Raw genomic sequence first — 57,671 nt, 5'->3', positions numbered from 1 at the left:
TAGCAAGTGCTACTCTTTGTCGTTGTCCTCCAGAAAGCTTTAATCCTCTTTCTCCCACAATGGTTTCATATTTATCCTCTAAGGAATCAATTAATTCTTTTAAACCAGCAGCTTCTACTGCTCGTTCTAGCTCCTCTGTGGTAGCATTTGGTTTACCGTATAACAAATTATTGCGAAGACTACTATTCAGAAGAAAAGTTTCTTGAGATACAACCCCAACCTGTCTTCTAAAACTATTACGATCATATTCGAATAAATTTTTATCATCAATAGCAACAGTTCCTTGACTAGGTTCATATAGTCCTAACAATATTTGTATAAGTGTACTTTTCCCTCCACCACTTGTACCAACTATTCCAATATGCTTACCTTCTTCTACTGATAGAGAAATTCCTTTTAATACTTGCTTATCACTTCCAGGATAGTTAAACCAGATATTATGTAAGTCAATCTTTCCTTTTACTTCGCCAAATACTGGTAGATTTTGTTCATGCTCCTCTGGAAGATCAAAGTATTCGTATATTCTTTGCAGTGCTGGAATAGCTTGTTGAATCGTTAAGGCATTCTCTGCTAGTGAGCGTACTGGTTGAAACATGATGGGAATAAAGTTTAAACAAGAAACAAGAACCCCAATAGTAATGTTTCCTTGCCAGATGGATAATCCCCCAATCAACATAACCACTCCAGGTGTTGCGATATTAAAAAGATTCCCTAACCGCCAATTCACTTTTCCAATTAATGCAGCTCGAATAGAGTAATTTTTCCAATTGGTAAGCTTTTTCTCTTGTGTAGCTATCTCATTCTTCTGTGTTTGATAGGTTCTTACTAATCGAACACTTTCAATACTTTCCTGTAAATGCTGATACATATCTGCACTCATGTCCCTTTGTATTGCACTCATTCTGCGCATTGTACTGCCTAGCTTAAACGAAGGAAAAATATAAATAGCAAATACACCAAACATAACAATAGCAGCTGGCCAGTAAATAGCAAATACAGTAATAAAAGCTGCAATAGCACTAATAACTTGCTGAATGATACGTGGCACCACCGTATTATTCAAATTTTGAATAGATTCTACATCATGAGTCAATCGATATAGCATATCTCCACGAGGCGTGTTTGTAAAAAATGACATTGGTGTACGATGAAGACGTCTAAATGCTCGTAATTGCATATCCGTAATAACATCAAAGCCTATCTTCACCTGTACATATTCCTGCAAGGATTCAAAGATGGCTTTGCCTAAATAGGAAAACAGTACTCCAAAAACAATCCATAATACGAGTGAAAGCTCTCGATTACCAAGAACCTCATCGACCAATTTCCCGACAAAAATTGGAGGTAAAATGGTGAAAGCACCGCCTACTAATGAAAAAAACAAAGCTAGCAAAAGTGGACGCCAATATGGTTTAAAATGTTGTAAAGTAGTTCTTAATAAGTTCATTGTTTCTCATCCCCCCACAAAGAGTTATTGTATTATAAATAATGAAAATATTCACTATTATTCGTTAAAATAATTTCGGGAATAGAAGGTTTTTTCTTTGAAATGAAAAAAAGCTATCTGGATGAGATAGCTTTTTTGCTGCTGATAATAATAAAAATGTTTGGTTACTTATTTTGGTTATTTATTAAATGTATATATTTGGTTGATTGAATAAGTGAGAGTCCTTCTCTCTTCCTTTTCTCTGTTTAAAACGCTCCTTTGGGACATGAGACCTCTTCTCTCTTCCCTTTTCCCAACAAAAAAAACGCTCCTTTGGGATGTGAGCTCTTTTCTACTTAATCCATCCACCAAAATTAATTAATAGACAAGCATTATCAGTTACACTTTCAACCATAAATTATGAATATTAACATTTAACTTCCTATGGCTTAGGATTTATGGTCCATGCTAGACCAAACATCATAATGAAAAAGATAAAGATAAATAAACTTAGTATTATTCCTATTATTGCATAGGTATTCGCTCTATCTTTTAATACTAATCCAAGAAGGCCAAGAATTATAGAAATAGTAGGAAGTTGAAAGAAAACAAACTCTGGGAATACATCCACTTTTACTATTAAGCTAATATTCACTCCAACTAGAGATACAAGACTAAAACAAAAGGAAAGTAAACCAGCCCAACTATTTTTGGATGGCCTTACTCTTCTTTTTTTCTTTTTTAGTACCAATTCCATAACCTCACTTCCCCTACCATTATTTCTTTTGCCAACTTATTTTCCTGTAGTTTCACAATTTCTTCTTTCGGTCCTGTTACAACTGCTCCGTATATTTTAATACCATTCTCCTCAAGATAAGTAATTCTTTCTTTTAAAGCTAATGGCTTTTCAGCAATAATTTCTGCAGTAGCCTCATTCTTTTCAAGAAAATAAAGACTATCCATGAATTGTTTACTATTTACGTCATTATCATTATAAGGAGACCACGCATCCGGATCTTCTTGGGCTGGATATCCTATTGGAGACATATAATCTCCTTCAGCACTTAGATTCTTTTCTTCCACTCCCGTATCTACTGCATACCATACTAAGTCCATTCCACTAGGAAATAGGTTTACTAAATCTTCCTCTGAATATAATTGATCTAAAGAAATAAAAGCTTCTATTACAGTTCCGTCTGGTAAGCCTTTTATGATAGAATCGGCAAATTGTTGATTGAAACTATAACCTCTAGAAGGATGAATCAGTACTTCCTTCTCTTCATCACGAAACTCTGTTAACGGAATATCTGTTATAAAATTCGTTTCAGGAGTATCTGGTTCACTTAACGAAATATGCACCTCTGAATCGCCAATTCTCACATCATTCTTTCCAACTCGTTTATACAAACTATAATTCAAATCCATATTAAAAAAGCCAATTTTACTATCAATCTCCATCTCTTCTAAACTAACATTCGGTTTTGTTATATATATAGTCTTCTCTGTCACTTCAATTAAATGATTCGCCTTATCACCAATTCCATAATACATATAACTACCAAGCGTTAATACAGGAATAATCAGCAATAGAATTGTCAGGCTGTATAAAATATTTGTAAACCGAGCTTCTATTTTCCCTCTCTTTACAATTAAATGCTGGTCATTTTTAGATAGTGGTTCATTCTTTTCCTCTTCTTCCATCGCTTCTTGAAGTTTATCCATATAAGCATTCGATTCTTCTTCATGATTATCTTTTGTCATATAATTCCCTTTCCCTTCTTATTCCTTTGCTTCTGCTTTTTTAATAAGAGCATTCAATTTTTTCCTTCCTCGGAACACATGGCTTTTTACGGTATTTTCCTTCTGATTAAGCACTGCAGCTGCTTCTTTATACTGTAATTGGTGAAGATCGCATAGAATAATGGCATTTGCTTCTTTTTCGGAAAGTTGATAAATATAAGCTAAGAGCTGTGTGTAGCTTTCTTTATGCATTATTTTGCTTTCTGGTGTTTGGATGGTTACTTCTTCTACTATCGTATCTTTTAAAACAATTCGTTTTCGTTTTCTTGTATAGTCAATAAAAGCGTGATATGCCACTTTATACAGCCATGGTTTTATATCAATAATGTCATATTCATCTAGCTGTTTATATGCGCGAAAGAAAGCCTCTTGTACTAAATCCTCTGCCGTGTGATGATCCTTTGAAAGGGAATATAGATAGCGATATAATTCATTCACATACATGAGGTATGCTTCGTCTAACTCCAATTTCATTCCCCCCTTCAACTAGACCACGTATTAAGAGTAAAAAAAGTTGCAGCATATGTAAAACTTTTATATAATTTTCCAATTATTACTCCAAGACCTCTTTCATTTATTGATAAAAAAAAGCCAGATCCCATTAGGAACTGACCATACCTCTTAAATCTCACCTATTAAAAATCCTTGTTTACCTTCTCTTAAAAAAATGGGTAGCGTATTAATCGGTGCATTTACTATATATTTTTTTCCCCCTTGATACGCTTTACCATCATGAGCATTTATCCAAGTAGCTCCTATTGGTAAATAGACGTTCCTCTTTGTTGAATTCAATTCCACAATTGGTGCAACTAATATATCCTCACCATACATATATTGATCATCAATATCCCATGTAAATTTATCTTCTGGAAACTCATAGAATAAAGTCCTAATAACAGGAGAGCCTTTTTCATGTGCTTCTTTCATTACTCCTCTTGTATAGTCTCGTAGCATTTCTCTTATTGTCATAAACTTAGTTAAAACTTCATAAACCTCTTCTCCAAAACTCCATACTTCATTTGCCGCTCCTGTATGCATTTCTTTTCGACCAGTGCTTGAATATAATTCTTTTTGTGGAAAACGGTCGCCATGAAGCCTCATTACTGGACAAAATGTACCATATTGAAACCAACGCACCAATAAGTCCCTAAAATCTGGATCTTTTGGATCACCACCTCCAAATCCCCCAATATCAGTAGTCCACCATGGTATACCTGCAATTCCCATATGTAGCCCAGCACAGATTTGCTTACGAAAATCGGAATAACTTGAATGTATATCTCCTGACCAAACAAGTGCACCATAACGCTGACTTCCTGCCCAAGCACAACGAACTAGATTCACCACATTCTCTTGTCCTGCTTTCGTTTGTCCCTCATAAAAAGTTTGAGAAAATTTTTGAGGATACATATTTCCAATTTGTAAATTAGTTCCTTCATAATAACGATAATTACTAAAATCATATGTTTTATATTCAGGCTCTGCTTCATCCAACCAGAATATTTTAATACCATATTGATAATAATTATCCTTACACTTATTCCATACATAGTCTCTCGAGTCCGGATTTGTCGCATCAAAAAAAACACTATCTCCACCAAATTGCATTTGTACATCAACACCATGTTCACTGCTTACAAGAAGGCCTTTTTGTTTCATCTCTTCGTAGTTTTCACTCTCTAATGCTATTTGTGGCCAAATAGAAACCATCAGTTCAATTCCTAATTCTTTTAATTCCTCCGTCATTGCTTTAGGATCTGGAAAAAATTCTTCATTAAATCGAAAATCGCCCATTTGTGGCCAGTGAAAGAAATCAATAACAATAACATCAATCGGTAGCTTTCTAGCTTTATATTCTCTTGCTACACTCAATAATTCCTCTTGTGTAGAATATCGAAGTTTACACTGCCAGAATCCAAGTCCGTATTCTGGCATCATTGGAACTTTACCTGTAGCCTCTCCGTATTCTTTTACTATTTCAGCAGGACTATCACCAGAGGTTATCCAGTAATCTAATTGCTTGGAACTCTCGGATAGCCATTCTGTTTCATTTAGACCAAAATGCACTTTTCCAATGGCAGGATTGTGCCAAAAGAAACCATATCCTAAACTTGATACATAAAAGGGTATACTTGCTTGTGAATTTCTATGTGCAAGTTCAAGACTACAACCTTTAAGATTCATACGATTCATTTGATATTGACCCATTCCATAAATTTTCTCTATTGGATTAGATTCAAATAATATAGATAACTGATAATCTCCTCCGATTATTGGTTTGAATTTTCTAGCATTTCTGTCAAGAGCACCACCTCTATCAATCTCTTTTAGTAATAATTCCCCCTTTTGATTGTAAAAACGAATATTCACATGATTACCCCAATTATCTAGATTAACTTCTGCTCGAATTTTCCCATTACGAATCCATGCCACCTTATCTTTTATATCTATTTGTACTTGTCGATTTTTTGGTGGTAAAAGAGCAAAATCTGTTTGAAGGATCGGCCCCATTTTTCGCGATCTAACACGTAAACTATTTTCTCCCCATGGCTCAATTTGAATTGTTTCACCGTTTTGTTTACAAATTAGTTTTTCATTTTCTCTTTTAAAATAGGTCATTAACAATTCCCCTTGTATTCATATTTGTAAGCACTTACTATTATTATATATAGTATTTTTCCGCAAATATTTAATATAGTGTCTGTATTTTATTAGAATCCTGTCATCTTTAGGAGGAATAAAAGTGAATAATAGTATGGTCGATGATAATTTAAGAGAAAGAAGATCACATGGTTCTTTGTTATTTCCTTTCTCTATTTATCACACTGAGCAAAGTGGAGAGCAGAATGTTATGCTGTATAAACATTGGCATGAAGAAGCAGAAATACTATTCGTAACAAAGGGTGAAATGGAAGTTATTACGGAGAATTTTTCTGACATCATAAATAAAAATGTCATGCTTTTTCTACCACCAAATAGCCTACATGGTGCTTATCATGTAAAGAATATGCCTTGTTCCTTTACCTCCATTGTATTTCATCTAAATTTTATTCATAGTTATACCAATGATCGAATACAACAGCAGTTATTAAATCCGTTGTTTCATAGCAAACAAGCGTATATAGTGAATGTGGAAGAAATAAAAGAAAAGGTTTATCCAATATTACAGGGAATTTCAGCTAGTTTTGTAGAAATGACAGAAGAAGACGAACTATATATAAAAGGGCTACTTTTACAACTTCTTTACTACTTTATTAAGAGTCCACCCAAGACACTATTCATCCCTAGAAGGTTGGAGCAAAATATTGAAAGACAGAAAAAAATATTAGATTACATAGATGCAAACTATGCTTCCCCTTTAACACTAGATGAGCTAAGTTCCGTACTATATCTTAGTAAAGAACAGTTCTGCCGTTTCTTTAAAGAAAACTTCCGCGATACACCAATAAATTTCTTAAAAAAATACCGTATTCATCGATCAGTTGAGTTGCTATTAACAACTGATAAAAAAATTACCGATATCGCTTATGAAGTTGGCTTTGATAGTAGCAATTATTTTACCATCGCCTTTAAGTCTGTATTAAATTTGTCACCAAGGAATTTTAGAAAAGAACAGAAACAAAGCAAAAGTTATCAAGCTAGGAAAACATAGATTAATAGCCCCCATAGTGAGATAACTTCTCTCACTATGGGGGCTACTTATCAAATAGACATAAGTTTTTTATTAAATAAACGTTACCATTTCTTTATAGGACAGCTTTTATAATTCAAACTTGCACGAAAAAGAACAAAACAACCACATTTACTACATGTATGCTGATTCAAATGTTCACATTCCTCGCAAATATCTATTCGCTTTTCTTTAAGAACATCTTCCGCTAGATCCATTTCTAATGCTAATTGTTCTTTCACGAGTAAATCCACATTCATTTGACTAGCTTTTTCCTTGATTTCACAACCAAGACAAGCCATTTTTAGTCTTCCTTCGTTACAATGCTCGCTACACTCATTGGAGGTAACGTAACTTTTAATGTACCTTGATCTGCTACATAACTAGTAAACTCTTTCGTTGAAATCACTTCTGGTTGTTCAAATGTGTTATGAGCATTCATTGAGTCTGCCGTAATATATGCGGCTTCTAATACAGTAAATTCTCCAGTATTTTTTGAAAGGGTAATTTCACGAGTCTCTGTTAAATCATAGTTAGCTAGAGAAACCGTTAATTTTCCATCTTTTTTAGAAGCTGTATATGTTACATGCTCTTCTGCATTTCCATATGAATCTACTAGCTCTGCATCCTGATGATTTTTATAAAGGTCAAATACATGATAAGTTGGCGTTTTTATCATTTTTTCTCCCTCAGTTAACAGCATGGCTTGTAGTACGTTCACCATTTGAGCAATATTTGTCATATGAACTCTGTCTGCATGCTTATGGAAAATATTCAAGCTAATCGCAGCAATCATAGCATCACGAATAGTATTTTGTTGATATAAAAATCCTGGGTTTGTTCCAGGTTCAACATTATACCAAGCACCCCATTCATCAACTATTAAGCCCACACGTTTTTCAGGATCATATTTATCCATGATTGTACTGTGCTTCGTAATAAGTTCATCCATATAAGCAGCATGCTCTAATACGGAATACCACTCACTCTCTGGGAAATCTAATGCACTTCCTTTATTTTCTTGCCAAACTTTGGATGGAAGAGAATAATGATGAAGACTTAAGCCATCCATAAATTGGGCAGCATTTTTCATTAATACCTCTGTCCAGTTATAGTCAGCAACGTTTGGACCACAAGCAATTTTATAAATATTATGCTCCCCATATTTACGCACATACGTTTGATATCTACGGTAAAGGTCTGCATAGTATTCAGGTCGCATGTTTCCACCACAACCCCAAGATTCATTTCCAACACCAAAGAATTCTACTTTCCAAGCTTCCTCTTGGCCATTTGCTCTACGCAAGTTAGCCATTGGAGATTCCCCGTTCATGGTCATGTATTCTACCCATTCTTGCATTTCTTGAACCGTTCCACTTCCAACATTTCCATTAATATATGCTTCACAGTCTAACTGACGAATAAGCTCAAAAAATTCATGTGTTCCAAAGTGATTATTCTCTGTTACGCCGCCCCAATGGGTATTGACAATAGTGCTTCGGTTTTCACTAGGGCCTATTCCATCTTTCCAATGATACTCATCGGCAAAACATCCACCTGGCCATCGAACAACTGGTACTTTAATATGTTTTAATGCCTCCACCACATCTTGTCTAATTCCATTAACATTAGGGATATCAGAGTCTTCTCCAACCCAAACACCTTCATAAATACAACGTCCAAGATGTTCTGCAAATTGACCATAAATGTGTTTACTAATTGTTGGCCCTTGTTTATCTAGTAATAAATTAACCTTCATATGTAACTCCTCCATTTATCCTTTTTTATTAAAGTAATAGGTTCCTAGTGTACATAGAATGATCTATTCATTCATTAAATTACCAATGGTGCAAGTTTCCCTCCTTAATAAAAACGTTTACATTCATTAACAATAAGTCAAATATATCCCATTATGTAATCGCTGTCAATAATACCTTTATAAATTTTACATAAATTTTACTGATTTCAATTAACATTTCAGTTAACTTAATCACTCTATTATTATTTCCCAATTATAAAACAACAAAAAGCTCCTCCTATTGTAGGAAGAGCTTCATATCGCTTCAAAAAAATCTTTTTTTCCAAAACACTATGGCTGTTACTCCTGAAAGTAAGAAAGAAAGCATAATGGCGAAAACAAAGGAATATGGATGGCTTTGGAATGGAATATCAACATTCATACCATAAAAGCTTGCTACCATAGTAGGTAAGGACAAAATAATCGTAATTGACGTTAAAAACTTCATTACAATGTTTACATTATTGGAAATGACAGAAGCAAAGGCATCCATCATGCCACTAAGGATAGACATATGCGTTTCAGCCATTTCAATTGCTTGCTGATTTTCAATAATAACATCCTCTAAAAGCTCTTGATCATCTTCATACATCTTTAAATAATTACTTTTCATCATCTTCTGCATCACAATGTTATTTGACTTCAGGGAAGTAGTAAAATACACTAAGCTTTTTTCAATATTAAGTAAAGAGAAAAGCTCCTTATTTTTCATGGATTGATGCAGTTCTTTTTCTATCATATCTGTTTTCTTACTAATTTGCTTTAAATTGCGTAAATAAGCAGTTGCCATTGAATAAAGAATTTGTAAAGCAAATCTTGTTTTCTTATACGTATGGAAGTTCTTCATTCTTCCCTCTGCAAAAACATGAAAGATAGGATTATCTTTTAAACATACCGTAACAAAGCAATTTTTAGTAATAATCATCCCTAAAGGAATCGTGTCATAAATAGGATTTTTCTTTTCATCTAGTGTAACAATAGGCACGTTTACGATAATTAACACATTATCGCCATCTTTTTCAATTCTTGATCTTTCTTCTTCATCAAGTGGATCTTTCAGAAATTCAATAGGAATATCTAGTCCTAGTGCCACTTGATTTATTTCTTGTTCATTTGGAGCAATTAAGTTCACCCAACAACCATTTCTTAACTCTGTTATTTCGTTCAAGCATCCTTCTGCATTAGATAAATAAATATTTAACATGTTGTTACCTCCTCTAAGTAGAGGAAGTCAAAAATCTCTGCCAGGTAAAGTTGAATCTTTATCAGTATTCAAACTTTGGAGGAAAGGTTTATTCATGACTTCCTCTTTATTCGCCCTGGGTTCTGGTTCTGGTTCGCTACACTTTCGAGTACTCATAAAAATTCAACTCCTTTAACGATTCTCTAAATCTACTACATACTACTTTATAATGTAGTACTTGTAAACGAAAATGGTGATAAAAAAATTATCCAATTCAGGTATTTACACATGTCCTTGAATTGGATGATGATAATCATTCTCCTAATAGCTCTTCTAATGGTGGACTGACAAATTTATTTCTTAATTAACTAGTAGGCATAAAATTAAAGTGATACCAGTTCCGAGTTTCTGATTAATGGTAATACGTAAAATTTAGACTCCATTTAATCTTATACCAACTTTTGCCCGCAATTAGAACAGAAATTTCCTTCTCCTACTTTTGTTCCACAATTAGGACAGAAATTGGGTTTATCTTTACTCTCGTTTTTTGCTGGTTGTGAGACCTTTACGTCTTGAGTTGGCTGTTTATCCATCTTCTCCATCATTTTGTTGGCATAATTCATTCCCATAGCCATACCTGCCATATCAGATGCAGCGCTTCCTCCTGCCATTTTTCCTGAAGACATGCCATCAATCATGGATATTTGTTGATAGCGGTCTATATTTCCCACCATCCCATGGGACGCATTTTTATTGATCATGTCTTGCACTTCTTTTGGGTAACTAAAGCTCATAATTTGGAAGCCAGTAATAGTAATACCACTATCCACGATCTGTACATCTAAATCTTCCTTGATTCCTTTGGCAATATCGAATGCATTTGCCTGTAGATTGAACATATCCTTCCCTTCTGTCACAATCCATTTCATTAAAAGTTGATCGAGAACAGCAATGATTCTAATCTTCACATCTTCTACTAAATATTGATCTTTGATTCCTGCCACTTTATCAATTAAAGAAACATAATCATTAATTTTAAATTGGAAAGTACCGTTAGCTCTAATTGGCATCCCACCTGGAAGTCCTAATGTAGGTATATTAATAGCATTCTTCGTACCCCACTTAACGACAAATTCCTTTGTATTAACAAATAATACTTCTACTCGCATTCCACTATTAAAGCCAAACTTAAATCCTTTTAATGTTGACAGAAATGGGACAATTTCAGATTCAATATCATACTCTCCATCATCCTGGAATACTCCTTCGATATTTCCATTATTTAAGAAGATAGCATCTTGACCTGGGCGTAGTATTAATTTACTTCCTCTTTTTATTTCGCGATTCTTCCATTTATAAAAAATAACATCGTCTCTAAATTCTTCCCATTCGACTACATTGGCAAATTGATTTCTAAAAAAACTCATACTTTTTTTCTCCTTTCCTGTTTAGCTAAACTGCACTAAAAACTGCCACGACTTCCACTATGGGAGTGACCACCACCGGTTATTCCGCCTCCACCCCCAGAATTATTGTTTTCAGGTTTTTTGACTTTCGTCACGGTCTTGTGTGTAAATCGATCATATCTATTCAAGATCTTAGAATTTCGGTTATCCATATACGTATTTCCACTTACTGTTACTTTTCCTCCAGATTGAGCTACCATGAGTATAACTACAATACTGGCAAAAACGATAGCTAAGACTAGCTGAAATATCCAGTTATAGAAGATATTCTCTGTCTCTCCCTCTGTCGAATTGGAAGAGTTAGCATAGCCATCTTCCGTATTCGGACCAGCTAGTATATAATCATGTGACTCTTCCATAAAGATAGAAAATGCCTGAAAATAATTTCCGTCTGATAATTCAGGTGTAATTTCTTCTTTAATAGAATCAAGAGTATAATCATCCAAGTATTCCTCTGCCTTTTTAAACCCAGCCAAATATATCTCTCTGCTTTCCATATCTATAGCAAGAATAGCTGTATTCCCAAAAGGCTGGTCATATCCTGGAGCATTTTCATCATAAAAGTCCTCTACATATTGTACAATATCTTTTCCATCTGTACCGTTTGAAGTAAGCACCAAATACGCTGTTTCTGATTCTTCTCCTAGTTCTATTGCTAAGCTTTCTAACTCTCCTTTTTCTTCCTCTGTCAGTAGCTTTGCATCGTCATAAATGTATTGCTTTTGGTTATCGGAAACCGCTTTTACTGACTGACTTATTCCAATAAAGAGAATGAAGATAGTTAAGCAGGAGATAACAATAAATTTTAGCCAGTTTCTCACCAAAATCCACCTCCCATAAAGTAAGCGATACATTTTAACCCTAGAAAAGTCCCTGCTGCAATTCCGCTGAACCATGATAATACTTTTCCTTTACTGATTGGTGGCTTTCCTACAACCTTACCAGTCTGACCATTCATAGCAAAAATATGTTCTTGGCTATCGAAATCATAGCTAACCATCCATACAGGCAATAATACATAATCACTATTTTTTATCCTTGTATCTACATCTTTGTTACGATAATTAATAGATTGATAGCCAGCAAACGTAGAGTGTACAAAGGAATCTACATAATCACCAATTTTCGTTTTTGCTCTAGGAAGTAGTTCATCATCTGTATACTGATATTTCTCTGCTATATATCCCGCAAGATAAGGAGTTTTAAAATCTTTCAGCTGCTCATAAGGAAATGGCTCTAATTTATCCATCAATTCATCGTTCATTTTTTCCGAAGCATCAACTGGAATTTTTAAATAATCAAGATTTATTTCGCGAAATGCCTCAAAGTAGCTTGTTTCTGTATAAATATAATCTCCACTAGTATAGGTTCTAACCTTTGTACAGATAGCCGTCACATCAACCTTGCTATTTATATCAAACAACCAGAATGGTACATAGATACCTGTAATACTTTTTATTCGGTCTGCATTCATAAATCCTTTTGGAGTGAGCAGGCCCTTCTTACACCATTTTTTAAAAGCATTCATTGCATCTTCTTTACTTATTGTAAAAGGAATGACTTTTCTTGGTGCAAGACTACCTGATACACGATCTGCAAGGACAACACCAGCTCCACAAAAACTACAATTAGTGGCTGTTGTATTTGCATCTGTTATTAAGGCTGCTCCACAGTTTTCACAATGATATTCTTGAACCTCTTCTTCTTCAAAGGTAATAGATAAGAGATTTTCAGGATAAGTTTCGATATTTTCTTTATTTCCACAACTGGCACAGGATAACTCTCCTGAATTAGCATCAAAGCTCATATCTCCGCCGCAGTTTGGACATTTATAATGAAGAATCACATGTTACACCTCTTTATAATTGCTGATTATTTTTCGGTTTCCATTCATTATCTATATATACTACCTAATCTCTCTAAAAGTTTCACCTAAATTCCTATTTAACATCCTTAAGGGGAATATCTATGATTAATTCATGTAATAACGGGTAAATACTGGCTAAGACAGATTATTTTTAGGAGGGTTCAAATGGCAAAGCTTACGGTAGAAACGCAAAGTCAACCAGTAGAACTTTATTATGAAGATGTTGGTTCAGGAAAGCCTATTATTCTTATTCATGGATGGCCACTTAGTGGACGAACATGGGAGTACCAAGTTCCTGCTTTAGTAGATGCAGGCTATCGAGTAATAACGTATGATCGCAGAGGCTTTGGACAATCCTCTCAACCATATGAGGGCTATGATTATGATACGCTTACTAATGATCTTCATCAATTAATAGAACATCTTGATCTTCAGAATATTACTCTAGTTGGATTCTCTATGGGTGGGGGAGAAGCTGTACGCTACGTAAGCACCTATGGAACAGATCGTGTGGAAAAACTTGTGTTAGCAAGTGCGGTTCCACCCTATTTATATAAATCTGCTGAACACCCAGAAGGAGCATTAGATGATGCTACTATTACAGAGTTTCTAAATGGAGTGAAATCTGATCGAATTGCTTTTCTTGACGACTTTACAACGAAATTTTTTAGAGCAGGAATGCAATCAGATCTTGTTAGTGAGCCTTTCCGCTTGTATATTCGAGATATCGCTTCGATGGCATCTCCCAAAGGAACACTAGATTGCATTGTTTCCTTTGCCAAGACTGATTTCCGAGAGGACTTAGGAAAAATAACCATTCCAACATTAGTCGTTCACGGAGATGCTGATGAAGTAGTTCCACTAGAGTCAAGTGGAAAACTTTCGAATGAAATGGTGCGTACATCCGAATTAGTCGTGATTGAAAATGCTCCACACGGATTAAACGCAACCCATGCTAGTCGGTTCAATAAGGAGTTATTGCGTTTTTTAAGTGAATAGGTGGTTTTGGCTATTATTGGTTTTTCTCTTGCATGGGGAAAGAGCAATGATAGCCAGTTTTTTATTGTTTTGTTTCGTTGAAAAAATATGATTCCTCTCTTTATTGATGAGCAACATTTTTCTCTCTTTTTACCGCTACTGTGGTTCTAAGATCTCTTATTGGAACCATTCTTCTTCCTTTTTACCGCTATTATGGTTCTAAGTTTTCTTATTGGAACCATTCTTCTCCCTTTTTGCCGCTATTGTGGTTCTAAGTTTTCTTATTGGAACCATTTTTCTCTCTTTTTACCGCTATTGTGGTTCTAAGTTTTCTTATTGGAACCACTCTTCTTCCTTTTTACCGCTACTGTGGTTCTAAGATCTCTTATCAGAACCATTCTTCTTCCTTTTTACCGCTATTGTGGTTCTAAGTTTTCTTATTGGAACCATTCTTCTCCCTCTTGACTGCTATTGTGGTTCTAAGATCTCTTATTGGAACCACTTTTCTCCCTTTTTACCGCTTCAGTGGCTCTAAGATTTCAAATTAGAACCATTCTCTTTACCGCTATGGTTCCTATACTGTACAATCTTTCTTCTCCCTTTTTAATTTCAAATTCCAAAACAAAGAAGAATATACACAACAAAAATGAAGTGCGAGCACCATAAAAGAGAGTCCAAGCTAAACAAAGAGCATTTCCGACTTTCATTCCCTAATTAAAAACCACATCTTATACCAACTCAACTAAACCATCTACTCAACAAAAAAATGCACAGATCATCTAAATAAGATAATCCATGCATTTCCACTCCCATTATGTCCCACAATAAGTCTGATAAGGTACCTCTCCAGACTCCTGAGGTTTACATTGCACAAGCTGTTCTTCTGAATAAGCATAAGGATTAGAAAGTAAATCTATTAATTGCTTCATAACACTTATATCCCCTTGGTCTGCTGCTTCTAATGCCTCTTCAACTAGATGATTTCTCGGGATAATAGAAGGATTATGCTTTCGCATTCTCACAAAACAAGCTGATTCATTCTCTTCTTGCGCCAATCTGGCTTTCCATTTACTTTCCCACTCTAGGTACTCTTCTACTGTACCTAACTTGCTTTTATGGATGGTCCCAATTGTTAAAGAACGGAAGGTATCTGTGAAATCTGCTTCACTATTTTGCATAATACGAAGTAATTCTTCTATTAACTTTTCATCGCTTTTTTCTTCCTTCACCAATCCAAGCTTAGCTCTCATCCCTGTTAACCAATTTTGCTGATAACGCTTGTTGTATTCATACAATTCCTTTTGCGCTATTTCTACTGCTTTATTGCTATCTTCGTGTAATAGTGGTATCAAGCTTTCAGCAAATCTAGCAAGATTCCAACCACCAATCTTCGGCTGATTACCATATGCATAACGACCATTTACATCTATGGAGCTAAACACAGTCTCTAAATGAAAAGTATCCATAAAAGCACATGGACCATAGTCAATTGTTTCCCCACTTATTGTCATATTATCCGTATTCATAACTCCATGAATAAAGCCAACAAGCTGCCATTGTGCAATTAAATCAGCTTGGCGTTTAATGACCTCTCTGAGCAATGATAAATATGGATTTTCATCTGTTTGAATGTTTGGGTAATGACGGTTAATGGCATAATCAGCTAGAGCTTGTAGATCTTCCTTTGACTCCAGTGCTGCGGCATATTGAAATGTCCCAACTCGAAGATGACTAGAGGCTACTCTTGTAAGAATGGCTCCCTGTAATCGTTCTTCTCGCAAAATTGTTTCACCTGTTGTAACTACTGCTAAGCTTCTAGTAGTCGGAATTCCAAGAGCATACATAGCTTCACTGATAATATATTCTCTTAACATTGGCTTAAGAGCCGCTCTTCCATCTCCTCCTCTTGAATAAGGAGTTCGCCCAGAGCCTTTTAACTGGATATCTACTCTCTCTCCTGATGGAGTGATTTGCTCGCCAAGAAGCATAGCTCTTCCATCTCCAAGCATATTAGGATGTCCAAATTGATGACCTACATAGGCTTGGGCAAGTGGTAGTCCTCCTTCAGGAATTTCATTTCCAGCAAATACTTGCACCATTTCTTGACTCTCTAACAACTCCGCTTGCAATCCTAACATTGTAGCTAGCGGATGATTAAGGATGACCGCACTAGGCTTCTCTACTGCATTCATATCCATTTTGGTGTAAAAAGCATCTGGCAAACGAGCATAGCTATTGTCAAAGTTCCAGCCTGGATCTATTTTTGACATGATAAGCTCCTTTCAATTGCGTAATTTATTTCTGTCTATTATACCCTTCTTTCTCCATTCACACGATTTTATGATATTAAATTTATGGATTTTCTATCCCATACACTTCATTTCGCGAATGAAATTCATCTTTTAAAATAGTTTCTTCTATGTTATCTCTTGTTACCGCTATTGGAGAGAGCAGAATAGTTGGAACCTCTATTTTGCCATTATTCACCTTATGTTCAACATTTATGTACTCATTCTTTGCCATTTTCATTGCTATTTCTGCCACTTGCTTGCTAAGTGCTTTTATTGGTTTATAAACAGTCATGGCTTGTGTCCCTTTGACAATATTTTGAATAGCTGGCAAATCTGCATCTTGACCAGCTACCACTACTTTCCCAGCTAAACCTATGTCCGTAAGCGCTTTAATAACACTTTGAGCAGTAGCATCATTTGCAGCAATAACTGCATCTATGGTGCCACCATTTGCTTCTAAAGCTTCTTTCATATGAGCATATGCTTCATCAGGGTTCCAGTTTTTTGTCCATTGATCATACGTAACTGTAATATCACCGTTAGCAATGTAAGGTTCTAATACTTTAAAAACCCCTCTTTTAACTAAATGAGCATTATAGTCTGTATCTGCGCCACCAATATAGACATAGTTTCCTTTTGGTACTTTTTCCATTATAGCTCTTGCTTGCAATTCTCCTACCATTTCATTATCAAAGGATATATATAAATCAACATCTGCATTCTTAATCATCCGATCATAAGATAAGACTTTTACACCATAGGAATGCGCTTTTTTCACAATAGTAGCCATCGCTTCTGCATTATGTGGTACTACTACCAATAAATCAATCCCTTGACTGAGTAGTGTCTCTGCTTGAAGTATTTGCAATGCATCATCACCGTTTGCTTCTAGAATCGATACTTCCGCTCCTAATGCCTCCATTTCTTCTTTAAATAGATCTCTATCCTTTATCCATCTATCTTCCTTTAAAGTATCCATAGAAAATCCAATCTTAATCTTGTCGTCACCTACATTTGATTCCTTCGTGGAACTCTCTTTAATCAAGTTCACTTGCTCTGCCTGATTTTCACAGCCTGAAACCAAACATATCATGCAAAGGAGAAACAACATAAGCAATATTCTTACCTTTCTTGTTATCTTCACCTAATTCTCTCCCTTTATATGATGGATAAAAGAAAATACTTACACTTTGTTAACCTGAAAAGATTTCCGATACTCTTTTGGAGACATGTGGCACAGTTTTTTAAATACTTTACTGAAGTAATTGGGATCATGATAACCAACCTCAAAGGTGATTTCTTTTATGCTTTTATCTGTGTCTCGAATTAATATTCTTGCTTTTTCTATTCGACATTCTGTTAAATAATCTATATAGTTGATTCCTTGTTTCTCTTTAAATATTTTGCTGATATAAATAGGACTAAGACCAACCTTTCTGGCTAGTGACTCTAAGGATATATCCTCTTTAGAATGTGTTAGAATATATTGTTTTAGCTGATGTATAGCATCTACCTCTATTTTTTCGCTTTTCTCTTTAAAGGTTAGTATCATTTCATTTAATAATCTTGTACTCTCTAATTCTAGCTGTCTATAATTTGTGGGCTTATATGTAAATAAAGGGGTGTCTGCTTCCATTCCCATTTCATTCATAACCTGTGAAGCAATCCAAAGAATTTCTAACACACGTTGTTGGGTATACATAAGATCTGCAGATTGTGACTCATATTGCTTAATGATAGATAAGATATAATTCCTGATTTTTTCCCATTGACCCATTCGAATTTGATCAGCAAATTCCTTCTTTCTGTGTTCGACTAGACCCTCCTGAAATGTATGGTTATTCACTATAGCTTCATCAGAGTAAAAACGATACTTTAATTGCAGCTTAGAATCCATCGTCGCAAGAAGGGCTTCATGATAAGATTGACGTACTATATCTAAAGATGGAGAGACACTACCTATTCCTATAAAACCATTCTCGTTGTTAAACGGGAGCAGTACGGATAGGATGCTTTTAGCCAATAAAATTGCCTGTGATCGGTAAGACATGTTTAGATCTCTAAATACAATAATAGGAAGATAACTTCCATACAAAGCACCAATCCAGCAGCTTTTTGTTTGTCTCACTTCCTCTTTAATAGCAGAATATATTGTTTCTGTTCCACCTGGGATAGATACAAGCATAACAAACATTTCATTCGTAGAAGGTGTATCTAGCATTTCCACTAGCATATCTACGTGAATTTCATGAACATGGTCAAATAGCAACTGAGTAACCACATCTGTTTCGACAAGAGAGAAAGTCTTTTGCATGGTTTCCTGCTGAAGTCTTCTAATGGTTACAGCCCTTTGTTCTTTTTCCATATGATCCAACACTTTTTTGATTGTTGCATAAATCTCCGTTGCTTTGCTTGGCTTTAATATATAATCTTTCACACCAAGTTTTATAGCTTGACGCATAAATTCAAAGGTATCGTAGGCCGTGACCATAATAAATCGGATATGAGAATTTTGAGAACTAATACGCTGAACAGCCTCTAATCCACTAATACCAGGCATTTTAATATCCATTAGTATTAAATCTGGTTCAAATGATTCCGCCATCTGAATAGCCATATTCCCATTTTTCGCTTGTTTAATAGAAATATTCGGAAAACCCTTTGTTAAAATTGCTTGCATCCCATCTCTTTCCACTTGTTCATCATCTACAATGAGGAGTTTAACCATTCTTTCACTCCGTTTCTTTAATTGTTATAATGACTGTAGTTCCTGAACCGATTTCACTTTTTACTGTAACGACCTCTTCATAGCCAAAGATAAGTCGTAAGCGTTGAACCACATTACTAAATCCTATTCCAATTCCCTTTGAGTTATTTGCGACTACTTTAGATGAAGAACCTAGCATTTGCTGTATCTTTTCAGAAGGGATTCCATCTCCATCATCTTGAATTTCAATGACTATTTCATCGGCATTCGTATTTCTAACTCTAACCCAAATAGAGCCTCCTTCCTCACTCGGTTCTACCGCATGAATGACAGCGTTTTCTATTATAGGTTGAAGTGTAAGGGATGGAATCCTTGTTAACAAACATGATTCATCTACCTCTAGAAAAAACCGAAGGCGTTCTGTAAATCTTGCTTTCTGGATAGTAATATATTGTTGTAATACATCTATTTCCTCTTTCAAAGTAACAGATCTATCTAGTTGTTTCAGATTATAACGAATTATCCCTGCCACATTAACTAGCAAATCGCTTATTTCCTCTGAACCTTCCAAATAAGCTTTCTTAGAAATGGTGTTTAATGTATTAAAAAGAAAATGTGGACTTATTTGGCTTTGTAAACTTCTAAACTGACTTTCTTGAAGTAAAATCTTATTCTGCTGAAGCTCATATTCTAATTGAGCCTTATGCTTCATTTCTGTAATAAGCATATTTATATTGACTCTCATTCGATCAAATGTCCTGGCAAGGAAGGCAATTTCATCATTTGTTTCTATCTTTACCTGTGTATCAAATCTTCCATTTGAAAGTTCGTTTGCGACTTTTGTAAGTTGAATAATTGGTCTTGTGATACTCAATGAAAACCAATAGGTGACCATAAATAACACGCAAATAATTAAAAGTAACAAAAAAACACCTAATTTCATTACTTCACCTGATTGATTAATAATTCCCCGGTAAAATCGGTCATATGTCCTTAATTCTGTATCTAACAGGGATAAGGAGGTTTCTGAAATATATGTGGATATCCTCGTTGCTTCAGAGAATTCCTGAGTTGCTGATTCATTGTCATTTTCTGATAGAAATAATAGCAGGCGATTTGTTGTCTCAAGCAAGCTATCCATTAAATGAATATAGCTTATTAATGTAAAACTATTTTCCTCATTCCTAAGAGAATAGATTGCTTCTCTTGCTTCTTCAATTCGATCCCTACTATGATTTAGCTCTATCTCATTTTCTTTGGTTGGTTTTAACATAAAATTATTTATGTCTGTAATTAACTTTTGACTACTAGTTGTTACTTCATTTAGCTTTAAATAGCGTTGCAAAATAGTATTATATTGCTGTTGAGTTCGATGGTTATAATAGGTTAGCGCAATCCAAATGATAGACATAATAAGGATAATAATAGAAATAAGGAGTACTATTTTCTTTTGGATACTATTCATTTTTGTTCTCTGCCTCTTGCACCTTTATATCTGTTAAATAGCCATTTTTATCAAGGGGAACTTCCTCATTATGTAACCATTCCATCATTAATTGCACGCTCTTTTCTCCCATTTCTTCGGGTGCTTGCACTACCATAGCATCTAATGTCCTTTCTTGAAGCAAACGTACAGAATCTGGTCCATCATCAAAAGAATAAATATAGTACGGTTCAATTTGGTAACGCTTACTTATTTCCTCAATTAAAGTTCCTACAACATGTGCATTAACTGCAATAAATGCATCCACATCAGGTTGAAGATTTAGAATCTCTCGTGTTGTTTTAATCACTTCATCCTTGGTTGTATCTACAGTGTGTCCATATAAAACTTCTATATCTTTATATTGCTTTAATATATTCTCTATTCCTTCTAGACGTTGCTTTTGGTAATATTCTTGCTCCGCATCTAGCATTAACACTACTTTGCCACGTTCACCCATGTCCCTTACTAGTTGCTCTGCTATTGATTTCCCTGCTAGTAGTTGATCAGAACCAACATAGCTTCTTCTTAACGAATCCTCCATTGGCACATCATTAGCAATCGTAATAATTGGTATTCCATAAAAGGATGCTTTAATTTTAGCAAGGTTCTTAAAATCAGTTGTATCTAATCCTTGTACAATAATGCCGTCTACTTTTGATTGAATAGCAATTTCCATGCTCTTAAGAAATTCCTCTTTATTATTCCCATAGCTTCCCCATACTTCTATACTAACCTGTTCCTTTTTAGCCTCGTTAGTAGCTCCAGTTACCACCTCATTCCAAAAAGGAGTATCCATCTCTTGGGTGATTAGTACAAGCCGTTGTTGATCAAGATTGGCATCTACTGTTTTGGGTAATTGCCAGTCTGTACGAAAAACTTGATGGGCAGCCCTCATCGTGAAAAAGCATAATATACATATAACCGATAGAAAAATAATCATGCTTAATTTACGCAATAAACACCAATCTCCTTCCCATACTCTCTACAAATTTATGATAGCACCATTTCCAAATAGTACAAGATTAATTCATAGATTAATAAAAGCCTTCTTCTTATATAGCAAAAATAGGAGAGGACTAGTTATCCCCTCCTTATTATCTATCTACTCTTTCTCGTTAACACATCAAAAATAACAGCACCAGCTAACACACCGCCTCTAATCATGTACTGATAGGAAATGCCCACTCCAAGTAAGTTCATTCCACTGGATAACGAGGCCATAACAATTGCTCCAATAATGGCCCCTGTTACTTTTCCAACTCCACCAGCAGCGGATACTCCCCCAACATATGCTGCTGCAATGGCGTCTAACTCAAACAGTGTACCTGCCGTTGTGGTTGCTGATTGAAGACGAGCAGTAAACAATATACCCGATAGTGCTGCCATCATCCCCATTGAACCAAACACAATATACGTTATTTTTCTTACATTAATACCACTTAAATGGGCTGCTTCCGGGTTACTTCCAACTGCATAAATATGTCTTCCTAGCACTGTTTTTGTTGTAAGGAAATGATAGACAATTACAACTGCTAACATAATAATAACTGTCCAAGAGAATCCGTTATATCCTGCTAGAATCCAAGTTATATAGCCAATAATCACAGAAACAAATACTAATTTAAGAACAAAAATAGGGGTGGAAACCACTTCAAATTGATACTTCACTTTGTTTCGTCTGTTTGAAAATTCACTAAAAATATAAAGTAAGATTCCAACTAATCCTACTATTAAGGATAAAAAATGTAGACCGTTAATCTCTAGAAGTGATGGAATATACCCGTTACCAATGGCATTAAACGCATCATTTTGAATAATAATAGTGCCTGATTTTTCCGTTACCTGTAAAAGAGCACCACGAAAAATGAGCATTCCTGCAAGTGTTGCAACAAACGCTGGAATACCTATATGTGCGACCAATAGACCGTTAAAGATTCCGATAGCAATTCCTAATAATAGAATAATAGGAATGGTTAGATAAACTGAAACGCCTGCCTGTGTTAGTAAAATAGCCGCAATTGCTCCTAGAAATCCTGCTACATATCCAACTGATAAATCAATATGGCGGATAACAATAACTAATGTCATAGCAACCGCTAAAACAGCAATATACCCTGCCGAATCTAGCAAATTACTAATATTCCTTGAAGAAATAAATAATCCGTTGGTCATAATGGTAAAAGTAACAATGATAACAAATAACGCGATGTACATCCCATAATCTCGAATATTTTCGCGAATAAGCGTTTTTCCTTCCTGAAGCATATTCATCTTTCAAACCTCCTTATTGTGTTGCAAGCTCCATAATTTTTTCTTGGTTTGCTTCTTGTATGGATAATTCTCCTTTTAATTCCGATTGTGCCATGACATAAATACGGTCACTCATTCCAAGAACCTCTCCAAGTTCTGAAGAAATCATAATAATGCTCAAGCCTTCCTCTATTAACTTATTCATTACCGTGTAAATTTCAAATTTAGCTCCTACATCTATTCCTCTCGTTGGCTCATCCAAGATTAGTAGCTTTGGACCAACAAATAACCATTTTCCTATCGATACCTTCTGTTGATTTCCTCCACTTAGATTTCCTGCAAGCTGCTCAAGAGAGGATGCTTTAATATGAAGAGATTCTTTATAACTATCTGCGACTTTGATTTCCTCATTTTCATTAATAATTCCACTCTTTGCGATTTCTTTTAAATTTGCTGCTGAGATATTACTCTTAATATCTTGTAGCAAGAATAAGCCGTCGCCTTTACGATCCTCTGTTACATAAGCAATTCCTTCTGTTATTGCTTCACTAGTATGTCGTAAAGCCTTTGATTTTCCGTTAATGAGCATTTCCCCGGAAAGTTTATACGATTTTGCATTTCCAAAGATACTTAATGCAAGCTCTGTTCTTCCTGATCCCATAAGACCTGCTATCCCAACAATTTCGCCTTTTTTCACATGCAGATTCATATCCTTTACTACCTGTCTGCCCAATTGCGAATCATATGCAGACCAATTTTTTAACTCTAATAGAATGTCAGCCTTTACTTTCTTTTCTCGCTTTGGATAAATATCTTCTATTTCTCGTCCAACCATATTTTTAATAATAATAGCTTCCGATATTTCTCCTTTAGAAGCATCCAGTGTACAAATGGTTTTCCCATCACGAATAACGGTTGCTTTATCCGCTATTGAAATTACTTCCTTGAGTTTATGAGAAATCATAATACATGTAATTCCTTGCGCTTTTAACTCTTTGAGTAGTAATAGAAGATTTTCACTGTCATCTTCATTTAATGCAGCAGTTGGTTCATCTAAAATAAGGAGCTTTACATCTTTACTCATTGCTTTTGCAATTTCGATTAATTGTCTTTTTCCAACACTTAAATCTTTTACCAGTGTGTCAGGTGCGATATTTAGCTTCACCTTTTCTAGTAATTTTTTAGCCTCTAATATGGTTTTATTCCAATTAATAATGCCACTTTGTTTTACTTCGTTTCCTGCAAAGATATTTTCATAGACGGTAAGATCAGGAAAGAGAGCTAATTCTTGATAAATAATAGCAATGCCTGTTTTGACACTATCACTGATTTTATGAAACTGCTGTATATGATTTTCATATACAATATCTCCCTCATACGTTCCATATGGATAAACGCCACTCAATACTTTCATTAAGGTTGATTTACCTGCACCATTTTCCCCAATTAAGCAATGTATTTCACCCTTATTCACTTTGAAACTCACATCACTAAGTGCTTTTACCCCTGTAAATTCCTTAGAGATTCCATTCATCTCTAAAATATACTCACTCATGCTTCCTCCTCCTTAACGAAAGAACGGACTATTAAGGGTGTCCTAAAAAGGGGAACCTCGCAAACAACATCCAAAGTAGTATTTTAAAGAAGACTACCTATGAAGCCAGAATATTGTATGAAGGAGTTTGACCCTATTTGTTGGACACCCTCTTTTCTTTCCTTATTTTAATCCAGTAAACTCGCTTGCTTTGTAATATTCAGAATCTATTAATTCTTGTTGAAGATTCTCTTGTTCTACAACAATTACATTTGTTTGCTTCGCTTTTACATCTATTTCTCCATTATCATAAGAACCTGTAGTTTCAGGTGTTTTTTCATCTAGAATATCTATCGCAATTCCCATTGCATCTGTTACTAATGTACGGACATCTTTAAATACAGTCATAGATTGCTTTCCATCTATTACATATTGAACAGAGGCTTTCTCTGCATCTTGACCAGTTACCACATAGCTTGTTATATCTCCATCTGATGCAAATACATCTGCGATAGAGCGTGCAGTTCCATCATTTGGTGCTAAAACTGCTACATCTCCTTTTAGCTCTGTACCAACAGCAGTTAAATGTGTTTGTGCTTTATTCTTTGCTTCATTTGGCTCCCAGTTTGTTGTAACCTGTCCTAAGATCTTACTCATTTCATCACGGCTTAGTTCTTTTTTATCCTTTAATTTCTCTGCTTCACTTGAGTTAGCAATTTTAAAGGTTCCATCAGCAATTTTAGGTTGAAGAACACTCCATGCTCCTTCAAAGAAAAGGAATGCATTGTTATCTGAAGCAGCACCAGCATATAGATATAGTGGTACATCTGATCCTTGTGCATGATCAATTAAGTATTGGCCTTGAGCCGCGCCTACTGCCACACTGTCAAATGTTACATAGTAATCTACTGCATCTGTGTCTGTAATTAGACGGTCATAGGAAATTACTGTAACACCATCTTTTTTCGCAGCTTCTACCGCTGCAGCTGCAGCCGCTCCATCCTGTGGTGTAATAATTAATACATCAATACCTTTATTTAGTAATGTCTCTACATTTTCTTTTTCTTTAGCTGAGGAGCCTTGGCTAAATAGTATTTCTGTTGTATATTTTGAATCTTTTAATGCATCTTTAAATCTTTGTTCGTCCTGCACCCATCTTGGTTCATCTTTTGTTGGTAAAACAATTCCCACACTAATTTCCTGATTGCTTCCTCCTGTACTGTTACTACAAGCTGCCATAAAAGCTGCGAGTAACATGACTACAAGTAATAAGGATAACGATTTCCATCTTTTCATTACGGTGGATCCCCCTTTAGTTAGGCTTTTTTTCTTCTTTACATTTAGTATTTTAGGGGATAACCATCGGAATTGTAAGCGTTAACAATAGTATTCTTTTAATATCATCTGTACTTTTTTAATATTGGAAAACAGACAAAAAGGATTTCATTGAAAGATAACCTTAGACTGTAAACAAACCCCTAAATAGAAATTTAGGGGTTAACAGGATGGTATATTTTGTTATTCCGCTGAATAGGGGGCTGATTTCCGTTACAGGAGTTCGCTTTCCACAGGGCTTATCTATAAGCCACTTCGTCACTACAGTTCCTGCAGGGTCTCGGACTGTCTCGCATATCCCGTAGAAGCCTCATCCCTTCCACTCTAATCAGTTGGATAAAAATCTTTTTATTCTTTTAAAACAACTTGATAGCAATTTAGATATCCTTCTACAATACGTTTCTTATGATAAAGATTTTATTATTATTAACTCTCGCTCTTTAATAAACTGTAATAATCCTGTGAATGATAGCTCTTAAATCCACAAGATTCGTAGAGAGTCAGTGCTTGTGCATTTTTAGCTTCTACTTCAAGGAAGATAGGTAGCCCTTTTTGATGCTCCATTTTCACTACTTTTGTTAGCACTTTTCTTCCTATTCCCTTCCCGCGTAATTCGGGGAAAATGGCAAAACCATAAATCCAAGCTTCTTTCTCTACTTCTGAAACACGTATTTTTCCTGCTACCCTACCTTCTGCTTCTATGATAAACCGATGGTCATACTCATTTTCCACCATTGTCTCCACATATTCTCTTGCATCTTGTTCTTCTATTCCAAAGCCTTGAATATCAAGCTGAATTTCTATTTCTTGATCTTTCTTATAATCGTAATCTCGTAATATGACATCATCTATTTCGTGTAGCTCCTTCTCATGCCATTTCATTTGATATTCAGAGAAGGCATATTTACAAGCTACACTTCTTAAAAAGTCTTTCCCCGATACTGAGCTAGATGGAGCATTTAATAATACCTTACTTGCTTTTCGTTGTTCTGCTTCTGTTACAGCGTTTTTTAATAAGAAAGAGAAAATTCCTTTTCTTCGATAATCTGGATGAACCATTCCACACATTTCCACTTTACTCCCAAAATAGTAACACCCCAGAAATCCTACTAAAGTATCTCCTTCATAATGAAAGAAATCATCTTGCCTTCCTTCTTTGCGATTTTCCAACATATCATGGTTCAGTTTTAACTGATATCCCTCATTTTCACATACTTCTTGAAGACATTTAATTGCTTCTAATTCATTCTTTGATAACATTTCTTATTCCCTCCTAGACTGAATTATTAGGTATTCTTTTTTTTGATACATTAATCCTTTATTCTCATTCTAGAATATAGATTTGTTACTAATCCGCTTCAACAAGCAAAATTATACCTAGAAAAATAAGATTTTTTCTATATCTCACGGAGAAAGGAGAATTATTAACTCTTCAGTACCTCATAATTTTTATAAAAGTATAATTGTTATTTTATTCTATAAGGTGCATTTTCACAGAAAAAAACAGATATCTTACGTAATAGAATTTCTTTAAAAATGCCTCCCTTTTAGAATAAAACTTTTGTTGTGAACCTTATAGATAATGTGTCTATTCAGAAATTCGAGTTATCTTACCAAAATAATAGGTTAAAAACGAAATACTATTTCATAAAAATAATTTTTCTACTAATTTCGACAATTGCAAGAAATTTGTCGTTGACACAAGGTATTTACACCTTTTATAATCATCAAAGTGAACTTTTGAACAAATACTAGATTATATTAGTTTACATAAAATTGTTTGAAAATTTTAATTTTAACCAACAATTCAATTTAGGAGGTTTACAGCTTTGAGTCAACTTTTTCGAAAGAAATCATTAACCACGATGATATCACAATCACAAAACAAAGCACTTGATCGTACGATGGGTGTTATGGACCTTATCTTCTTGGGTGTGGGTTGTGTTGTCGGTACAGGTATTTTCGTTGTAACTGGCGTAGTAGCTGCTGAAAGTGCCGGACCAGCTATTGTTTTATCTTTTATTCTTGCTGGTATTGCTTGTGCACTTGCTGCCTTTTGTTATGCTGAGTTTTCATCTGCCGTTCCACTATCAGGGAGTGTATATACTTTCACTTATGCAACTTTAGGGGAATTATTCGCTTTCTTAATTGGTTGGGACTTAATGTTAGAATATGTACTGGCCATATCAGCTGTTGCGACAGGATGGTCTGCATACTTCCAATCCTTAATTGCCGGTTTTAATTTACACATTCCAACTGTTATTTCATCTGCTCCAGGCGTTGGTAAAGGCGGAATGATAGATTTACCTGCTATGCTTATAATCTTAGCTATTACTGCTTTAGTATCTAAAGGGGTAAAAGAAAGTATTAAATTTAACAACATTATGGTTTTCGTAAAACTTGGAATTATTCTATTATTCATTATTGTAGGTGCATTTTATGTGAAGCCTGAAAACTGGACTCCTTTCTTACCATTTGGCATTAACGGAGTATTCACTGGAGCTGCTACTGTATTCTTTGCTTATATCGGATTTGATGTTATTGCAACTGCTTCTGAAGAAGTTAAAAACCCTGGAAAAACAATGCCAATTGGTATCATTGGTTCTCTAGCTATTTGTACAGCATTATATATCGCTGTTTCAACTGTTTTAACTGGTATGATTCCTTTCACTCAATTAAACGTTGGAGCACCAGTATCACTTGCACTAGAATCTGTTGGACAAGATACTATTGCAGGTATTATTTCCATCGGTGCCGTACTTGGTATTACTACTGTTATTCTTGCATTGATTTATGCACAAGTTCGTTTAGGATATGCAATGAGCCGTGATGGACTTTTACCAAAAGTATTATCTAGTGTAAGCAAAAAGACACAAACACCATTTAAAAATACATGGTTAACGGGAATTGTTGCAGCATGTATTGCTGGTTTTATCGACTTATCAACACTTGCTCACTTAGTAAATATGGGTACATTAGCAGCATTCACACTTATTTCAATTGCCGTTATTGTACTTCGTAAGAAATTTCCAGAATTAAAAGGTTCTTTCCGTGTTCCATTTGTACCAGTATTACCGGTAATCAGTGCACTTTTATGTATTGGTTTAGCACTTAGCCTACCAGGGATCACTTGGATTTCCTTTGTTATTTGGTTAGCAATAGGAGCATTAGTTTACTTCTTCTATTCTAAAAAACATAGTAATTTAAATAATTAATACAAAGAAAGCCTCCAGCTTAGTCTGGGGGCTTTTTTCATTCAGACATCTCTACCTTTCTAACTAATAAATTACTTATAAAAAGGTGTATTTCCTCATTTAATTCATCCCTATTCTTTTCATCTAGATAATCATGAGAAATAATCATAGAACTACTTTTATCACTTGTAAGATATCGATATATAATATGCCCATAATCTAGATCATCCTTTTGCAAGTCATAAATAGTAGTTCTTTTTTCAAAAAAGTTAGCTTGTATATCCTGTTTTACTTTCTTACTAATACATGAATCCACTTCATATATGGAACGTGCTAGTATTTTAGGACCTTGAATAAAGAATACTTTTACTTTGCCCGTTTCTAATTTTTCTCCTATAATAATTGAACGATTAGCTTTCGTAAAATCAACTACTGTTTCTTTTTTCACAAGAGAACCTAATGCCTCTAAAATATTTCGAACCTCTCCGGCTTTTTCAAAGTTTAAGGTATTGGCAGCTTCATTCATGCTCTGAGTTAGCTCTGTTATTACTTTCTCATCTGTTCCCTTGAATAACCCAATAATATGGTGCAAAATATCTTGATACACTTCTCTAGCAGAAGACTTAAAGCATATCCCGATACATCGGTTAAGAGAATAGTTCAGGCAAGGGCTACTTCCAGATCCAGATTTAGGATGAGAACAATTAATTTGATAGAATTCCAACAAACTATCTACTATATTTTCTACTGACCTTCTACTGGGAAAAGGACCAAAATAATAGTGGATATCTTCATGATTTTTCTGGTTTGTGACCTCTATATGATATATCCCATGTCTCCAACGAAAAACTATATAAGGATATGCCTTCGTTGTTTTCATCATCCTATTATACATAGGCTGAATTTCTTTTATTAGCTTACACTCTAGCATTAAAGCTTCAAACTCTGTATCTGTTAAAATATAATCAAAGTTTTTGAGGTGTTTAACCATTCTCTCCACTTTCTTTGGATGATTACGGGAGCTTTGAAAATAAGAAGAGACTCTATTCTTTAAGCTTTTCGATTTACCTACATAAATAATTTGCTGGGAGGAATCCTTCATTAAATATACACCAGGTGTAGTAGGGAGAGATTTTGCTTTTTCTAGTAAATTCATTGAGGGTTCCTCCTTTTTGTAAGCTTCATTATTTATGACTAACTACTACTCTTAAAATTGTAGCATACGAATTTTCTTTTCCACCGCATCTATTTCAACCTCTCCACCAATTGGAAAAGTGAATATTGGTTGTGTATGCCCAAAATCCACATCATATAGAACAGGAATAGATTTTAATAAAGGATGTTTGTCCAATATAAATAACAACTGTTCCTCCGATACCTTCGATTTTTTCTGAAATCTGCCAATTACTAGCCCTTTAATCGTTCCTGCTGCTTGTAGCAAGGAAGTAAGATCTCTTGCAAACATTTCTGGAATAACGAGTTCATCATCCTCCACAAACAGTATAGTATTCTCTAAGTCTGGCATATACTCTGTTCCCTGTAATAAGTTAAGGGTACATACATTTCCGCCATAAACCTTTCCTGTTGCTTTTCCTTCTTGGTAAACCTTCCAGCTTGCTTCCTCAAATTTTCTGTTTTCTTGATCTAAATACCATGCATCATCACTCCAAATAGGAGATGGAGCTACTAAATATTCTTCCTCTTGCATAAAACAACGTCGAAAATATTCTGTTTGATAATCCTGTGCTTGATCCATTTGGAAGCTAGAGAAATGTGGCCCTGAATAGGTAACAAACCCACACATTGTCGAAATCGCTGTACCAATTGCCGTTATATCACTATACCCGCAAAACACCTTCGGATTGCGGCTAATTAACTCGTAATCTAAATAAGGTAATAATTCATTACTATTAAAACCACCGATTGCTGTTAAAATGCCTTTCACCTTTTCATCTTGAAAGGCATTATGTATATCTTCTACTCTTTGTTCAATGGAAGAAGAATTCTGCCTATCAGATTCAAAAATATGACGTCCAAATGTCACAGTAAAGCCTAAGTCTTCTAATCTTTCTTTCGCTTGCTGTATACCTTCTTCTGAAAGAATAGAAGCACTTCTACTTGGAGCAATTACTCTAATCTCATCGCCTTGTTTTAATTTTGCTGGAATTCTCACGACATTTCCCCTCCTGCTTTTTATTACTTATTTAACCATAAAACCGTTTTTATTTCTTTTGTTTTATTTATTAATTTAAAATTAATCATTTTTATTGGAAAGTAGACTTCTCTACAAGATAAAAAAATAGGAACAAGTCAGCTTTTCAACAGCTGATTTGTTCCTGTTTTTTCCTTATGAAATGAACATCTTATAAAAACATATTAAGAACCAATACTCCAATAAGTCCAACAATAGAAATAATCGTTACTTGTACAGACCATGTTTTTATCGTTTGAAGAATGCTTAAGTTAAAGTATTCTTTATAAATCCAGAAACCAGCATCATTTACATGAGAGAAGGTTACACTACCTGCTCCAGCAGCTAAAACCATTAGCTCTGGGCTTACTCCTGTTGCAGCAACTAATGGTGCTGCAATCCCTGCTGCTGTCATCCCAGCAACTGTTGCAGATCCCACAGAAATTCTTAGGATAGCTGCAATTAACCAAGTTAAGAACAATGGAGACAATGTTGATCCAGCCATAATATCAGAAATATATTGATCAATATGACTATCTACTAATACTTGTTTAAACGCTCCACCAGCTGCAATGATAAGAAGAATCATCGCAATCCCACTTACCGAATCACTAAGAGACTTCATAATCTCTGGCATTTTCTTTCCAACTCGTAGTCCAAAAGTAAAGATAGCAAATAGAACAGATAATAATAGAGCAACATTTGCATTACCAATAAAATCTGTTACAGAAGAGATAACTGAGTCTGGTGCAAATATTTCTACAAAAGCTTGTAATGCAATTAAAATAACGGGCATAAGTGCTGTTAAAATACTAATTCCAAAACTAGGAAGCTCACTCTCTTTAAATTCTTTCGGATTAAAGAGCCCTTTTGGAATCTCAATCTCTAGCGATTCTTTTTTAAATAGTTTTGTATAGACTGGTCCTGCAATTAAGAAGGAAGGAATAGCAATAATAATTCCATAAATCATGGTTAAGCCAATATTTGCTCCAAACACACCTGCAATTGCTGTTGGTCCTGGATGCGGGGGAACAAATCCATGCATAGTGATAAGTGCCGCAATAACAGGCATCCCAATATAAAGAACTGGTACACCAGCAGCAGTAGCAATAGTAAATACTAATGGTACTAAAACAACAACACCTGTTTCAAAAAATAAAGCGATTCCAACAGTTGCTGCAGTAATAACCGCTGCTAGCTGAATTCTCTTTTCTCCGAAGGCATGAATCATCGTTGTAGCAATACGCTGAGCACCACCAGAATCAATCATCAGTCTACCAAGGATAGCACCGAATATGATAATCATGGTTAAATGTCCAAGTGTGCTTCCTAGTCCTGCTTCAATGGATTCCATTGCTTCAAGCGGAGTCATTCCCTCTAGTAATCCAACCGCTAGTGCAGCTATAATCAACGAAACGAAAGCGTTTAACTTTAATGGCATCATTAAAACTAATAAAATAATTACCCCTATTATGACAGATATAATTGGCATTTCACTCATCTCCCTTTTATATGGATGAAGGAGGACTAACGATTTTTAGTCCATCCTTCCGAAAAAAGCAGTTGGCCCCTTTACCGTTTACTTTCTTCCATATTTTCACTTTGCACTTAGCATTTCTACTACTTCTCTAAGATCTGTTTTCGTACCAACGTTTCCTGGGAAAATAACATAAGATATACCAGGGAATTTACTTTCTTCCCCTGTAGTCCAAACAGGAATCCCTGGTCGAACTTGCCCAGCAACAGTTGCTCTCTTCACTTCCAATCCATTTGTCCCTACATCACTAGAAGTAATTCCTCCTTTTGCAATAACAAAGGAAGGTCTTACTTTAAGCTGTTTGACGATGGAAGTTACTGCAGTAGATATCTTTATAGATAACTGCAACTCTTCTTCTTTCTTATCTTCTCCTAAATCCAATCTTGCTCTCTTTGTATAGACAGCCACATTCTTTCCGCTTGCTATTAATCGGTTCGTTTCTTCTATTACTCTATTAAGTTCACTAGCAAAGGCATTATCATCTAATACTAAATGCACATCAAATTCAATGAATTCCACTACATCTGACTTCATTAATTCTTCTAGCTGCTCTGTTGTCTTTTTAACATGAGAACCAACAATAACAACTCCACCATTTGATGTTTCTCCTTGCATTAATTCTTCATGAGTAAGTAATGGTTTATCGCTTACTCCACCAATCACTTTCGTTAATGCAGCAGCACTTCTAAATAAGAAGTTTTTCCCTTTATTTATAGCTCTGATTAAAGCAATCGTAAATACTTTAACATCGACATAATCTACTGCATTTACAATTACTTTGTTAAAATCAGTTACATTTAACAATTGCTGTTCTATTCCTTCTATATCTACTGAACGAAGGCTTTCTAGAGAGATATAAACCATGTTTTCTGCTTTATATACTCCTTCTGTTTTCTCCTCCGTATACTGTCCTAAATGAGAGCTTCTATATCCAAACGTGCGGTCTTTGGCAAATTCGGTTTCACCAGCTGGTACAAGGTACTCTTCATATTGCACATAGTGCGTATTATCGATTGTAAATCGACCACCTTCTTTAAAGAAAGGGATGATAACTTCTCCATCAAATACAGTTGATGAATGAGATTCTACTGCCATTTTTAATACTTGTGTTTCTAATGGATAATGACCTCTTAATGTAGAATCTCCACGGCTGATAATAATAAAATCTTGATTATATTTGCTTGCCGCTTTTACAATATTATTCGCTATTTCTTGATGCACTTCCGTTGTTTCAGCTGCTGTAAATCCACGGGAATTTGTCAGAATAAAGAACATGCTAATCTCTTCTTGAAACCCGCGTTCTATACTTTCCAATGTCCAATCTGTATAAACGGAAATTCCATGAACTGTTTGCACACCAGTGGGATCATCATCTAGAACAATAATCTTCTTATTATGATGGTTTAATTCTTCCTTAATTAACTCATTTACTTTTCCTTCATCAATAGTAGGAATCTTATTAAGTACTTCCTCAACTAATCTTTTATTGGTGTTCACCATTAGTCCCTCCTACCTTTACATTTGCTAGTTTTTCATAATGTTGAACAATTCCGCCATGATCGTCCATCAATTTTCCATCTACTTTTAATGCGTGAAAAATTTCTAGTAGATGACTAGATAAAGGGAGTGGAACACCAATTTCATGAGCAGTGTCCATTACATTCGTAATATCCTTCATATTAATAGCGATAGTGCCCCCTGGTTTGAAGTTTCGTTCTAAGATTAGTGGAACTTTTGCATCTAAAACGGCACTACCAGCTAATCCTCCTCTAATCGCTTGATACATTTTTTCTATATCAATTCCAGCTTTTGCTGCAAGAACAAGTGCTTCTGACATAGCCGCAATATTTAAGTTTACAATAATTTGGTTAGCAAGCTTTGCTGTAACTCCACATCCGCTATCCCCAACTAAAGTTATGTCCTTTCCTACGTCTAACAGAATTGGTTTAGCTGCTTCGAATACATCTTCCTTTCCACCAACCATAATAGCAAGTGTTCCATCAATTGCTTTCGGTTCCCCACCACTAACTGGTGCATCCAAAAATCCAACACCCTGCTTAGCTGCTTCTTCTGCTAAGGCTTTCGAAACTGCTGGAGTAATAGAACTCATATCTATAATGATACTTCCTTCTTTCGCTCCAGCTAAAATACCATTTTCCCCTAGTACTACAGATTGCACATGATGAGAAGCAGGTAGCATAGTAATGATAATTTCACTCTCTTCTGCTATTCTTCTCGGTGTTTCTCCAAAAACTGCACCCGCTTTCAATAATGCTTGCACAGCATCTTTATTTAGATCATTAACTGCCACTTGGTGTCCAGCTTTAATTAAATTTAATGCCATCGGTTTTCCCATAATACCTAATCCGATAAATCCAACCTTTTTTGCCATTTTTATTCAACCTCATTTCTTAACTTTATTATTTTATAAGTATCTTTACACTAAACTTCGAATTTCCTGTTACAAGCAATCGCTTTCAAGTAACTTTATAGTGACATTGTATACTAATATTTTTATTCTGTATACATTTTAATAATATTTTGTATACAAAAATTTATAAAAGGAATTCATATTTAGTAACTTTGAGATTTTTCTGAGATAATTTGATACTATAAATATAGGTTTAAATAATACTGGGGTGAAACTTGTGTTAGAAAGCAATAATATACGATCAGCAGCACTTCAAAGCTATGAAATTCTCCGTGATAAGATTCTTTCTGGTGAGCTACCAGGTGGAACAAAAATTGTGGAAGAAAAAATAGCAACAGAGTTAGGTGTCAGCAGAACACCCATCAGAGAATCCATTCGAAAATTAGAATATGAAGGACTTATCGTAAAAAAGAAGGTTGTTAAACCAACTGAGAAGGATTTACGAAACATCTTTGGAGTAAGAATTCTATTGGAAGGACATTCTGCTAGATGTGCTGCTGATTTTTTAAAGGATCAAGAAATTGAAAAGTTATACAAGTATGTGGAAATTGGTAGGTCTGGAACGAAGGCAGAAATTATGTCTGCAAACGAGGCTTTCCATAATGACATTGTTCGGGCTAGTAATAATCCTGTTATGATTGATACTATTGATCGCATGCAGGCCATTATTTATTTATTTCGCAAAACAGTCGTTATTTATAACAGACCACGCTTAATTGATGAGCATGAGGAAATTTATGAGGCCATTAAAAGCAGAGATGGAAGCAAAGCGGAAGAGTTGATGAAGAAACATCTGGAGAATGACTTGAATTTTTATTTGCATATTAGTAATGAATAAAGGTAGGACATCTTTGTCCTACCTTTTTCGTTATATTTAGCCTTATACTATTATAGTTGAAACAACGAAGAATTCCCTTTTATTACTAGGATTTGCATTTACTCTATCTGATTGGAAGAGTCTCTTTCCATCATTCCAAATCGTGTGTCAGCAATCTTACCATTTTCTCATTGCCTTTTCGCTTTTGAAATGGTCTTGGATATTAAAGTTCCTTTATTCTCTTCGTTAATTCCAAAAATCGTTTATCCAATTCGGCATATTCCTTATCTTTAGGAGTCATAAAGCTTAGCTTTCCTAATACCTCTTGTTTTTCTGTTTCTAGTCTCATGCGTATTTCTTCTTTTTCATCGTTTTCTTCTTGTATTCCCTCTGTCCATTGTCTTTGAATGGTACCATTTTCTATCACTAATGTACTCATAGTTGTTTTTTCTAAGAAATATCGGTCATGGGATACGATGATAAGTGTTCCATTATATTCAGCTAACGTAGCTTCTAGCTGTTCTCGTGAAGGAAGATCCAAATGGTTTGTTGGCTCATCTAGTATGAGTACCTCTTTTTCTTCCAATATATACACCATCAGCTTACATTTTACTCTCTCCCCCATACTCATATTACCTATAGGTTCTTTCCATTGAGTAGAAGTAAAGCCTAAATGCTTCATCAAATTTTGGACCTTGCCTCTTTCTTCATAGGTCTCTTTATAAAATAACTGCTCTGGTGATTGATCCATTGGTAAGTCATATACTTCCTGTGTTAAATAACCAATATTAGCAGCTGGTGAAATCCATATTTCCCCTTCTGCCTCTTCTCTTCCTAATAATATATTTAACAATGTTGTCTTCCCACTTCCATTTGGTCCAACAATTGCTATCTTCTCTCCATGCTGTATCGTGAAATTTACCTTTTCAAAAAGTTTGTTTCCGTCAAAGTCTTTTGACAGGCTCTTCACTTCTAACACTCGTTTTCCCATCCTTTTCATTGACTGAATGGAAAATTGAACCTTATATTCCTCATCTACTCGCTCTACTTTTTTGCTTGCTAATTCTTTTTCTAATCTTTTTTGCTTGGATTTTACTTGTGCATCCATTCTCTTTGCCTTTGTTCGATAATATTCCTTAGGAAATTCTTGCTTGGTAGATTGTACATGAGCTTTTTGTGACCAAGAAGTAAGTTCTTTCATTTGACCTTCTATTCGTTGTATCTTTTTCTGTTGACTATCATATTCTCTTTGTTGAGTTGCTCGCCTTTGCTTTCTTTCTTCTATATAACTAGTATAGTTTCCCTTATGCTCATATAGTTTTTGTTTTTCAATGGCCCATATCTTTGTTATTACAGCATCTAAAAAGGCACGATCATGGGATACTAGAATGATGGTTCCCTTATAGTTTTTGATCTCATTTATTAATAATTCCATACTTTGTTTATCTAAGTGATTAGTTGGTTCATCTAGTAATAACAAATCTGCTTCATGGGAGAATCCCTTCGCCAAACGCGCCTTTAATTTCTCTCCGCCACTCATGTAAGTAAAATCATGATTAGGAACCTGCCATTTATCTAATAATTTCCCTTCTACCAGATTCTGCTTTTTCACAGTAAAAGATTCCGCTTCTTGCTCTACCAGCGTAATTTTTGTGTCTGTATTAAGCATTTTAATATGTCCTTTAGTAGGAGAAATACTATTGTGTACTAAATGCAATAACGTTGATTTTCCTGCACCATTTTTTCCTATTATGCCAATGATATCTCCCTTGTGAACACTTCCTATGATATCTTGAAAAATAATCATTTCATCCACTTCATAGCTTATATTTACCAATTTTAATAATTCACTCATACACTCTAACCCCTTTATGAGGGAGAATAAAAAAATCCCCCCAATTTTTATATTGGAAGGATTAGTCCGCACCTACTTATCATTAAATAATCCTATTTCTTGATGTACTTTTATCCATCAAGAAATAGCGACTTGTTAAAGTCATAATTATTAAATATGCATTGGCACTCGTATATTGAAAATGGGCAGACTAATCCTATTTTATATGATTTGAAAAATTTTCATTTCAAATGGTTAAAATAAGATTAGTTCTTCATCGTTCACCCATCATCCCTTTCATCGTTTCATATCTCCACTATACCACAATGCTTTATTAGAAACCATTTTTCCCATTATCTCTTTTTTGTATCCTGTAACAAATTTGTTAAAACTCAGCCATGTTTCCTCACTAGAAAGGCAATATACTTAACTTTAAAGAGGAAATGGAGTTGTTGTATATGAAAAGAAAAATGGCATTGTTTATCTTACTTTTCACAGGAGTTGGAGCCTTTATTTCAGGGTTATTCTTTATCTTTGATCCTACTGGTCGCTCCATGGGAATGAAATCAAGCATACTTCCTAGTAGCTTATTCGAAGATTTCCTTATCCCTGGTATTATCTTATTGAGCATGATTGGAATTGGTCACTTTCTTGTTTTCATTCTTTGTCTATACAATCACTCAAAATTCTCCCTATCCCTACAGCTTATCGGTTCTTTTCTATGTTCTTGGATCATTATCCAAATCATCATGATTGGCTTATCCTCTATCTTTCAACCAATCTTCTTAGCTATCGGGATATTCGAGGTGATCATTGCTCCTAGATGGATAACGAAAGCTTCATTATAATATACCTTCTGCTATTCTTCGGTCTTATAATGTCTTTTTCCCCACTCTCCCATCATATCTAAAATGGGGATAAAACTAATACCCTTTGAAGTTAAGGAATACTCTACCTTTGGAGGTACTTCTTTATATACCTCCCTATGCACCATCCCATCTCCTTCTAATTCTCTCAATTGTCTTGTTAGTATTCCCTTTGATATTCCTGGTAACAGTCTTTGCATTTCATTAAATCTTTTTGTTCCCCTACTTAAATGCCACAAGATAATGATTTTCCACCTTCCTGCAGTCAAATTCTGTGTATAAGTAACAGGGCAAAACCCTACTTCCTCTTGCTTCTGATCAGAATTTTCCGGAATAATAAACCGAGCCATATACATTCTCCTTTTCCATGGTACTATTTTTGTGACTATGTTATAAAAATATAACTACTTTTATTTTCTTTACTATGAATATATTATAAAGCTATACTTCATTCTAAAAAAGGGAAAAATAAAAGGAGGAAAAATTCATGAAATTATTAGTTACAGGAGCTACAGGTAAATTAGGATCTAAAATCATTCAAGTATTATTAAAAACGGTACCATCTGAACAGCTTGCGGTGAGTGTACGTGAACCTGAAAAGGCACAAGATTTAAAAGCCAAAGGAGTAGACGTTCGTCAAGGCAACTTTGATCAACCTGAATCATTAAATACTGCATTTGCAGGTATTGATCGCTTATTAATCATCTCTGCAGATGGTGATACAGAAACAAGAATTAGACAACATGGTAACGCCATTTCAGCTGCTGAACATGCTGGAGTAAAATTCATTGCCTATACAAGTATTGCTAATGCACAAGAAAGTACAAATGCTTTAGCAGAAGTACACAAGGCTACAGAAACAGCCATCTTAGAAACAGGAATTCCATACTCCTTCTTACGTAATAACTGGTATTTAGAAAATGAACTTTCTAGTATTCAAGGAGTGATTGCTGGTGCACCGTGGTTTACTTCAGCTGAGAGTGGTAAAGTAGGTTGGGCTCTGCAACAAGATTATGCAGAAGCTGCAGCTGCAGTATTAGCTGGTGAAGGCCATGACAATACGATTTACGAGCTTTCTGGTAAACCACTAACTCAAGAAGAAATTGCTTCTGCAGTTGGAAAAGCACTTAATAAAGAAGTGGAAGTACAACAAGTAGATGACAATGCTTATGCAGAAGTAATGAAAGCTGCAGGAGTACCAGAGTTTATTATTCCAATGTTAGTAAACATTCAAAAAGATATTCGTGAAGGTACTCTAGACATAGAAAGTAATGATTTTGAGAAATTACTTGGAAGACCTGCTACAAGAGTGGAAGAAGGAATTGCTAAATTAGTGTAATAAAGAGAGCTCAGCATTTAGTGCTGAGCTTTACCTATTCCTACCTATTATATTCTTCCTATTATTCTGGCATACTTTGCATTACCTTACTTTTTCTTTTACCCTCACTCTTCCTTTTCGAGAGCAAAAGTCCTGTTAAAGTAAGCAGTGTTCCAAAACCGGCCATCCAGGTTAATGGTTCCTGTAATACAATCATGGCCGTAATAACGGTAATAACAGGTACTAGATAAATATAAACACTAGTTTTAATAGCTCCTAGCTTTTTAATAGCAAAACTCCAAGTAACAAAGCAAAGTGCAGATGCCCCTATGCCTAGGTAGATGATATTAAACAAATAAACTGGATTCGCAAATCTTTCTATATTCAGCTGAAAATCAGTAATAAATAAAATGGGAATCATAAACAATATTCCATAAATAAACACTTGTCTTGTAGCTTGTATCGTATGATATCCATATTCACTAATTTTCTTTGAAAGAACAGAATAAATAGCCCATACAAGTGTAGCAATAATAGCTAGAAAATCCCCCATTGGATTCATAGCAAATTTCGTTGTTCCATTAAAGCTAATAAGGAATATACCTATAAGGGCTACAATAAAGCCAATAAAGAAGTTTCTATGTAAGGCTTCATTTTTTAAATATACAAAAGTTAGAATAGCGGTAAAAAAAGGAACAATTGCACTTATTACTCCTACATTAGATGCCATTGTATACGTTAAGGCGATATTTTCTAAGAGATAATACATCGTTACTCCACATAATCCTGCACTTGCGAATAAAAGATGGTGTTTCTTATCTCTTATTTTTAGTCGATATGGATAGATAACACATAAAACAATTAGTCCAATAAAGAAGCGAAAAAACAAAATCTCCATTGGAGTAAGGTCCGTTAATAAGATTTTAGTAGATATATAGGTTGTTCCCCAAATTATAATAGTAATAAGGGCAGAAAAATGCCCTATGTTCAGTTTATTTTCCATACACTTTCCTTTCCTTTAAAGATAGGTTTCTTTCCTATTGTCTAAATAAATATTTCTGTATTGTCCTGGAGGCAACCCAATAAAGTCAGTAAAGAACTTACTGAAGTGGCTTTGATCTACAAAACCAGTCTGCATAGCCACTTCTAAGGGTTTCATTCCTAGACCTAACAATTTCTTTGCTTCATTAATACGTACAGTTTGCAAGTAGCGATATGGAGTGATTCCTCTAATACGTGTAAAGGATCTTAATAATGTGTATTTATTCATATCACTTACTTCTACTAATTCAGTGAGAGAAATTGGTTCTGCATAATGTGTATCAATAAATCTGCAAACTCTTGCAACTTTTTGCTCGGTTTTATTTAGCTGATTCACCTTTGCCATTTCTCCATACTGCTCCAATAATTGATCTATTAAAAAATAAAATGTTTCTTCTTTCTCAAAATCGCTTACCTCATCCATAATCATTTCATGAAGATGCCGTAACATAGGAGCATACTCACTGCCAAATACAACAGGATCTGTAAAAATAGGTGTGTCCTCTTTGCCAGTTATCTCTTTAACCACTTTTTGCATAACCTCTAGCTCTATATGTAGACATCGATAATCCAATGTTTCTTTATCAATTTGTTCACAAGCATGATTTTCAAAAGGATTAAAAAAAATTAGATCACCACTATTAATAATGTACTCTTTATTCTTACATGACATTTTTCTTTGACCACTCTCAATAAACCCAATGACGTAATATTCATGAAAGTGATTAGGAAACTTCTGCATGATTCCATGAAAATGATACGCTTCGATTTGCAGTTCATGATCGAAGCAAACTTTTCTTTCTCCTTGATTCATGTTAAGATTACTCCTTTCAGTCCTGTTAAAAATAGCTTAGCATATCTTTATGAAAGCTTCTTGTATGATATTGACTAAAGAATAATTTAATAGTTTTAAATAACTATTTACATACCATCTTCTTTTTTATTAAGATGTAAGAATGTAAAAAACTTGCTCAGAAAAAAGAAACGGCTACTATTTATTCCTTCGACTACTGATAGAAATGTCCACACCTTTTTATCAGTAATCTGTTAGTTGCTGTTTTTTTATATGTAAAAATTTTCATTTACCCTTCTAAAAAACATAAAAATTCTCTCATCTGTTTGATTAAACCCTATCATTACTGGGGTAAATTTTATTAGTAATTTACAAGCTATTTCCTTTGACAAAAAACTTCTTTCGTACTTTATTGACTAAGGAGTAAGAAATAGGGTTATATATACCTTAGACACCACATATTGTGACGGAATTATTAGGATGCTCTATATTTAGTGTCCCAAGTATGTGGTTAGTATTTTAAATTCCCCAAGGAGGGAAGTGCTTTGCTTATTGTGTTCGACAGTAAAACAGGAAATGTTCGCCGTTTCGTACGTAAACTAGACATACCAGAGGACCAAGTAAAAGAGGTGTACCCTGGACTTACAATCTATGAACCTTACATTCTTCTAACGTACACGACTGGCATGGGACAAGTTCCGAAAACTACTCTAGATTTTCTAGAGTCCAATCACAACCAGCTTCAAGGTGTAGTGGCAAGTGGAAATCGGAACTGGGGACAGAACTTCGCGGTTAGCGCCGATAAAATATCAAATATGTATGGAAAACCGATACTGCATAAGTTCGAAATGAGCGGTATGCCCGAAGACGTGAAGACACTTAAGGAAAGGGTGCAAATAATAAATTATGAGACATATAGAGTTAAACAATGAGGTGACTCAACTTAACGAAAAAGGCTTTTTCCGTTTAGAAAAGGATAAAGAGGCAGTTGCTGAATTTCTAGTATCAGAGATTGAACCAAAATTAATTCGTTTTGATTCAGTCGAGGAAAGATTCACTTATATGGTGAAGGAAGATTTTTATTACCCAGAGGTTCTAGATCAATACAAATTGAGTGAGATAGAAGAAATCACAAAAGCTGTTTATGACTACGAATTTAAATTTCAATCCTATATGGCTATTTCAAAGTTTTATAAAGATTATGCTTTGAAATCAAATGATAAGAAATTTTACTTAGAAACATATGAAGACCGCATTATTATTGTAGCTTTATTCTTAGGACAAGGTTCTGCTGAAAAGGCAAAAAGAACAGCTATTGCTATGATTGAGCAACGCTATCAACCTGCAACACCTACTTTCTTAAATGCAGGTCGCAGTCGCCGCGGGGAAATGGTTTCTTGTTTCTTATTAGAAATGGACGACTCCTTAAACTCTATCTTCCAAAATATTAATACATCTGGCCAGTTATCTAAAATTGGTGGTGGAGTTGCTTTAAATCTCTCTAAATTACGTGCTCGTAATGAACAAATAAAAGGAATCGACAATGCAGCATCAGGTGTTGTTCCTGTTATGAAGTTATTAGAAGATACATTCTCTTATGCAAACCAATTGGGTCAACGTAAAGGTGCAGGAGCAGCTTACTTAAATATCTTCCATTGGGATGTAGTTGAATTTTTGGATAAATATACGTGTCCCGCTGCTTAGTGATAAGTAGTGTAAACCTTGTGAACGCAAGCAAAAGCGGTGTCGTAAAATAATTACGGCTAACGGTAGAAGTTAAATAAGCATCTCATGATGACGAATACGCTTCGTAAGAGATCCTACGGCCCTGCAAATGGGTAGCAGGCAATACCGTGCCAAGCTTTCTAGAGATAGATTATCGCAGATATGTAATTGACTTTTATTCAGAGGTGAGATTATGAACTGCGGTATCTATATGATAACGAATAAATTAAATGGAAATTTTTATGTCGGAAGTTCAAATGATTTTAAAACCCGCTGGAAAACACATCGAAATCAGTTAAACGCTGGTGTTCACCATAGTATCCACTTACAAAGAGCATGGAATAAATATGGTGAAGAATCATTTGAGTTTGCAGGAATTATCGAGTTGCCTGAAGATAAAAATATTCTCTTTGAAAAAGAACAAATTCTTCTTGATCAGCACTATGGCAAACAATATTGCTATAATGGGCATCTTATCGCACGAGGAGGTGCACTCCCAGGCGAGTTAAATCATATGTATGGCAAAACCCATACCGATGAAGTTAAGAAATTCTTATCAGAAATAAATAAGGGTAAGAATAATTATTGGTACGATAAACCAGAACATATGGTAAAGATGAGAAGTGCTATTACTAAGAGATTTAATGGTAGAAAGCATACCCAAGAGACAAGAGAGAAGATGTCAAAAGCCCGAAAAGGAAGAAAACACCACGCTGACACAAAAAAAAGGATTAGCGAGGCACAAAAAGGGCAAATCAATCAGGGAAGAGAAAAGCAAAAGAAACCAATAAAAGTAAATGGTTCATATTATGATTCTTTTGCATCTGCAGGCAGGGCATTCGGTGTCCCAGGTAATACCATAAAGTACAGAGTATTTTCCGACAGGTTTCCAAATTATCAACTCTGGCAAGAAGGTGTAGAGACTATCGAAAGCTCGTCATATGACGAAAGCAAGTAGAGTAGGCAGGAGATTAGCACCTGTCCAAGTGCAAGGCTACTTTCTTAGTAGATGATATAGTCCACTCCTTGGCGAAAGCCTTGGGTAATAGTGACCAAAAAAATAAATGCCGATGAGAAGTCACGTATTCAAACACTATCCATTGGATTGATTGTTGAAAATAAATTCTTTGAACTAGCAAAACAAAATAAAGATCTTTATGTGTTTGCACCTTTCAGTGTCTTTAAAGAATACGGTATCCACATGGATGACATGAGAATGGATGATATGTACGAAGAACTGGTTACAAACCCTAATGTGAAAAAGCGTGTCATAATGACAGCTCGTGAAATGCTAACAAAAATTGCGCAAATTCAGTTAGAGTCTGGCTACCCTTACTTTATGAATAAGTCTAATGCTAATAATGTACATGCATTAAAGGATATTGGACAAGTGAAGATGTCTAACTTGTGTTAATTACTAGCACCTTCTAGGAGAAATCCTAGTCGAAAACTCTGTTAAACGGGGAAAGGCTCCATTGGAGGTAATCCCGTGCTAAATCTTATCGTAATAAGAATAATGACTTGGACATTGTCTTATGGTTATGTGTATGTATCGATGAACTTAACTATAAGAGACTTTCTGAACGATTACGATAAGTAAATGCCGAACGACTACCGAAAGCATAGCTGGATGAAAAACTCCAGTGAAGAAGCGAGTAGGGTACACTCAAGCGAGTGGAAAAGCAGAGCACCTTATCAGGTTAAGCTGAAGGTGATGATATAGTCTATCCTTACATGGTGACATGTAGCAGTTCATAAGAGAACGGGTCATGGAGTAGCGTCCCTGATCGAATATACGAGACAGAAATTTTCCAACTTCAAGAAACCTCTGAAATCACAGACTACGGTCAAGATGATATCATTCGTCGTGATATTAACTGTAACTTAGGCTCGCTGAATATTGCTAACGTGATGAGTCCTGGTAATGTATTTAGAGATTCTGTTCATGTTGGTATTGATGCTTTAACAATGGTATCCGATATTTCAGATATTCAAAACGCACCATCTGTTAAGAAAGCAAATGAAGAATTGCATGCGATTGGTTTAGGAGCAATGAATCTTCATGGCTATCTCGCTAAAAATAAGATTTCCTATGAATCTGTTGAAGCAAGAGACTTCACTTCTGTGTTCTTTATGATGTTAAATTTCTACTCTATCGAAAAGAGTATGTTAATTGCTAAGAGAAAAGGAGAAACTTTCAAAGACTTCGAAAAGTCCGAGTATGCAAAAGGAACGTATTTTGAAAAATATTTCACTACTGATTTTGCTCCAAAAACAGAAAAGGTTAAAGCATTATTTGAAGGTATTCATATTCCTACTTCTGAAGATTGGCAAGAACTTGCAGAACTAGTTAAAGAGCATGGATTATTTAATGCATATAGACTTGCTATTGCGCCGACGCAATCAATAGGATACATTCAAAATGCAACTGCTTCTATTATGCCGGTTGTAAGTCAAATTGAATCTCGTACGTATGCTAACTCAACTACTTATTATCCAATGCCTTATATGGATGAAACGAACTTCTGGTTCTATAAATCAGCATTTGATATGGATCAATTTAAAGTTATGCAACTAGTTGCATCAGCTCAACAGCACGTGGATCAAGGTATTTCTACTATTCTATATGTAAATTCAGAAATTTCCACGAGAGAACTTTCTCGCTACTATGTGTTTGCAAATGAAATTAAACTAAAATCCTTGTACTATACACGTACTCGTAATCTAGCAATTGATGAATGTATTGCTTGTTCTGTTTAATAATAAAAAGCGATTGGGAGAGGGAACTCTCCCCTTTTATTTATAATCACTGGAGGTAAAGAATATGACAAAATATGCTGTAAACTGGAATCAGCATGAAGATGATTACACACAAATGTTTTATACACAAAACACTAGACAATTCTGGCTGCCAGAAGAAATTAGCGTATCTGCTGACAAAAACACATGGGCAGAATTAACAGACCAAGAAAGAGATACGTATAAAAAAGTATTAGGCGGACTTACTTTACTTGACACAGAGCAAGGCGGAGAAGGAATGCCTTTAATCGCTATGCATGTGGAAGGATTACAACGTAAAGGTGTACTATCCTTTATGGGTATGATGGAACAAATCCATGCAAAATCCTATTCTACTATTTTCACAACACTTGCATCAGATGAAGAAATTGACCAAGTGTTTGACTGGGTGCATAACCATCCACAATTACAATATAAAGGTAAATTAATCTCTTCCTACTATTTAAAGTTATTTAAGCCGCAAACAAACAATTATGATTTGTATATGGCAACCGTTGCTTCTGTTTACTTAGAGTCTTTCTTATTCTATTCTGGATTCTTCTATCCACTCTTTTTAGCAGGACAAGGTAAATTAACTGCATCAGGGGAAATTATTAACTTAATAATTAGGGACGAGTCCATTCACGGCGTATATGTTGGACTTATTGCACAAGAGCTATTCGCAAAACTGTCAGAAGAAGAGCAAGCTTCCGCTATAAAAGAAAGAAATGAGTTACTTCATGACCTTTATCAAAACGAATTGGCCTATACAAATGATGTATACACGCAAATTGGTTTAGAAGAAGAAGTAGCTAAATTCATTCGTTATAATGCTAATAAAGCTTGCATGAATCTTGGCATTGATACTGTTTTTGATTCAGAAGCGATCAACCCAATCGTAGAAAATGGTATGAAAACAGATACGAAGAATCATGATTTCTTCAGCGTAAAAGGAAACGGATATGTGAAGGCTACAAAAGTAGAAACACTTACAGATGATGATTTCGACTTTGATTTCTTAACAAATGAATAATTATTCTATACTATATAAAAAGGTGAAGCTCATGAATATTGAATTCATAAGCCTCACCTTTTTTATAACAATCTTATTCATCTTTAAATGCACATTCATCCTTAAACTGGGTACACTTTTTTGAAACGCTCGCAAACTACTAACATATCAGGTGAGAATTCTTTATCATATTCCTTTAGTGATTCAGTAAAGAATTTAACATGAGCATCCCACCAAAAATCATAATCCCCTTCCCCTTCTGCTAAAGCAAACTCCTCTGTTACCTCATTCATAGCAAGAACTTCCACCGATTCCACTTGAATAATAGCGACAGGTTCATTGTTACTATTTAATACAATAGAATATTCCCCTGCTTTTGGAATATCCTCCTTTTCTATTTCATAAAAAATAAAACCTGATGTTGTCGCCGTTTTCTTTCCTTCCACCACAAGCACTGCTAACCAATCTGCTTCCACTCCAAATTGAAATGCCTCTCTATATACTAAATCCTTCTGGGTTTGAGTTTTACAGAATTCATCCCAATAACGTTGTACATCACTCATTGATAGTCCTCCCTCAGCATACTGTATATTTCTAAGTCTACTATTCCTTTACCAGACCACAAAGATGCTTGCCTTATTAATCCTTCCTTTATAAATCCATTCTTAATAAGCACCCTTTTAGAATTTTCATTTGCAGGCATTACCTCTGCTTGAATCCGATTCACTTCCACCTTATTAAATAGAAAGGAAATAATGATACGAACTGCCTCTGTTGCCAATCCCTTTCCCCAATAATCCTCTGCTAAAAAATAACCAATAGTCACCATATTTACTTTCTGATTAAAATCCATTACTTCCATAATGCCTACTAACTTACTTCTATCCTTTTTCGCAAAGATCCCCCACTTTATTCTACTTTTCTTGTGGAAATCTCGTTCAAAATGGCCAATCATTTTTTCTACTGTTTGTATTTTATGTTTAGGGATGATTCCGCAATATTCGAATACTCTTTCGTTGTCATAGATTGTAAATAGATCATGTAAGTGTTGATCCTCTATTTTCGTTAGAATTAATTCGTCTGATTCTATCACAGGAAATAAAGCAAATATCTTCTCTAGATTCATATATACCTCTCCTTCAACTCCAACACCCTTGATACATGAACCAAAAGAGATCCTTATTTCCTAAACAAGAATGTCAGTATAATAACCACTGTACTTATATTCGAATTTATTTATAATATTTCCTTCTTTTTTACATCTATATAAAGAAAAGAGCCTTCTCATAAGAGAAAGCTCCACATCTAAGAAATTAATACACATCTTTCTGATAACGTTTAGACTTCTGCATCTCAGTCACATACGCTTCTGCAGCTTCACGATCTAAGTTACCCTCTTTTTCGACGATAGTAATTAATGCCTCATTCACATCTTTCGCCATATATTCCTTATCACCACAAACATAGAAATGAGCGCCACCTTGAATCCACTCGTACAATTCCTTGCTGTTTTCTAACATTCTATGTTGCACATAAACCTTTTCCTCCGTATCACGGGAAAAAGCAGTTGTTAAGTGTGTTAATACATTATCTTGTTGGAATTTTTCTAACTCCTCTTGATACAGATAATCTGTAGAAGAATGTTGGGCACCAAAGAATAACCATGACTTCCCACTTCCTTTTCTGATAGAAAGCTCTTGGATAAAGGCACGGAATGGAGCAATACCAGTTCCTGGTCCTACCATTATTATGTTTACATCCTCTGATTCAGGTAGATGGAAATGTTTGTTTGTTTGAATAAAGATTGGAAGTGTATCATTTACTGCAATACGCTCTGCACATTGTACAGAACATACCCCACTTCTATCTCTGCCATTAGAGTTATATCGAACAGCACTAATCGTTAAATGCACTTCATCTGGATTTGCTGCAAGACTACTCGAAATCGAATACAGTCTCGGAGGCATTTTTCTTAATAACGTCACAAACTCTTCTGCCGTAGTATTCCATGGTCCAAAATCACGTAACATATCTAGTACATCTCTTCCATACATATACTCTTTTAATTGAGCTGCATTTTCTGGAGCTACAAGATTTTTTATCTCTTCATTATCCGTTAAGTTTGAAGCTGTTTGAAGAATTTTCTTTGTTAATAATGTGATTTCAAAATAGGTTGTTAAAGCTTCCTTTAAAGGAAGTTGTTCTCCTAGTTTATTAATAGGTACTAATGCTTCCCCATCCCATTTCATTTCAGAAATAAGTTCTTCCACTAATTGAATTTCATTCTCAGGAACAATCCCTAAAGTATCCCCAGGATTATAAGTAAAGCCTGATCCTTTTAATGATAATTCTAAATGTCTTGTTTCTCTATTAGAACCTTCCAGATTTAAGTTAATATTTTTCAATACCGTAGCTGGAAAAGGATTTTTTCTTGAGTAAATAACTTCTGTTTTATTTGTTTCTACTATATTATTTTGCATACGTTCAATCTCCTATTTTAATAATACCTTTAATAATAAAGGAAAGTCACAATAGTAGCAAAAAAATTCACACGAAATGAATGCATATAACAGTATCCTTATGCACTATTTATGCCCTTTATTCAGATTTTTCATATTTATATTCTAATTCATCAATAACATCATTATATTCTACAAATAAATCATGTCCATTGAAAAACCATAAATCTGTTTCTTCTACAAATAAAGTAATACCCTCTGCTTCTATATAGATAGTCACTTCACTCGGCTTATCTTCTATTGTAAAAGCTAATGCAAAACCTTCTTGAATTGGACTAGTTCCATAGATCTGTGGATAGAATCTTACTGCTTTTCCTTCGCTTAGTCCAACTTCTTCTTTAAACCAGTCAATTGCATCACTACTCACTTTTATAATCATATACTTGACCTCCTTTATAAATTTATTGATATCTCTATCATAATAGATTCTTGTATTTTTAACCTGTATTTTGTATTCATTTTACGAAAGATTTCACATCTTATGTAAAATAAACCATTAACATCTCCATCATTAGTCTAATTCTAACTTATGTGCAAGTAAATAGAATTGCTTTGCAAGATAATGTGGTGTATAGGGCATATCGTTGCGAAGCCAGGATACAATAGTACCAATAAGAGCAGATGATCCGTACCATATAGCAATATCCTTTTGAATTTCATCTTTCTCTTTACCCAGTTTCTGCATACCCTTTTGCTCTATTCTTTTGGTTATCATTTCCCTTACTTTCTTTGATAACCTTTCTATAAAAATAGGCGTTTTTTTAGAACCTAATGTGCCTTTATAAAAATTTGCATTCTCTGCAAAATGTTCAAGCATGCTTGTCAACATAAGCCAATCCATACTATTATCATCTTTTTCGTTCATTTTACTGTAGATTATGGTTTGAATATCCTCTATCATGCTGTCCGCCATTTTTTCTAGCATATCTGGGATATCTTTATAATGAAAATAAAAAGTTACTCGACTGATAGTTGCTCGTTCCGTAATTTTACTAACTGTCATTTTTTCTATTTCCATTTCTTCTAATAATTCTACAAAAGCATTTTTAATTAATTGTCTCGTCCGAATAATACGTGGATCGGTATGATTCTTAGAATGACTCAAGTTGTTTCCATTCCTTCCATAATATGAGATGAACAATATAGTTACTATTTGTATTAAATAGATTAACTAACTTACATATAGTATTAATATGTTAAATAACTTACAGTTTCACTGATATTGTAAATTGCAAATTTCTTTTGACTGTATATAATCTATTTTATGCAATGTTCATTATCTTACACAATGTTCATTAAGTCTATAGCTATCATAGAAAGGAAGTTTTTAATTGAGCAATAATATAAACACTGTAAAAAAAGGGCCCATTCTATTTATTATGATCTTAGGTGCTTTTTTAGCCACATTAAATCAAACGTTAATGAGTGTAGCCACTCCTGAACTTATGGTAGATTTCAATATATCTGCTGCAACCGCACAATGGTTGACAACAGGTTATATGTTAGTAAACGGAATACTCATTCCAATTACTGCATATTTAATGCAAAGATTCTCCACTCGTCAACTCTTTCAAGCTTCTATGGTTATCTTCCTAATTGGAACCATCATATCAGCTGTTTCAACAAGCTTTCCAGTTCTTTTGACAGGTCGTATGGTTCAAGCAGCAGGTGCTGGTATTATTATGCCTCTTCTTACTAACGTAATCTTCTCTATCTTCCCTGCTAATAAAAGAGGTGGAGCAATGGGTATGGTAGGATTCGCTATCATTTTTGCTCCTGCAATAGGACCAACATTAGCTGGTTATGTTATTGAAAATTATAAATGGGAAGTAATGTTCTACGGAATGATTCCTTTTGCCATTCTCGTGATTATTTTTGGTTTTATTTATCTAAAAAATGTTTCAGAAACAAAAGCTACTAAATTAGATATTCTTAGTGTTATACTTTCCACAACTGGTTTCGGAACTTTATTGTATGGCTTTAGTAGTGCAGGTAGTAAAGGATGGTCAAGTGCGGAAGTGTTAGTATCTATTGCTATTGGAATTATTGCACTTGGATTATTCTCTTGGAGACAGTTAGCATCCAAATCACCTCTATTGGATTTAAAAGCATTTAAGTATAATATGTTCTCTCTAACAACCATTATCAACATTGCCATTACGATGGTCATGTATACTGATATGATATTACTACCATTATATCTACAAAATGCTCGTGGATATACAGCTTTAGAATCAGGGTTACTATTATTACCAGGTGCACTTGTAATGGGCTTCTTGATGCCGATTACTGGAAGATTATTTGACCGCTACGGCGCAAAATGGCTATCTGTTATTGGAATCATTATCATGATCATTACAACAATTGGGTTTGTTGATTTGACTGCTACCACTAGCTATAGTTATCTAATTCTAATGTCTACTTTCCGCCGAATTGGAATGGCTTTAATGTTAATGCCTATTCAAACAGCAGGTTTAAATCAGTTACCTGCTAAATTAACGGCACATGGTACAGCAATCTCTAATACCATTAGACAAGTAGCAGGAGCAGTAGGAACCTCTCTTCTTGTAACTGTTATGACAACACGCACAGAAACACATCTTACAGACATGATGACAACTGGCGGCTCATCTCAGGAACAAATGATATTGAATGCTACTATACAAGGAATTAATGATGCTTATCTTGTTATAGTAGGAATAGCTCTAGTTGGCTTAGTTCTATCTTTCTTTATCAAACGTGTAGATTCCACTTCAGAAATTAAAGCTGAAGCTAAAGAAGAGAAGACAGTGAGTCAGAATACAGCTACAAAGTGATGAGCTAAAAAATTTATTATAAATATATGCAAAATACCAAAGGAAAAAAGCCCAGACTTCATTATCGGGGCTTTTTTTTCGTGTACTTATAACTAAAATTATTATTCCGAGAAACAATACTTCCTTAATCTCTTTCGCACTTATTAAGTACCGCAAACGCCTTTTACCATATTCAATAATCTTTCACTTTCTTCTTCCGTAACATTCTCATATAACCTTGCCCCCGCAATAATAGGCAGCCATTCAAGTATTTCTCCTTTAGAAATGCTATTATCCTTACTATATAACTCTAGATATTGCTCTGCTAAAAATTCTGAGAAATGAGATAGTAATACAAAAGTACGACACACATCAGCACGTAAATCTCCAGCAGTAGCATCTACCCAATCAATAATACTACCTTTTCCCTCAAATATTATAAGATTATAAGGGTGAAAATCCCCATGACATAAACTGTCTTCATATTTAAAAGAATTCAATTTCGTTAATAAGATAGTTTTCTGCTTTTCTGTTAAAGAAGAAGCACCATCAATATGTCGATATAATCTTTCACTCAAAGATTCAATAGCATCTGATTGCACTTTAACTGCATGTATCACTTTTTGATTTTCCACCAATATATTTAAATAATGTTCCACTGACTCTTTATTTTTCAACATAAGCTCCCCTAATGTTTCGCCACGTATATACTCCATTATGATTGCCTGTGTTCCATCAATCTTCGTTACTTCCAACACCTTAGGTACAGAAAGGCCACAGGAATAGGCATATTCTTGTTTCTTTGCTTCATTAACAGCTTCAGTTGGTGGTAAGTACTCTTTAAAAATTTTTACGATATTATTATTTAATAGATAGAGATTAGCAGTATTACCAGTAGCAATAGGGTTTCCTAGTGTCATAAGAACCTCCACATATTAGTATTATTTTTCTTATTAACGTAGATTTCCTACTATTCTATGCCATACTTTCTAAGTATTTTCCTATTTGCGAAGGAATATGGAATACTCCTAACGAAGAATTATGTACTAAAATCAGGAGGTTAAAAATGAAAAAGCGCCATGTTGTTTTATTTAATCAATTAGAAGCATATCGAAGCCATCTTTTAGCCGTTTTAAATGATGTAACACAAGAAGGGACTGAAGTGATACCAAGGGGATTTCGTAATAATATACACTGGAACCTAGGCCATATCTACTTAGATCAATACTTATGGATACAAGCTTTAACGAAGGAGAAAATAAAATCAATTGAGGACTTTGAGCAGTGGTTCGGTTATGGTACGTCACCTAGCAACTTTACTATTGATACTCCCTCCTTTGAAACTCTAATTCCTTTACTGACTCATCAGCCTTCTGTAATCAAGGAGATATACGGAAGTAGATTAGAGGAAGAATTTACTCCAACTGGAATGGGGATGCATACCATCGAGCAAGTTCTAATTCGAACGATATTCCATGAAGGAATGCATCTGCAAACTATACTTGATATAAAAAAAAGCATATAAGGGATTATTTTCCATAATCCCTCTATCATTCATATCCATATGTTTCGCCATTCTTTAATTCAAGCTGTTTGCCATTAATTTCAATCATACTATTACTCTTCCAATTTACTTTGACATTATCTACCTCTTCTTCTAGATAGATAGCTTTCTTAAACCAAAGTGGTCCTTGCAGTTCTCCTCTTATTCCGAAAGATCCAGTAGCTCCTTGATCCCAGGAATAAAAGTCAATAGAATAAGCTTCATCTGGAGATTCTGTTGACATAATAACAGCACTCCCTCCCCAAAATAACTTAAACAAAACAATCAATAATAATCCAAGACAGAGTAGCAGAGTTAGACTAACGGTAGTCCAACTTTTGAGTAAGTCTTTACCATTTCTTACTCCTCTAAAGCCTATTAACCCTAAAATAAAAAGAGCAAGACATATTATAAGGAATATTTCATTGGGAAAATGCACTTGCCATTTTTGATCCAGAAACGCATAAAAAGAGTAACAAGCATATGCTACAAACAGCAGCGCTAAATAAAACGATACATTATTTAGTTTTTTAGCTATCATATATATCCTATTTTCCTTATTAGTAAGATTCTTTCACTCGCGAGTTGTAGAAGGATGATTCTATTAATAGGTCCGAACAGGAGAAATGAGATGAAGATAAGATGAATTTTCCACAGGCTCAATTAAGACAGGTCTCATTGAACCACCAAAGCTTAACCTAATCTCACTTTCTCTTATTACCTTTAAAGCATCCATTAAAAAATTCCCATCTAATGAAATGTTTAATTCTAATTCACCAGTCATACTATTAATATTCTGTGTTTCTTCTATTCTTCCTATTTCTGAAGAGTTTGAAGAAATCTTTATTTTAGTAGCATCTATTATTTCTAAATTCACATTATTATTCTTCCATTCACTAGCAAAAAGACATGCTCTATCCATCCCTTTTAACAGTTGCTTCGTATCAAGGGTAATGGTTGTCTTAGAAGTTTCAGGTATTAGTGCTGAAACATTTGGATAATTCCCCTCCAATAATCGTGAATAGAGAGAGGTATCATTCGATTTAAACACTATATAACTGTCTGTTACAAATAGTTGAATTAATCCTGTTTGATTATTAATTAATTTAATAAGTTCATTTAAACTTGTACTCGGTATAATGATTGAACCATCTAGATTTGAATCTATTGTAAGCTCTCTTAATGCTAGGCGATGAGAATTTGTTGCAACACATGTAAGTTGATTTTCTTTGAATATCATATTAACACCTGTCAAGACTGGTCTGGTTTCACTCTTTGATGCTGCAAAAGCTGTCTGCTTTATCATTTCAATCAAGTCTATGCAAGGAAGTTCAACCTGCTTGCTTTCATCCAAAATTGGAAGCCGTGGATATTCCTCAGAATTAAAACAATTAAGTCTAGTAATAATTTCATTCGATTTTAGGGTAACAATTTGCTTTTTGTTCACGGTAAAGTATATTTTATCAGGTAGTTTTTTCACTATTTCACTTAAATGTTTTGCAGCTAATACAACACTACCCGTCTCAATAACCTCTAATACCCTTTCACCATCGGTCGTTAAAGGAATAACTTTTTCAATAATAATATCTGAGTTACTTCCAACAAGAACTAAGCCATCTTCATTTGCAGTTATTTTAATACCTGACAGAATTGGAAAAGGTGTTTTTAAAGATACCGCTTTACTAACATCTGATATTGCTTTATTAAAAAAATCACTATGTATAATAAATTCCATCAAAGTTCAACTCCATTTAGCTATTTACTATGAAACTTCGACAAATATCTTCCTTTTCCTTTTCCATTCTGCAAGAGTTCGCATCAGACAAACCATTTTAAGATAGAAATCAATAAAAATACTTACAGTGTCTTATCGTCATTTTCTAATTCTTGCTGTATTAATACGTTTCTTAATTCCATTCTACGTTTCTCTACACCTTTCCACCTTCTGAAAGTCAGTATAGAAAATATAGAAACAATAAAGTATTTAAACGTTATCTCGTCTTTATTTTGATGAATAATTTTTTCCAAAAAACTCACCTCTGTTAATGATAGTTTAAAAGAATCATAATTAAAAAAGTACATTGATTTCTTATGGGTTAATTTCTCCAAGAATATACTGTTTCAAAGTCAGCTATTAAATGTAATCTCTTTACTAGGATAAACATCCGCAAACCAGCGTAATACTCCGTTATGATGATTAATAATTTGTTGAGCAGTAATCTCTAATGAATCCCAAGTACTATGTGTATCAGAAGCTAAAGTGACCTTATACTCCAAACTAAAAGCTCTTCTACACGTTGTATCGACACAAGCCTCTGTTTGAATACCTGCAATTACTAAATGTTTTATCTCTCGTTTTTTCAATTCATCATCTAAAGAAGTATAAAAAAAGGAGTCAGGGGTAGTTTTTTGAATAATTATATCTTGATTCATCGGTGTAATTTCAGGATGAATATTCCAACCCAATGTTCCCTTTTCTAAAGGGTGACCTACTGGGCCGTTATGTTGTATAAAGAAAATCGGTGTTTTGGTAGAACGTGCTTTTGCGATTAAATTCTTCAAATTTTCTAGCAGTATTTCCCCTTTGTACACTACATTTCCTTCTTGATACATCCCAGTTTGAACGTCAATTACCAATAGAGCTTTTTTCATTCTTTCATCTCCTTAGAACATCAAAAAAGTAGTGATCTTCATTATCTTTTTAGGATTAACTGTTGGCTTAGATAAATAGAAAAGAACTACTTCTAATCTATTCTTTGAATCATTATAAATATTAAACTATACTGTTTTTTTACTAAACGTTAACTTATCCATTCCCTCAATCTCTATACTAAAAGGATGGAATTTTGCAGCTTGCTCTGAGAAGTACCAGCGACGATTACTCTTTACTATGATAAAAAGACCCATTTCGTCTCCTACTGGAGTTAATCCTTCACTGTCCTCTTTCCAATTAGGAATACCGAGTTCATTTAGTTTTCTTACCATTGGAATTACTTCATCTGTTACAACTCCAATTTCACTTATATTGAGAAGATCTTCTGAAGAGAAATTATGTTCAACCCCATTTTTCAAGTTATGACGAGCTATTAATTCTATTATATTTCCAGAAGGATCTTCGAAATAGATAGCATGAGCATTCCAACTCTTGAAAAATACTTCATCAAGATTTTCTTCCTTAGTTAATTCCACCTTTGTCTGAATCCAAAATTTAGCTTCTGCCATTTTATTTTCAGGAATATTTATAGCAAAATGATAGAATGGCTCAGAATCTACTGGAGATTGCTTAAATGTAACAGATGTAAAACCTACTTTTACTGTAAAATAATCAGAGCTCTGTGTAATAATTCTAAGCTCAAGGATGTCCCTATAGAAGTTTTTCATTTCATTTATTCTATTCGTTAGCAAGGAAATCTCTTTAAACTTCATTATTTTATTCCCCATTCCTTTTTACAATATATGCTAATTTAATCTCGATACCTTTTCTAC

At 34.6% G+C, this 57,671-nt stretch carries 51 protein-coding genes and 3 pseudogenes (1 of these 54 only partly in view); 14 read left to right on the top strand and 40 right to left on the bottom strand.

Translation table 11 applies throughout. The features are described 5' to 3' along the window. The 5 genes from F9279_RS03345 to F9279_RS03325 form a co-directional block, all read right to left on the bottom strand. On the bottom strand, positions 1–1,447 hold the 5' portion of the coding sequence (locus tag F9279_RS03345) for an ABC transporter ATP-binding protein (protein WP_152111366.1). Its footprint begins 293 nt before the window's first position; the window shows 1,447 of its 1,740 coding nt (coding positions 1–1,447); it begins with the start codon at positions 1,445–1,447; its stop codon lies off the left edge, out of view. 421 nt (positions 1,448–1,868) lie between these two features. Then, positions 1,869–2,183 carry a hypothetical protein gene (locus tag F9279_RS03340; protein ID WP_152111365.1) on the bottom strand — a complete coding sequence of 105 codons (315 nt, stop codon included), beginning with the start codon at positions 2,181–2,183 and terminating at the stop codon, positions 1,869–1,871. Then, positions 2,168–3,187 carry an anti-sigma factor gene (locus tag F9279_RS03335; RefSeq protein WP_152111364.1) on the bottom strand — a complete coding sequence of 340 codons (1,020 nt, stop codon included), beginning with the start codon at positions 3,185–3,187 and terminating at the stop codon, positions 2,168–2,170. The genes F9279_RS03340 and F9279_RS03335 overlap by 16 nt, the downstream gene beginning before the upstream one ends. Before the next feature lie 18 nt (positions 3,188–3,205). Next, positions 3,206–3,694: a sigma-70 family RNA polymerase sigma factor gene (locus F9279_RS03330; RefSeq protein ID WP_152111363.1), complete on the bottom strand. Its 489-nt coding sequence runs from the start codon at positions 3,692–3,694 to the stop codon at positions 3,206–3,208. Between the two features lie 153 nt (positions 3,695–3,847). Further along, on the bottom strand, positions 3,848–5,845 hold the full coding sequence (locus tag F9279_RS03325) for a TIM-barrel domain-containing protein (protein ID WP_152111362.1): 1,998 nt from the start codon (positions 5,843–5,845) through the stop codon (positions 3,848–3,850). A gap of 124 nt (positions 5,846–5,969) precedes the next feature. Here F9279_RS03325 and F9279_RS03320 point away from each other — a divergent pair, with 124 nt between their 5' ends. Then, the gene (locus F9279_RS03320; protein WP_152111361.1) at positions 5,970–6,878 is read left to right on the top strand and encodes a helix-turn-helix domain-containing protein; all 909 of its coding nucleotides are present in this window, start codon (positions 5,970–5,972) and stop codon (positions 6,876–6,878) included. Between the two features lie 83 nt (positions 6,879–6,961). Here F9279_RS03320 and F9279_RS03315 read toward each other — a convergent pair whose 3' ends face one another. From F9279_RS03315 to F9279_RS03290, 6 genes are all read right to left on the bottom strand, one after another. Continuing rightward, positions 6,962–7,198: a DUF6171 family protein gene (locus F9279_RS03315; RefSeq protein WP_152111360.1), complete on the bottom strand. Its 237-nt coding sequence runs from the start codon at positions 7,196–7,198 to the stop codon at positions 6,962–6,964. A 2-nt stretch (positions 7,199–7,200) separates the two neighbouring features. Next, on the bottom strand, positions 7,201–8,655 hold the full coding sequence (locus F9279_RS03310) for an alpha-N-arabinofuranosidase (RefSeq protein ID WP_152111359.1): 1,455 nt from the start codon (positions 8,653–8,655) through the stop codon (positions 7,201–7,203). A 304-nt stretch (positions 8,656–8,959) separates the two neighbouring features. Next, positions 8,960–9,898 carry a magnesium transporter CorA family protein gene (locus F9279_RS03305; RefSeq protein WP_152111358.1) on the bottom strand — a complete coding sequence of 313 codons (939 nt, stop codon included), beginning with the start codon at positions 9,896–9,898 and terminating at the stop codon, positions 8,960–8,962. Positions 9,899–10,326: 428 nt separating this feature from the next. Next, positions 10,327–11,304, bottom strand: a complete 978-nt coding sequence (locus F9279_RS03300) for an SPFH domain-containing protein (RefSeq protein WP_152111356.1) — start codon at positions 11,302–11,304, stop codon at positions 10,327–10,329. Between the two features lie 35 nt (positions 11,305–11,339). Further along, a complete protein-coding gene (locus F9279_RS03295) occupies positions 11,340–12,164 on the bottom strand; it encodes a TPM domain-containing protein (protein ID WP_152111354.1) in 825 nt (274 codons plus the stop codon). Then, on the bottom strand, positions 12,161–13,189 hold the full coding sequence (locus tag F9279_RS03290; RefSeq protein ID WP_152111352.1) for a TFIIB-type zinc ribbon-containing protein: 1,029 nt from the start codon (positions 13,187–13,189) through the stop codon (positions 12,161–12,163). The genes F9279_RS03295 and F9279_RS03290 overlap by 4 nt, the downstream gene beginning before the upstream one ends. 186 nt (positions 13,190–13,375) lie before the next feature. On the opposite strand from F9279_RS03290, the gene F9279_RS03285 reads away from it, so the two are divergent. After that, entirely contained in the window at positions 13,376–14,209 is an 834-nt protein-coding gene (locus tag F9279_RS03285; protein ID WP_152111351.1) for an alpha/beta fold hydrolase, read from the top strand. 791 nt (positions 14,210–15,000) lie between these two features. On the opposite strand, the gene F9279_RS03280 is transcribed toward F9279_RS03285, so the two are convergent. From F9279_RS03280 to F9279_RS03240, 9 genes are all read right to left on the bottom strand, one after another. Beyond that, positions 15,001–16,458, bottom strand: coding sequence for a protein adenylyltransferase SelO (locus tag F9279_RS03280; protein WP_152111349.1), 1,458 nt, complete (start codon positions 16,456–16,458; stop codon positions 15,001–15,003). 82 nt (positions 16,459–16,540) lie between these two features. Further along, positions 16,541–17,590: a sugar ABC transporter substrate-binding protein gene (locus F9279_RS03275; protein ID WP_152111395.1), complete on the bottom strand. Its 1,050-nt coding sequence runs from the start codon at positions 17,588–17,590 to the stop codon at positions 16,541–16,543. Between the two features lie 72 nt (positions 17,591–17,662). Further along, entirely contained in the window at positions 17,663–19,207 is a 1,545-nt protein-coding gene (locus tag F9279_RS03270; protein ID WP_152111347.1) for a response regulator, read from the bottom strand. A 4-nt stretch (positions 19,208–19,211) separates the two neighbouring features. Continuing rightward, positions 19,212–20,651, bottom strand: coding sequence for a sensor histidine kinase (locus F9279_RS03265; RefSeq protein WP_152111344.1), 1,440 nt, complete (start codon positions 20,649–20,651; stop codon positions 19,212–19,214). After that, positions 20,644–21,627, bottom strand: coding sequence for a substrate-binding domain-containing protein (locus tag F9279_RS03260; RefSeq protein ID WP_152111342.1), 984 nt, complete (start codon positions 21,625–21,627; stop codon positions 20,644–20,646). The genes F9279_RS03265 and F9279_RS03260 overlap by 8 nt, the downstream gene beginning before the upstream one ends. A gap of 143 nt (positions 21,628–21,770) precedes the next feature. Next, a complete protein-coding gene (locus tag F9279_RS03255) occupies positions 21,771–22,943 on the bottom strand; it encodes a sugar ABC transporter permease (RefSeq protein WP_152111340.1) in 1,173 nt (390 codons plus the stop codon). A 13-nt stretch (positions 22,944–22,956) separates the two neighbouring features. Beyond that, a complete protein-coding gene (locus F9279_RS03250; protein WP_152111338.1) occupies positions 22,957–24,477 on the bottom strand; it encodes a sugar ABC transporter ATP-binding protein in 1,521 nt (506 codons plus the stop codon). Positions 24,478–24,639: 162 nt separating this feature from the next. Beyond that, entirely contained in the window at positions 24,640–25,752 is a 1,113-nt protein-coding gene (locus F9279_RS03245) for a sugar ABC transporter substrate-binding protein (RefSeq protein ID WP_152111336.1), read from the bottom strand. 465 nt (positions 25,753–26,217) lie between these two features. Next, on the bottom strand, positions 26,218–27,051 hold the full coding sequence (locus F9279_RS03240) for a GNAT family N-acetyltransferase (protein WP_152111334.1): 834 nt from the start codon (positions 27,049–27,051) through the stop codon (positions 26,218–26,220). 569 nt (positions 27,052–27,620) lie between these two features. Between F9279_RS03240 and F9279_RS03235 the strand changes: the two genes are divergently transcribed. Further along, positions 27,621–29,006: an amino acid permease gene (locus F9279_RS03235; protein ID WP_152111332.1), complete on the top strand. Its 1,386-nt coding sequence runs from the start codon at positions 27,621–27,623 to the stop codon at positions 29,004–29,006. A 37-nt stretch (positions 29,007–29,043) separates the two neighbouring features. Here F9279_RS03235 and F9279_RS03230 read toward each other — a convergent pair whose 3' ends face one another. The 5 genes from F9279_RS03230 to garR all read right to left on the bottom strand — a co-directional run bounded on the left by F9279_RS03230 (position 29,044) and on the right by garR (position 35,105). Continuing rightward, positions 29,044–30,141, bottom strand: coding sequence for a GIY-YIG nuclease family protein (locus F9279_RS03230; RefSeq protein ID WP_152111330.1), 1,098 nt, complete (start codon positions 30,139–30,141; stop codon positions 29,044–29,046). Positions 30,142–30,192: 51 nt separating this feature from the next. Continuing rightward, entirely contained in the window at positions 30,193–31,158 is a 966-nt protein-coding gene (locus tag F9279_RS03225) for a S66 peptidase family protein (protein ID WP_152111328.1), read from the bottom strand. 190 nt (positions 31,159–31,348) lie between these two features. Then, on the bottom strand, positions 31,349–32,668 hold the full coding sequence (locus F9279_RS03220; RefSeq protein ID WP_152111327.1) for a gluconate:H+ symporter: 1,320 nt from the start codon (positions 32,666–32,668) through the stop codon (positions 31,349–31,351). A 105-nt stretch (positions 32,669–32,773) separates the two neighbouring features. Continuing rightward, complete coding sequence (locus F9279_RS03215) at positions 32,774–34,213, bottom strand: four-carbon acid sugar kinase family protein (RefSeq protein ID WP_152111325.1); 1,440 nt, start codon at positions 34,211–34,213, stop codon at positions 32,774–32,776. Next, complete coding sequence (gene garR / locus F9279_RS03210) at positions 34,197–35,105, bottom strand: 2-hydroxy-3-oxopropionate reductase (RefSeq protein ID WP_152111324.1); 909 nt, start codon at positions 35,103–35,105, stop codon at positions 34,197–34,199. The genes F9279_RS03215 and garR overlap by 17 nt, the downstream gene beginning before the upstream one ends. A gap of 247 nt (positions 35,106–35,352) precedes the next feature. Between garR and F9279_RS03205 the strand changes: the two genes are divergently transcribed. After that, positions 35,353–35,982, top strand: a complete 630-nt coding sequence (locus tag F9279_RS03205; protein WP_152111323.1) for a GntR family transcriptional regulator — start codon at positions 35,353–35,355, stop codon at positions 35,980–35,982. Between the two features lie 202 nt (positions 35,983–36,184). Here the strand turns inward: F9279_RS03205 and abc-f are convergent, their stop codons facing one another. Beyond that, a complete protein-coding gene (gene abc-f, locus F9279_RS03200; protein ID WP_152111322.1) occupies positions 36,185–37,816 on the bottom strand; it encodes a ribosomal protection-like ABC-F family protein in 1,632 nt (543 codons plus the stop codon). 437 nt (positions 37,817–38,253) lie between these two features. Here abc-f and F9279_RS03195 point away from each other — a divergent pair, with 437 nt between their 5' ends. Continuing rightward, positions 38,254–38,643 carry a hypothetical protein gene (locus F9279_RS03195; protein ID WP_152111321.1) on the top strand — a complete coding sequence of 130 codons (390 nt, stop codon included), beginning with the start codon at positions 38,254–38,256 and terminating at the stop codon, positions 38,641–38,643. An 11-nt stretch (positions 38,644–38,654) separates the two neighbouring features. On the opposite strand, the gene F9279_RS03190 is transcribed toward F9279_RS03195, so the two are convergent. Next, positions 38,655–39,011 carry a winged helix-turn-helix transcriptional regulator gene (locus tag F9279_RS03190; protein WP_152111320.1) on the bottom strand — a complete coding sequence of 119 codons (357 nt, stop codon included), beginning with the start codon at positions 39,009–39,011 and terminating at the stop codon, positions 38,655–38,657. A gap of 137 nt (positions 39,012–39,148) precedes the next feature. On the opposite strand from F9279_RS03190, the gene F9279_RS03185 reads away from it, so the two are divergent. Next, positions 39,149–40,000, top strand: a complete 852-nt coding sequence (locus tag F9279_RS03185) for an SDR family oxidoreductase (protein ID WP_152111319.1) — start codon at positions 39,149–39,151, stop codon at positions 39,998–40,000. Between the two features lie 61 nt (positions 40,001–40,061). On the opposite strand, the gene F9279_RS03180 is transcribed toward F9279_RS03185, so the two are convergent. Both F9279_RS03180 and F9279_RS03175 read right to left on the bottom strand, forming a co-directional pair. Then, complete coding sequence (locus F9279_RS03180) at positions 40,062–40,982, bottom strand: DMT family transporter (RefSeq protein ID WP_152111316.1); 921 nt, start codon at positions 40,980–40,982, stop codon at positions 40,062–40,064. Positions 40,983–40,997: 15 nt separating this feature from the next. Further along, positions 40,998–41,834 carry an AraC family ligand binding domain-containing protein gene (locus F9279_RS03175; RefSeq protein ID WP_152111314.1) on the bottom strand — a complete coding sequence of 279 codons (837 nt, stop codon included), beginning with the start codon at positions 41,832–41,834 and terminating at the stop codon, positions 40,998–41,000. 533 nt (positions 41,835–42,367) lie between these two features. Between F9279_RS03175 and nrdI the strand changes: the two genes are divergently transcribed. The 6 genes and pseudogenes from nrdI to nrdF all read left to right on the top strand — a co-directional run bounded on the left by nrdI (position 42,368) and on the right by nrdF (position 47,349). Then, positions 42,368–42,745 carry a class Ib ribonucleoside-diphosphate reductase assembly flavoprotein NrdI gene (gene nrdI / locus F9279_RS03170; RefSeq protein WP_319020740.1) on the top strand — a complete coding sequence of 126 codons (378 nt, stop codon included), beginning with the start codon at positions 42,368–42,370 and terminating at the stop codon, positions 42,743–42,745. Next, a pseudogene (locus tag F9279_RS03165) lies at positions 42,720–43,493 on the top strand (ribonucleotide reductase N-terminal alpha domain-containing protein); the annotation flags it as partial. The gene nrdI and the pseudogene F9279_RS03165, both read left to right, overlap by 26 nt. Positions 43,494–43,749: 256 nt before the next feature. Beyond that, the gene (locus F9279_RS03160; protein WP_319020739.1) at positions 43,750–44,496 is read left to right on the top strand and encodes an NUMOD3 domain-containing DNA-binding protein; all 747 of its coding nucleotides are present in this window, start codon (positions 43,750–43,752) and stop codon (positions 44,494–44,496) included. Positions 44,497–44,589: 93 nt separating this feature from the next. Further along, a pseudogene (locus F9279_RS03155) lies at positions 44,590–44,949 on the top strand (ribonucleotide-diphosphate reductase subunit alpha); the annotation flags it as partial. Between the two features lie 389 nt (positions 44,950–45,338). After that, positions 45,339–46,298, top strand: a pseudogene (locus F9279_RS03150) (ribonucleotide-diphosphate reductase subunit alpha); the annotation flags it as partial. A gap of 64 nt (positions 46,299–46,362) precedes the next feature. Continuing rightward, entirely contained in the window at positions 46,363–47,349 is a 987-nt protein-coding gene (gene nrdF, locus F9279_RS03145; RefSeq protein WP_152111307.1) for a class 1b ribonucleoside-diphosphate reductase subunit beta, read from the top strand. A gap of 101 nt (positions 47,350–47,450) precedes the next feature. Here the strand turns inward: nrdF and F9279_RS03140 are convergent, their stop codons facing one another. The 5 genes from F9279_RS03140 to F9279_RS03120 form a co-directional block, all read right to left on the bottom strand. Then, complete coding sequence (locus tag F9279_RS03140; RefSeq protein WP_152111306.1) at positions 47,451–47,891, bottom strand: ASCH domain-containing protein; 441 nt, start codon at positions 47,889–47,891, stop codon at positions 47,451–47,453. Further along, a complete protein-coding gene (locus F9279_RS03135) occupies positions 47,888–48,454 on the bottom strand; it encodes a GNAT family N-acetyltransferase (protein WP_152111304.1) in 567 nt (188 codons plus the stop codon). Before F9279_RS03135 ends, F9279_RS03140 begins: the two co-directional genes overlap by 4 nt. A 187-nt stretch (positions 48,455–48,641) precedes the next feature. Then, the gene (locus F9279_RS03130; protein WP_152111302.1) at positions 48,642–49,808 is read right to left on the bottom strand and encodes a sulfite reductase subunit alpha; all 1,167 of its coding nucleotides are present in this window, start codon (positions 49,806–49,808) and stop codon (positions 48,642–48,644) included. 118 nt (positions 49,809–49,926) lie between these two features. Beyond that, entirely contained in the window at positions 49,927–50,226 is a 300-nt protein-coding gene (locus F9279_RS03125; RefSeq protein ID WP_152111300.1) for a HesB/YadR/YfhF family protein, read from the bottom strand. A 132-nt stretch (positions 50,227–50,358) separates the two neighbouring features. Next, the gene (locus F9279_RS03120) at positions 50,359–50,952 is read right to left on the bottom strand and encodes a TetR/AcrR family transcriptional regulator (protein WP_226793162.1); all 594 of its coding nucleotides are present in this window, start codon (positions 50,950–50,952) and stop codon (positions 50,359–50,361) included. Positions 50,953–51,226: 274 nt separating this feature from the next. Between F9279_RS03120 and F9279_RS03115 the strand changes: the two genes are divergently transcribed. After that, complete coding sequence (locus F9279_RS03115; protein ID WP_152111393.1) at positions 51,227–52,663, top strand: DHA2 family efflux MFS transporter permease subunit; 1,437 nt, start codon at positions 51,227–51,229, stop codon at positions 52,661–52,663. A gap of 143 nt (positions 52,664–52,806) precedes the next feature. Here the strand turns inward: F9279_RS03115 and F9279_RS03110 are convergent, their stop codons facing one another. Beyond that, a complete protein-coding gene (locus F9279_RS03110) occupies positions 52,807–53,562 on the bottom strand; it encodes a phosphotransferase family protein (RefSeq protein ID WP_152111298.1) in 756 nt (251 codons plus the stop codon). Positions 53,563–53,708: 146 nt separating this feature from the next. Here F9279_RS03110 and F9279_RS03105 point away from each other — a divergent pair, with 146 nt between their 5' ends. Then, complete coding sequence (locus tag F9279_RS03105) at positions 53,709–54,167, top strand: DinB family protein (RefSeq protein WP_152111296.1); 459 nt, start codon at positions 53,709–53,711, stop codon at positions 54,165–54,167. Between the two features lie 25 nt (positions 54,168–54,192). Here the strand turns inward: F9279_RS03105 and F9279_RS03100 are convergent, their stop codons facing one another. The 5 genes from F9279_RS03100 to F9279_RS03085 all read right to left on the bottom strand — a co-directional run bounded on the left by F9279_RS03100 (position 54,193) and on the right by F9279_RS03085 (position 57,611). Further along, on the bottom strand, positions 54,193–54,726 hold the full coding sequence (locus F9279_RS03100) for a DUF5412 family protein (protein ID WP_152111294.1): 534 nt from the start codon (positions 54,724–54,726) through the stop codon (positions 54,193–54,195). Between the two features lie 63 nt (positions 54,727–54,789). Next, entirely contained in the window at positions 54,790–55,920 is a 1,131-nt protein-coding gene (gene dnaN / locus F9279_RS03095) for a DNA polymerase III subunit beta (protein ID WP_152111292.1), read from the bottom strand. Between the two features lie 122 nt (positions 55,921–56,042). Further along, positions 56,043–56,213 carry a hypothetical protein gene (locus tag F9279_RS24930; protein WP_193224422.1) on the bottom strand — a complete coding sequence of 57 codons (171 nt, stop codon included), beginning with the start codon at positions 56,211–56,213 and terminating at the stop codon, positions 56,043–56,045. Between the two features lie 99 nt (positions 56,214–56,312). Next, positions 56,313–56,837 (bottom strand): cysteine hydrolase family protein, encoded by a 525-nt coding sequence (locus F9279_RS03090; RefSeq protein WP_152111290.1) that lies wholly within the window; start codon positions 56,835–56,837, stop codon positions 56,313–56,315. Between the two features lie 126 nt (positions 56,838–56,963). Then, positions 56,964–57,611 (bottom strand): VOC family protein, encoded by a 648-nt coding sequence (locus F9279_RS03085; protein WP_152111288.1) that lies wholly within the window; start codon positions 57,609–57,611, stop codon positions 56,964–56,966. Positions 57,612–57,671 lie beyond the last annotated feature (60 nt).

This window comes from Bacillus sp. B1-b2 (assembly GCF_009183415.1).
Taxonomy (GTDB): Bacteria; Bacillota; Bacilli; order Bacillales; family Cytobacillaceae; genus Niallia.
This window is presented reverse-complemented; position numbering and strand designations above follow the sequence as displayed.

Coding starts and splice junctions, on each gene's coding strand:
- F9279_RS03340 (WP_152111365.1), bottom strand. CDS start 2,183: ATGGAATTGGTACTAAAAAAGAAAAAAAGAAGAGTAAGGCCATCCAAA.
- F9279_RS03335 (WP_152111364.1), bottom strand. CDS start 3,187: ATGACAAAAGATAATCATGAAGAAGAATCGAATGCTTATATGGATAAA.
- F9279_RS03325 (WP_152111362.1), bottom strand. CDS start 5,845: ATGACCTATTTTAAAAGAGAAAATGAAAAACTAATTTGTAAACAAAAC.
- F9279_RS03315 (WP_152111360.1), bottom strand. CDS start 7,198: ATGGCTTGTCTTGGTTGTGAAATCAAGGAAAAAGCTAGTCAAATGAAT.
- F9279_RS03310 (WP_152111359.1), bottom strand. CDS start 8,655: ATGAAGGTTAATTTATTACTAGATAAACAAGGGCCAACAATTAGTAAA.
- F9279_RS03305 (WP_152111358.1), bottom strand. CDS start 9,898: ATGTTAAATATTTATTTATCTAATGCAGAAGGATGCTTGAACGAAATA.
- F9279_RS03300 (WP_152111356.1), bottom strand. CDS start 11,304: ATGAGTTTTTTTAGAAATCAATTTGCCAATGTAGTCGAATGGGAAGAA.
- F9279_RS03285 (WP_152111351.1), top strand. CDS start 13,376: ATGGCAAAGCTTACGGTAGAAACGCAAAGTCAACCAGTAGAACTTTAT.
- F9279_RS03280 (WP_152111349.1), bottom strand. CDS start 16,458: ATGTCAAAAATAGATCCAGGCTGGAACTTTGACAATAGCTATGCTCGT.
- F9279_RS03275 (WP_152111395.1), bottom strand. CDS start 17,590: ATGTTGTTTCTCCTTTGCATGATATGTTTGGTTTCAGGCTGTGAAAAT.
- F9279_RS03270 (WP_152111347.1), bottom strand. CDS start 19,207: ATGGTTAAACTCCTCATTGTAGATGATGAACAAGTGGAAAGAGATGGG.
- F9279_RS03265 (WP_152111344.1), bottom strand. CDS start 20,651: ATGAATAGTATCCAAAAGAAAATAGTACTCCTTATTTCTATTATTATC.
- F9279_RS03255 (WP_152111340.1), bottom strand. CDS start 22,943: ATGAATATGCTTCAGGAAGGAAAAACGCTTATTCGCGAAAATATTCGA.
- F9279_RS03250 (WP_152111338.1), bottom strand. CDS start 24,477: ATGAGTGAGTATATTTTAGAGATGAATGGAATCTCTAAGGAATTTACA.
- F9279_RS03245 (WP_152111336.1), bottom strand. CDS start 25,752: ATGAAAAGATGGAAATCGTTATCCTTATTACTTGTAGTCATGTTACTC.
- F9279_RS03240 (WP_152111334.1), bottom strand. CDS start 27,051: ATGTTATCAAAGAATGAATTAGAAGCAATTAAATGTCTTCAAGAAGTA.
- F9279_RS03230 (WP_152111330.1), bottom strand. CDS start 30,141: ATGAATTTACTAGAAAAAGCAAAATCTCTCCCTACTACACCTGGTGTA.
- F9279_RS03220 (WP_152111327.1), bottom strand. CDS start 32,668: ATGCCAATTATATCTGTCATAATAGGGGTAATTATTTTATTAGTTTTA.
- F9279_RS03215 (WP_152111325.1), bottom strand. CDS start 34,213: ATGGTGAACACCAATAAAAGATTAGTTGAGGAAGTACTTAATAAGATT.
- garR (WP_152111324.1), bottom strand. CDS start 35,105: ATGGCAAAAAAGGTTGGATTTATCGGATTAGGTATTATGGGAAAACCG.
- abc-f (WP_152111322.1), bottom strand. CDS start 37,816: ATGAGTGAATTATTAAAATTGGTAAATATAAGCTATGAAGTGGATGAA.
- F9279_RS03195 (WP_152111321.1), top strand. CDS start 38,254: ATGAAAAGAAAAATGGCATTGTTTATCTTACTTTTCACAGGAGTTGGA.
- F9279_RS03190 (WP_152111320.1), bottom strand. CDS start 39,011: ATGGCTCGGTTTATTATTCCGGAAAATTCTGATCAGAAGCAAGAGGAA.
- F9279_RS03185 (WP_152111319.1), top strand. CDS start 39,149: ATGAAATTATTAGTTACAGGAGCTACAGGTAAATTAGGATCTAAAATC.
- F9279_RS03180 (WP_152111316.1), bottom strand. CDS start 40,982: ATGGAAAATAAACTGAACATAGGGCATTTTTCTGCCCTTATTACTATT.
- F9279_RS03175 (WP_152111314.1), bottom strand. CDS start 41,834: ATGAATCAAGGAGAAAGAAAAGTTTGCTTCGATCATGAACTGCAAATC.
- F9279_RS03160 (WP_319020739.1), top strand. CDS start 43,750: ATGATAACGAATAAATTAAATGGAAATTTTTATGTCGGAAGTTCAAAT.
- nrdF (WP_152111307.1), top strand. CDS start 46,363: ATGACAAAATATGCTGTAAACTGGAATCAGCATGAAGATGATTACACA.
- F9279_RS03140 (WP_152111306.1), bottom strand. CDS start 47,891: ATGAGTGATGTACAACGTTATTGGGATGAATTCTGTAAAACTCAAACC.
- F9279_RS03135 (WP_152111304.1), bottom strand. CDS start 48,454: ATGAATCTAGAGAAGATATTTGCTTTATTTCCTGTGATAGAATCAGAC.
- F9279_RS03130 (WP_152111302.1), bottom strand. CDS start 49,808: ATGCAAAATAATATAGTAGAAACAAATAAAACAGAAGTTATTTACTCA.
- F9279_RS03125 (WP_152111300.1), bottom strand. CDS start 50,226: ATGATTATAAAAGTGAGTAGTGATGCAATTGACTGGTTTAAAGAAGAA.
- F9279_RS03115 (WP_152111393.1), top strand. CDS start 51,227: ATGATCTTAGGTGCTTTTTTAGCCACATTAAATCAAACGTTAATGAGT.
- F9279_RS03110 (WP_152111298.1), bottom strand. CDS start 53,562: ATGACACTAGGAAACCCTATTGCTACTGGTAATACTGCTAATCTCTAT.
- F9279_RS03105 (WP_152111296.1), top strand. CDS start 53,709: ATGAAAAAGCGCCATGTTGTTTTATTTAATCAATTAGAAGCATATCGA.
- F9279_RS03100 (WP_152111294.1), bottom strand. CDS start 54,726: ATGATAGCTAAAAAACTAAATAATGTATCGTTTTATTTAGCGCTGCTG.
- dnaN (WP_152111292.1), bottom strand. CDS start 55,920: ATGGAATTTATTATACATAGTGATTTTTTTAATAAAGCAATATCAGAT.
- F9279_RS03090 (WP_152111290.1), bottom strand. CDS start 56,837: ATGAAAAAAGCTCTATTGGTAATTGACGTTCAAACTGGGATGTATCAA.
- F9279_RS03085 (WP_152111288.1), bottom strand. CDS start 57,611: ATGAAGTTTAAAGAGATTTCCTTGCTAACGAATAGAATAAATGAAATG.